This is a genomic window from Corynebacterium macclintockiae (assembly GCF_027570165.1).
GTDB classification, from domain to species: domain Bacteria; phylum Actinomycetota; class Actinomycetes; order Mycobacteriales; family Mycobacteriaceae; genus Corynebacterium; species Corynebacterium macclintockiae.
In genome coordinates, this window is record NZ_JAKMUV010000001.1 from 115,343 (window position 1) to 173,013 (window position 57,671).

The following is a 57,671-nucleotide window of genomic DNA, read 5'->3' on the forward strand; positions in this document are numbered from 1 at the left end:
CACCTGGTCCGACGACGAATGGATGGCTCACCGCGCCGCGACCGGCGTTGACGAGACCATGAGCATCTACGAGATGCACCTGGGCAGCTGGCGCAAGGGGCGCAGCTACCGGGACCTGGCCGTGGAGCTGGTGGAATACGTACAGAACCTGGGTTACACCCACGTAGAGCTGATGGGTGTGTCCGAGCACCCCTTCGAACCCTCGTGGGGCTACCAGGTCACCAGCTACTACGCGCCGAACAACCGCTACGGCGGGCCGGACGATCTGCGCTACCTGATCGATTCCCTGCACCGCGCCGGCATCGGCGTGATTATGGACTGGGTTCCCGGGCACTTCCCCAAGGACGGCTGGGCGCTGGGCCGCTTCGACGGCGAGGCCTGCTACGAGCACCCCGATCCTCGCCGCGGCGAGCAGCCGGACTGGGGCACCTACGTCTTCGACTTCGGTCGTAACGAGGTCCGCAACTTCCTGGTGGCCAACGCTTTGTACTGGTGCAAGGAGTTCCACATCGACGGCCTGCGCGTGGATGCCGTGGCCTCGATGCTGTACCTGGACTACTCTCGCGACGACTGGCTGCCCAACGAGTTCGGTGGACGCGAAAACCTGGATGCCGTGGAGTTCCTGAAGGAAATGAATGCCACCGTGCACCGCGAATGCCCGGGCTCGCTGACGATCGCCGAAGAGTCGACTTCCTGGCCCGGCGTGACAGCCCCCACCCACGAGGGCGGCCTGGGATTCAGCCTGAAGTGGAATATGGGCTGGATGCACGACAGCCTGGAGTACATCCAGCGCGACCCGGCCTACCGCAGCTACCACCACAACGAGATCACGTTCTCCATGGTCTACGCCTACTCCGAGAACTATGTGCTGCCGATCAGCCACGACGAGGTCGTGCACGGCAAGGGCACCCTGTGGTCGCGCATGCCCGCCGATTCCGCCTGGGACAAGGCCGCCATGGTGCGCAGCTACCTGGCTTTCATGTGGGCGCACCCGGGCAAGAAGCTGCTGTTCCAGGGACAGGAATGGGGGCAGACTAAGGAGTGGAACGAGTCCCGCGGCCTGGACTGGCAGGACATGGAAGGCTGGGAGGGCGAATACCACCGCGGCCTCAGCGCCCTGACTAGCCAGCTAAATAAGCTCTACCACTCCGAGCCCGCGCTGGGACAGGACCACTCCCCGGAGGGCTTCCAGTGGATCGCCAGCGACGACTCGACCAATAACGTTCTTTCCTTCATTCGACGCCACCGTGGGCGCGAACTGGCGTGCGTCGTTAACTTCTCGGGCACAACCCAGGAGAACTACCGCATCGGCCTGCCGCGGGCCGGAACGTGGCGCGAGGTACTGAATACGGACGATGTGCAGTACGAGGGCGCCGGGCGCGTCAGCGGTGATCTGCACACCGAAGACACCGGTTCGCACGGCATGGCCACTTCCGCCGTGCTGCAGATCCCGGCGCACTCCGCGCGTTGGTTCGTGCTGGAGGGCTAAGCCCGGCTCAGCACTCGCGGCCACGGCGGCGAGTGTCGCGCCTGAGGTGGCGAGCGTCAGCGCCGGTGCTTGCGCCGCCCGCGCGCCTGGCTGGCGATGGCGTCTAGAACAGCGCGGAGGCCATGCGGGTGCGCCCGGCGATGACCTCCGGGTCCGCCGGGTCGAAAAGGCTGAATAGCTCGAGCAGGCGAGCCTTCGCCTGCTTTTTGTGATCCGCGCTTCCCTCGGCGGAGGGGCGCAGCTCCTCGATCAGCAGGTCGAAAGCCTGGGGCTTGTCCCCGGCCAGCAGCAGACGATCGGATTCCGCGAACTCGTCCCCGCCCATGGACAGTCGCTGCATCAACAAGGCGTTGGCACGCGCCGCGCGGGCCTCGGCTACGAGCTCTTCGTCGGCCTGTGCGGGGTGGGCAAGGATGGCGTCATACTCCTCAATGGCGCCCGCATAGTCCTCTTGCTCTAGCTTCTCGGCGGCCGCAACCAAGCGGGGATCGCCTGCGTCCGGATCTGGGTTAGCAGCGTCCGCGCCCGCACCAACGCCACCGCCGGTCGCGTTGGCCGGGTCCTCCTCCGGCGCCAGACCGCGCAGTTTGCCGTCTACAGCCTGCACGACCGCATCGACCCAGCCGTGCAGCTGGGCGGCGGGCTGGCCACCCTCGAAGTTGGTCAGCGGGCGGCCAGCGGCCAGCGCGATGACGGTCGGGATCGCCTGCACGCCGAAGGCCTGAGCGACCTCTGGGGTGGCATCCACATCCACATAGCGGAACAGCCACTTTGTGGGCGCCTGCTGGGACTCGGCCAGGTTGGTGAAGTCCTGGCGCATCTGCTCCGAAGCCTCCGAGCGGGTGGAGCCGAGCAACACCACCACCGGCACCTGGGTAGAGCGCACCACCAGGTCAAACTCGAAGTTTTCCGGGGTGATCGTACTAACGAAAGTCACAGGCCCTGCAGCGCCCGGGGCGCCTGCGCTCGGCTGACCTGCGCTCGGCTGGCCGGGTGCTCCCTGCGCCCGTGCAGTCTGAGCCGCCTGAGCCGCCTGGGCCGCCTGAGCTTGTGCGGCCTGCGCCTGCGCGCGCTGCTCAGCTTGCTGCTTAACCGCACCCAGATCCACAGCCCCGGCCACGAAACGCGACGGAGGGATATTGGAAGGATTAGTCACCTTGAAGTGTCCTTTCTGCTTGGCAACCCACGCACCGCGCGGGCGAAAATGATCGCCGGTTTAAGGCCAAAGCTGGCTTTCTAGAAAAGCCGCAGTTCCGAGGAATCCGTTCCCCGCATTGCTTCATAGTCCAGGGTAACGCACCGGAAACCGCGATCCTCCGCCAGTGTGCGGGCCTGCGGCTTGATCTCCTGCGCGGCGAACACGCCCTGCACCGGGGCTAGGAGTTCGTCGCGGTTCAACAGCTCCACGTAGCGGGTCAACTGCTCCACGCCGTCGATGCCACCGCGGCGCTTGATCTCCACCGCCACCGTGGCGCCCGTCGAGTCCTTGGACAGGATGTCCACCGGACCAATCGCCGTCGGGTACTCGCGGCGGACCAAAGAGAAGCCTTCGCCCAAAATCTCGATCTGCTCCGCCAGTAGCTCCTGCAGGTGCGCCTCCACGCCATCCTTAACCAGACCCGGGTCCTCCCCCAGGTCGTGCTCCGTATCTGAGAAGATCTCGAAGATCTGGATTCGCAGCTGCTCCCCCTTTGGATTCGTGACGATCCACAGCTGCTCGACCCCTTCGTTCTCTAGTTCCGAATACTCCGTAGGGGCGTCACCACCATCAAAAGAGTTAGCCTCGACAACCTCGAGGGAACACGGCGGCATCATCCAGTTGAGCGGTTTGTACGCGCGATCGTCGGCATGGATCGAAACGGAACCATCAGCCTTGATCAGGATCAAGCGATCGGCGGGAGGCAGGTGAGCCTCCAGACGACCAACGTAATCGACACAGCAGCGAGCAATGACTAAGCGCATGGTTGTTCAGCCTACGCTACTGCGGCCAACGGCGAATCAATGACGGGGTATGCGGCGCTCGGAGGGCGCGGATTCCAACCACGAAACCAGGGCAGTATCGCCGGAGCTATCCAGGGCGATCTCCCAGTGAGTACTGCGGTGAACGACCTCAACGACGTGGACGTGATCCTCTAGGAAAGCCGACTCGCGCGGCGTGATGTCTCGGCGGGACACGATGCTGGTGCCCAGGCGGGTCAACACAACGTCGGAGGCGGGGCGCAGGCTACGCAACTTATAGAACTTCGCGGCCTGGCCCGAATACTTCAAAATCCCGTGGCGCCAATGCCTGCCATCGGAATTCGGCAGGCGTCGCACAACCACGGGATAGCCCTGGGAACGCAGCGTAAAAAAACGCCACAGCACAGCGATGACAACGAACAGCGCCACCGCCGCAAGGAAATACAACAACCACGCCATACATTTAACCTACAGGCATGGAGGGGTTTTAGATAAAGCAAAACGGATCTCGCTTAAGAATTAAGCGGGACCCGTTTTAAAAGGGACTTAAAAGCTAGTTCTAGCTTGCGTCCAAACGCTTCACAGCGCGCAGCTCGGACTCGGCGACGGCCTTCTCGTGCTCAGTCTCAGCGGACTGTACGCGAGCCTCGGCATCCGCAACGTCGACCTCGTTAGCCCACGTTGCAGAATCCGCCAGGATGGTGATCTTCTTGTCGGACACGGACAGGAACCCGCCCTGTACCGCCGCGACCAGCTTCTCACCGGTGTTGGTCCGAATGGTAACGACGCCGTTCTCGACCAGCTGGCCGAGCAGGGGCTCGTGACCAGGGAGCACGCCGATCTCGCCCTCAGTGGTCTGCGCGGTAACGGACGTTGCGGTTCCAACCCACAGCGGACGTTCCACGGAAACCAGTTGTGCGGCAATCTCAGCCATGTGCTTAACCCCTTACTTTTCGGTCATCTTCTTGTAAGCGGCCTCGACATCGTCCAGGCCACCCAGACCGTTGAAGGCCTGCTCCGGGTAAGCGTCGAACTCGCCGTCGCAGATGCGCTCGAAAGCATCGATCGTGTCGGCCAGCGGCACGTAGGAGCCCGGGATGCCGGTGAACTTCTCCGCAACGAAGAAGTTCTGGCCCAGGAAGCGCTCCAGGCGACGTGCGCGCTGAACGGTGATCTTGTCCTCTTCCGAGAGCTCGTCCATACCCAGGATGGCGATGATGTCCTGCAGCTCCTTGTTCTTCTGCAGGATGTGGATCACGCGCTGGGCAACCTCGTAGTGACGCTCGCCGACGATACCCGGCTCGAGGATTCGAGAGGTAGAGGTCAGCGGGTTCACTGCGGGGTAAATACCCTTCGAGGCGATGGAACGATCCAGCTCGGTGGTCGCATCCAGGTGGGCGAAGGTCGTAGCCGGTGCCGGGTCGGTGTAGTCATCGGCCGGCACGTACACGGCCTGCAGGGAGGTAATAGAACGACCCTTGGTCGAGGTAATACGCTCCTGCAGCACACCCATCTCATCAGCCAGGGTGGGCTGGTAGCCCACGGCGGAAGGCATACGACCCAGCAGGGTCGAAACCTCAGAGCCGGCCTGGGTGAAACGGAAGATGTTGTCGATGAACAGCAGCACGTCCTGGTTCTGAACATCGCGGAAGTACTCCGCCATGGTCAGACCGGACAGAGCCACGCGCATACGGACTCCCGGCGGCTCGTCCATCTGGCCGAACACAAGCGCGGTATCCTGCAGCACGCCCATCTCTTCCATTTCCAGGAAGAGGTCGGTGCCCTCACGGGTACGCTCACCAACACCGGCGAACACGGAGGTACCGGAGAACTCACGGGCAATACGGGTAATCATCTCCTGGATGAGAACCGTCTTACCCACACCTGCACCACCGAACAGGCCGATCTTGCCGCCCTTCACGTACGGGGTCAGCAGGTCGATGACCTTAATACCGGTTTCCAGGATCTCGGTCTTACCCTCGAGCTGGTCGAATGCCGGCGGCTCGCGGTGGATGCCCCACTGCTCGCCGTCGCGGCCCAGGCCCGGCTCGTCCAGGCAGTCGCCCAGGGCGTTGAAGACGTGGCCCTTGACGACGTCACCGACGGGCACGGAAATCGGCTTACCGGTGTCGGTGACCTCTGCACCGCGGACCAGGCCGTCGGTGGGGGCCATGGACACGGCGCGCACGAGGTTGTCCCCGAGGTGCTGTGCAACCTCCAGGGTGATGGTCTTTGCCACTGCCTCGAGGTCAACCTCGACGGTCAGTGCGTTGAACAGTGCTGGCTGCTGGCCACGCGGAAACTCCACGTCGACGACCGGGCCGATAACTCGCACGACGCGGCCCGCAACAGCCGATTCAGCGGAAGGCTGAACCATGTTTGCTGTAGTCATACTTAATCACTTTCTCCGCTATCGGCGAGCGCGGATGCGCCACCGACGATCTCTGTAATTTCCTGGGTAATCTGGGCCTGACGAGCCTGGTTGGCAACTCGGGAGAGCTGCTTGACCAGGTCGGTTGCGTTGTCGGTTGCGGCGCTCATCGCGGTACGACGCGCTGCGGATTCCGACGCCGCAGACTCCAGCATTGCTGCGAAGATGCCACGGGAGACATACTGCGGCAGCAAAGCCTTCAACAGGGTGTCCGGGTCGGGTTCGAAGTCGTAGTCGGCGGAGACGTGGTCGGACTTATCCGAAACCAGGTCCTCACCGAGTTCGAGCTTCTCTTCCTCAACCACAGTCTCGATCGGCAACAGTCGGTGTGCCTCTGGCGTCTGGCTCAGCATGGATACGAAGCGGGTGTACACGATGTGTACCTCGTCGAATCCCTGAATACCCTGACCCTCTTCCACATTGAGGCCCTCGCGCCACTTGGCGGTTCCTTCGGAACCGGCGATAAAGCCATCAATCAGGTGGCGGCGAACATCGTGGGTAGCTGCGTAGTCGGGATCCTGAGAGTAGCCCGACCAAGAGCCTGCGATGTCCTCGCCACGGAAGTTGTAGTAGGAAATTCCCTTGTTACCAGAGACGTACAGAACAACGTCCTTGCCTTCGTTCTCCAGGCGCTTGCGCAGCTCTGCAGTCTTCTTGAAGACGTTGTTGTTGTAGCCACCGCACATGCCACGGTCACTTGAAACCACGAGGATCGCAGCTCGGGAAGCGTCTGCCGGCTCCTGCAGGATCTTGTGATCCAGGGTGCTGGCGGAAGCCAGGCGCTGAACCACGCGGGTGATTTCATCCGCGTAGGGCTCGGCCTCGTCAACGCGTGCCTGGGCCTTGGTGATCCTCGAGGTGGCGATGAGCTCCTGGGCCTTCGTGATCTTCTTGGTTGAGTTCACGGACTTGATGCGTGTCCTCAGCTCGCGAAGACTAGCCATAACTATCGCCTCCCTTCTGTTTCATTAATGTTCTTGGTGGTCACTGTGCTCACTTACCTTCCGCAGTTACTTTGCTTTGCGGGAGACAGTGATCTGAGACTTCGAGACCTCGTCGTCGCTGAGCGGACGAGCCTCAGGCTCGTTGATGACGGGGGTGCCATCGGTGGTCTGGAAGCCCTGCTTGAAGTCGCGAACAGCACCGGCCAGCTCGGCCTTGGACTCGTCGTTGAACGGGGTGCCACCCTTGATCTGCTCGTACACACCGCTGTGGTTAGCGTGCAGAGTCTCCAGCAGCTCGGCCTCGAAGCGGCGAACGTCCTCGACCGGAACGTCGTCGAACTCGCCCTCGCCAGCCAGGTAGATGGAAACCATCTGATCCTCGACGGACTGCGGCTGGGTTTCCTTCTGCTTCAGCAGCTCGACCAGGCGCTTACCGCGCTCCAGCTGTGCCTTGGAAGCCGGGTCCAGGTCGGAAGCGAAGGCTGCGAAGGCCTCCAGGTCGCGGTATGCGGCCAGGTCCAGACGCAGGGAGCCGGAAACCTTCTTCATACCCTTGGTCTGTGCGGCGCCACCAACACGGGAGACGGACACACCAACGTTGATAGCCGGTCGGACGCCCTGGTTGAACAGGTCGGACTCCAGGAACACCTGACCGTCGGTAATGGAAATAACGTTGGTGGGAATGAAGGCGGAAACGTCGTTTGCCTTCGTCTCGATGATCGGCAGTGCCGTCAAGGAACCGCCACCCAGCTCATCGTTGAGCTTCGCAGCGCGCTCCAGCAGACGGGAGTGCAGGTAGAACACGTCACCCGGGTAAGCCTCGCGGCCCGGCGGACGACGCAGCAGCAGGGAGATCGCACGGTAGGCCTCTGCCTGCTTGGTCAGATCATCGTAGATAACCAGAACGTGCTTGCCCTGGTACATCCAGTGCTGACCCAGTGCGGCGCCGGTGAACGGTGCCAGCCACTTGAAGCCGGCGGAGTCGGATGCCGGTGCTGCCACGATGGTGGTGTATTCCAGCGCGCCGTGGTCCTCCAGGGTCTTCCGGATCGAGGCGATCGTGGAGCCCTTCTGGCCGACGGCAACGTAGATGCAGCGAACCTGCTGCTTCGGGTCGCCGGTTGCCCAGTTGTCGCGCTGGTTCAGGATGGTGTCGATGCAGACCGAGGTCTTACCGGTCTTGCGGTCGCCAATGATCAGCTGGCGCTGACCACGGCCAATCGGGGTCATTGCGTCGATAGCCTTGATGCCGGTCTGCATCGGCTCCTCGACGGGCTGACGCATCAGGACGGAGGGCGCCTGGAGTTCGAGGGCGCGTTCTTCCTCGGACTCGATGTCGCCCAGGCCGTCGATGGCCTGACCCAGTGGGTTGATAACGCGGCCGAGGAACTTCTCCCCGACCGGGATGGACAGGACCTCGCCGGTCCTCTTGACCTCGTCGCCCTCCTTGAGGGTCTCGAAGTTACCCAGGATCACGACGCCGACGGTGTCGGTGTCGAGGTTCTGTGCGACGCCAATCACGCCGCCTGGGAACTCGAGTAGCTCGTTAGCCATCACAGAGGGCATGCCGCTTACCTGGGCAATACCGTCTGCAGCCGCCGTGACCACGCCGACCTCCTCGCGGGAGGCCTCCGGGGAGTAGCTCGAGGTGTAGTTCGCAATCGCGCTACGGATCTCGTCGGAGGAGATCGTCAGCTCCGCCATGTTCTTCCTGCTCTCGGTTTCGTCTTCCAGCATTTACTATCTTGCTCGGTCTTTTTAGTCTTAAATTCTGACTGTTTCGCTGTGCCCGTGGCGTCTTTTTATTGACGCCCTAAGCGATCGACGCGCGGAGGCGCCGCAGGTTACCTGCAGTGCTGCCGTCGATAACTTCGTGCCCAACGCGGATCACGGCACCGCCGAGGAGGCTGGTATCAACCTCGGAGTGGACCGCAATCTTGCGACCGTAAATCTTTTCCAGCTTGTCCGACAGAGTCGACTTCTGCTGTTCACCCAAGGCAGCTGCGGAACGGACGCGCGCTACGGTGCGCCCTTCCAGTGCGGCTACCTCTTCCGTCAAAGAGTCAAGCTCCTCGACTGGACGCTGGCGCAGTCGGCCAATGGCCTGCAGCGCCAGAGCCTCGGTCGTAGAGGTGACCTTTCCGTACAGAACCTTGGCCAGCAGGTCGCGGCGAGCATCCGGGGATGCGGCGCGGTCGGCCAGCTTCAGCTCCAGCTCCGGCTCGCGCTCGATGACTCGAGCCAGCTGGAACAGTTCTTCTTCGACGCGGTCCTGCTGCCCCTGGGCGTCGGCGGATCGCAGCAGGGCCAGGCGGCCCAGCTTGACTAGTCCGTCGCGCAGATCGCGAGTGTTGGACCACGTCTGGGATACAGCAGCAGACACGATTTCTTCCGTCGAGGCAGATACCTTTCCGCCGAGCAAGCTCTTGGCCAGCTGCGCGCGGGTGTTGGCATCCCTCGCCGGATCGATCAGCGCGACACGCAGGCCGCGGTCACTGTCGAGCAGATCGACAACGTCGAAAAGCTCGGTGCCGGTGGTTACACCGGTGCCCACTTTGTCGGAGGTCTCGTTCAGACCCTGGTCCAGGGTCTTTTCGAGGCGCTCAATTGCCTCTCGGCTCGCTGCGTGCATACCGATCACTTCCCGGATGCGCCGACGTTATCCAGTCCGGCGAGGAAGTTATCGATGGTGCCCGAGCGCTTTACGTCGTCCGACAGCTGCTCGCCCAGCAGGCGCTCAGCCAAGTTGATGGAGTTCTCGCCCATCTCCTTGCGCAGATCGGAAACAACAGCGGAACGCTGTGCCTCGAGCTGCTTGTGTCCCGACTCGACGATACGGTTGGACTCTTCGGTTGCCTGAGCCTTCATGTCCGCAATGATCTTCTGGCCCTGGGAACGGGCGTCATCGCGAATCTGGGCGGCCTCAGTGCGTGCCTCAGCAAGCTGAGCGTTGTACTTCTCCAAGGCAGCCTTAGCCTCTGCCTGGGCGGATTCGGCGCGCCGAATGCCACCCTCGATCTGATCCTCGCGCTGATTCAGCACTTCCTGGAACTTCGGAAGTACGAACTTCCAGAAGACAAACAGGATGACTGCAAAAGGAATGATGGACCAGACGATGTCGTACAGCGGAGGAAGCAGCGGGTTTACCGACTCCTCCATTGGCAGCTTCTCAGCTGCTAATAAAAAGGTGTTCGTCATAGTCTCCAGCTTTCGATTCTGGTGCGGTGGTTAGAAAGTGCTCTTAACGAGCGGCCAATCGCACTGAAATTAGAACAGGAAGCCGGCGACGAAGCCGATCAGAGCCAGAGCCTCGGCGAAAGCGATACCCAGGAACATGGTGGTGCGCAGCTGGCCGGCCATCTCGGGCTGGCGAGCCATAGCCTCAGCGGTCTTACCTGCAACGTTACCCACACCGATGGCGGAGCCGATAGCAGCCAGGCCGTAGCCGATGGTGCCGAAGCCCTGGAACTTGGTGGTGGTGTCCTGCGCGATGAGGAAGATGTCGTTCATTTGGTTTCCATTACCTTTCTGAGAACCAGCCGGTTGCAGCTTTTCTGTTGTTGTCCGGCTTGGTCATTTTGAGTACTTAAAAGGGGCGAATTAGTGCTCGTCTGCGTGGAGGGACAGCTCGATGTACACGGAGGTCAGCAGGGCGAAGATGTATGCCTGCAGGAAGATCACCATGAGCTCGAACAGGGTGAAGGCGATCGCGAAGATAATCGTGCCGCCAGCAGCCGCAGTCCAACCGCTCATCTGCCAGAAGAAGAAGTTCGTGGCACTGAACAGCATGACGAGGATGATGTGTCCAGCCAACATGTTCGCCATCAGACGAATCGTCAGCGTTACCGGACGGAGGACGAATGTGGAGAATGCCTCGATCGGCGCCACGATGAAGTGGAGCCAAGAAGGCAAACCAGGAATGATCAGCGAGGACTTGATGTACTTGCCGAAGCCATAGCGCTTCACACCCGCGTAGATGAATGCGATATACGCAACTACAGCCAGCACCAGTGGCAGACCCACTCGAGCGCTGGCTGAAATGTTCATGAACGGAATGATCGTCGACATGTTGACGGCAAGGACGGTGAAGAAGATTGCGGCGATGATCGGTAGGAACCGGCGCCCCTCCTTCTTGCCCAAGACATCCTCCGCAATGTGAATCCGAACGAAGTCCAAAAAGTACTCAGCAACGTTTTGCACGCCGCTCGGAATCAGCTTCGGCTTCCGCATTGCAAAGAAGAAGAATGCGGAGACCAGAAGAATCATCACAATACGGATGACCATGAGGCGGTCGAGCGCAAACGCTCCACCAGCAAACTCACTGAACCACAGGTGGTCGCTATCCACTTGCCCCGGGAAGAATTCGTGTTCCAATGAAGGTACGTGGAATTCGCCCTTCATGGCCAAGGTTGTTACGCTCAGCGTTCTCTCCCGTGATTGGGCCGCAAGATTGCATTGAATCACTGCGGTGCGATGGAGGTCTCTTTTCGAAGAGTTAGGCCGATATTGAGGGACTCCGTCGCACGTCCCTACATAATCAGCCGGTGCCGTATCTACTGTTCACACATACGTGTGCCAATAAAAGGCCCGCTAAAACAATATCAGTATTGATTCACTAATCGCTAAGCGAGACGCGCCGTGGGTCCCCCCACTTGGTCGTGTTATCCAACCTTTTTGGTTGAACAATGTTTTGCTTCCTGCCAGTGCCTCCGAGCAGCGCCAAAGATTGACTACCGGCTCTCGACCGACTATCAACCAGCTATCTACCGGCTAGCTGATATAGAGCTTCTGCGTACGGGTGACGGCCAGGGTTTCGATGACCAGCACGGCCAGCATACTCAGCATAACGGTCACGGTCAGGGCCGGAGTGTCGTAGAAAGTCTTGTCCTTCAAGAAGAACAGAATTCCCAACAGCAGCGCAGCTTTGACGATCCAGCTGCCAAGGATCAGCCCCATCGTGGCGGTGGGCGAAGTATTGGAGCTAAACAGCACAATCACCACAGTCAGCAGCATGAATCCGCCGCCGACTAACCAGCCAATTCCGGCTCCCCACAGACCGGCGGTGCCGCTAATCAACCACCACACCAGCAGCGAAAGCACTCCCAGCACAATCAGCGCGAGCGCGCCAGCGCGCATTGCTGCTTTTAGCGGAGCCGCGTGGTCGGCGGCCTCGGATACGTCGTTGAGCTCGGGCAACTCTGCGGCCCCGTTGTTCTCAGTCGCGTCACTCATGGCGATTAGCTTACCTGAGCCGTGTTTGACTTCCGATTCTCCCGCCATAGCGGCACGATCGTCGCCACAGTAGCCAGGACAACCAGCACCCCGAAGGAGATTGCCATTACGTGCAGGGGCAGCACGGTCAGTCCCACTGCGCCAAAGGCCACTACCCCAACCCAGGTGTACAAAACCAAAACCACGCGCTTCTGGGTGTGGCCAATGCGTAGCAGCCGGTGGTGCAGGTGCATCTTGTCTGGCGAAAAGGGGCTCTTGCCCTGCGACACGCGTCGCACCACTGCCATCACCAGATCCAGCAGCGGGATAGACAGGGCGGCCAGCACCACGATCATGGGCGACAGTAGTGCCAGCATGTCGGCCGGACCGTACAGCGCGGCGTTAATGCGCCCGGAAGCCGACGTGCAGGCCGCGGACAACAACACCCCGATCAGCATCGCACCGCTATCCCCCATGAAGATGCGCGCGGGCGAGAAGTTATGTGGCAGGAATCCTAGGCAAATGCCCACCAACGCGGCGGAGATGATGGCCGGCGGATAGGCGGCTACCGTGCCACCTTGGTCGTGCAGAATCGTAAGCGAGTAAATCAGGATCGTGCCCGCCGCGATTGCTCCCAGTCCCGCGGCCAGCCCATCCAGCCCGTCGACGAAGTTCATGGCGTTGACGATCGTCACGGTCAACAGCGCGGTCAGGATGGTGGACTGCACTTGATCCAGAATCAACGTAGTGCCGTCCCCGAAGGGGAGGTAGATCAGGTACCAGCTCAGACCCATGAGGCTCATCACCACTGCGCCCACGACCTGCCCGCCGAGCTTCAGCACCCAGGAGATGTCGTAAAGGTCATCCACCACGCCCACAACCACGATGACAAAGGCAGCTATGATGACCGCCGTCATATCTGGCGTGACCGGCGGAAATCCGCGCGTCAATGCGGGCAGCTGGTTGGCTACAACAACCGCGACCACCAGTCCCGTGAACATCGCCACCCCGCCGAGGCGCGGCATGGGCACCGTGTGCATGTCACGCTCGCGCGGTGCGGCCATCCGCCCGTAACGCAAGATCAGCGATCGCACCACACCCGTGACCAGGTAGGTCACGGAGCACGCGACGAATAGCACCAGCACCAACTCGCGCAGGGGAATTCCTGCGCCGATGGTCGGCTGGGCAAGTACGTCCATTAGACGTCTCCCCGCAGCTCCGCGCTGCTCATGCCCAGTACCTCTGCTACCCGCTCGGTGGTCGCAGCGCCCTCACGCAGGATGCGCGGCCGCCCGGAGGAAAGGTCCACGATGGTGGAAGCCACGCCGTGGTGCGCTTCCCCACCGTCGATATAGGTCGTCACATCCGCACCCAACTGGTCTTCGGCCATCTGCACATTCGTCGCCGGCGGCTGGCCGGAAATATTTGCGCTAGATACGGCCATGGGCCCCGTGCGCTCCAGCAGTTCCAGCGCAATAGGCTGGTTGGGCATGCGCAGCATTACGGTGCCTCTGGTATCGCCCAGGTTCCACGGCAGGCTGGGAGCCTGGTGGACGACCATGGATAGTCCGCCCGGCCAGAAGGCCTCGACGAGCTTGCGCATGTTGTAGGTGTACTCGCGCACGAGCCCCTCGATCGTGGACCAGCTCGGCACAAGCACCGGCACGGGCATGTCGGGGCCCCGCCCCTTGGCGCGCAGTAGCGCGGCGACGGCTTCGTTGTCGAAGGCATCGCAGCCGATGCCGTAGACCGTATCTGTAGGCAGCACGACCAGACGCCCACCGGATACCGCGTTCGCCGCGGCGTCTAGCGCGGCCTCGCGGTTCTGCGGATCGGTTGCGTCTACGGTTCTCGACATAGCGGCCCTTCCTTGCTTTCTAATTACGTGCTCTACCTTAACCCCAACGCCCGAACTACTGCGGCAGCAGGGCGGTCACGAAGCGCGGTCGACCTGCCAGGTCGCGGTGTTGAGTCACTTCTGTCCACCCGCGTTCCTGCATCATCGCCGCTACCTGCGCGCCGTTCGAATCGTCGTGTTCGATACCGACGCCAGCACCTCGGCGCCCCAGCGCCTCAGCCCACTGCAGCACCCGTGGCATAAGTTCCAGCCCGTCTGCCCCGGAAAAGACCGCAGCGTGCGGGTCCGCGGCGACCTCTGGGGAAATTTCGGTGGATTCCGGGACATAGGGAGGGTTGCACACAACCACGTCCGCGGGTTCGAGGTTAGCGGTGACTGCCCCGAGAATCGCTGACAACTCTGCGGGACTATTGGCAGACAGGTCGGCTTGAATGAACCTGGCTTTAGCCTGCGGAACGAGCCCCGCGTTCTTCTCGGCCAGCTGAAGCGCTGCGCGAGAGATGTCGATGCCGATGAGGGAGATGGGGGCGTCAAAAAGAAAAGACACCCCGAGCCCCAACGTGCCGGGTCCACAGCACAGATCGACCACGCGCGGCGTGGGGCGACCGGCGAGGAACCGCGCGGCCCATTCGGCGAGCAATTCGGTTTCGGGGCGGGGAACGAAGCAGCCGGGCTCGACGAAGAGGTCCATACCGCAGAAGGGGGCGGAGCCGACGATGTGTTGCAGGGGCTCGCGCGCGACGCGGCGGGCGATCCAAGCGCCGTATTCGGCCGGGGCGGGATCGTCGGCGCGCAGGAACAGGGTGCCGGGATCCACGGCGGCGCGGGGCGCGGACGCGGCGGCCTCGGTGGCTTCACCGGCACCAGCGACCTCGGCAGCGCCTGGCTCCGCCAGCAGGTAACGCATCAGCAGGCGCGCTTCGACCGCGGCGGAATCAATGCCCGCCGCGGCCAGCTGCGCGGTGGCCTCGCGGACTGCCTGGTTGATGGTCAACGTTCTACCCTGCCTCTGCCCCCGAGCAGTGGAAGCTAGCCTTCTGCCTCGAGGCGACGTGCGCGGTCGGCTTCCTTCAGCGCGGCGAACAGAGCCTCCAGGTCACCGCCGAGGACGGCGTCCAGGTTGTTGGCCTTGTAGCCAATGCGGTGGTCGGAAACGCGAGACTCCGGGAAGTTGTAGGTGCGGATGCGCTCGGAACGATCCATGGTGCGGATCTGCGCTGCGCGTCCCTCAGCTGCCTCTGCCTCGGCCTCTTCTTCCTTCAACTGCTGCAGGCGCGCGGCCAGAACCTGCATCGCGCGGGCGCGGTTCTGGATCTGGGAGCGCTCCTTCTGACAGGTCACCACGATGTTGGTCGGCAGGTGCGTGATGCGCACGGCGGAGTCCGTGGTGTTCACGCCCTGGCCGCCCTTACCGGAGGAACGGTAAACGTCCACGCGGATGTCCTTGTCGTCGATCTGCACGTCCTCGACCTCGTCGGGCTCCGGGTAGACCAGCACGCCCGCGGCGGAAGTCTGAATACGACCCTGCGACTCAGTGACGGGGATGCGCTGCACGCGGTGCACTCCACCCTCGAACTTGAACTCCGACCAGGCACCGTCGCGGGACGGCTGCTTGGAGCGGATAGACAGGGTCATGTCCTTCACGCCGCCCAGGTCGGTTTCGTTCAGCCCCAGGATCTCAGTGCTAAAGCCGTGACGCTCTGCGTAGCGCTGGTACATACGCGCCAGCTCACCGGCAAACAAAGCGGCCTCCTCGCCGCCTGCACCGGACTTGATCTCCATAACGATGTCATCGCCGTCGTGCGGATCGCGCGGAGCCAGCAGGTCGGTCAGCTGCTCCTCCAGCTCGCTGATTTCCTGCTCCAGGCGCTTGGCTTCCTCGGCGAATTCCTTGTCCTCAGACGCCATCTCCGCCGCAGCCTCGTGGTCTTCACGGGCCTGCTGCAGTTTCTCGTGGGTCTGGATGATCGGCTGCAGCTCGGAGAAACGCTTTCCGACCTTGCGGGCGGCCGCCGGGTCGTTGTGCAGTTCCGGGTCGCCCAGCTGCATCTCCAGGCCCTGGTATTCGGCCAGGATATCGTCGATGACTGATGGTGATTGACTCATGGTTTAATCCTCCTCGTCCTCGCCCGCCAAAGGCGCGGAGCTGGCAACCTGCAGCATGAACTCCCGGTTGGTCTTGTTCTTACGCAGCTGCTTGATCAGCAGGTCGATGGCGGCCTGCGGATCCAGGGCGGATAGGATGCGGCGGAGCTTGTGCATGATCCGCGCCTCCTCCGGGCTGAGCAGCAGCTCGTCCTTGCGGGTACCGGACGGGTTGACGTCCACGGCCGGGAAAACGCGACGCTCGGCGATCTTGCGGTCCAGCTTCAGCTCCGCGTTGCCGGTGCCCTTGAATTCCTCGAAGATCACCGTGTCGCCAGCGGAGCCGGTTTCCACCATCGCGGTGGCGATGATCGTCAGCGAACCGCCGTTTTCGATGTTGCGGGCGGCGCCCAGGAAGCGCTTCGGCGGGTACAGCGCGTTGGAATCCACACCACCGGACAGGATGCGCCCAGAGGCCGGCGAGGAGTTGTTGTACGCACGCCCCAGGCGGGTGATGGAATCCAGCAGCAGGACAACGTCCTTGCCCTGCTCCACCAGGCGCTTCGCGCGCTCGACGGCCAGTTCGGCCACGTTGGTGTGCTCCCCTGGCGGACGGTCGAAGGTAGACGCGATGACCTCGCCCTTGACGGAGCGCTGCATGTCCGTCACTTCTTCCGGACGCTCGTCGACCAGCACAACCATGAGGTAGCACTCGGGGTTGTTCGTGGTAATCGCGTTGGCGATGTCCTGCAGGATCGTCGTCTTACCGGCCTTCGGCGGGGAGACGATCAGCGCACGCTGGCCCTTACCGATCGGCATGATGAGGTCGATGACGCGCGTGGTCAGCGTCTTCGGGTCGGTTTCCAGGCGCAGGCGCTGGTTTGGGTACAGCGGGGTGAGCTTGGCGAAGTGAGGTCGCGCCGCCGCCTGCTCCGGGGTCAGCCCGTTCACGGTCTCTACCTGGTGAATCGGCGTGTACTTCTGGCGGTTACGTCCGCGGCCACCGCCGTTATTGTTGTTGTTCTTCGGGCGGATGGTGCCGGTAATCGCGTCACCGTGGCGCATGCCGTACTTGCGCACCGTGTTGATCGGCACGTACACGTCGGTCGGGCCAGCGTGGTAGCCGGTGGTGCGGATGAAGGCGGTGTTTGCGTCGGCGAAGTCGAGGATACCTGCGACCGGAGTCAGTTCCTCCGGCTTCTGGTTCTGGTTGTCCCGGTTATCCCCGTTGTTGTCGCCGCCATTGTTATTGCGGTTGTTATCGCGGTTATCGCCGCCATTGTTATTGCGGTTGTCGCGGTTGTTATCGCGCCCACGGTTACGGCGGTTACGGCGGTTGCGACGATTACGGCGGTTGCCGCGGTTGTCGTCACCGCGCTCGTTGTCACCGCGCCCGTTGTCACTGCGGTTGTCATCACCGCGGCTATCCTCACCGCGGTTGTTGTCACCGCGCTCGTTATCGGCGCGGTCGTTGCCGCGCTCGCGGTTGCTTTCTTCTGGACGCCCCTCCCGCGCCCCAGCTACCGGCGCCTCCTGCGAAGCAGGTGCCTTTTCCGGTCGCGACTTGGGGGCGGCTCCCCCGCCCCCACCGGTACCGGCAGATTCGATAGCGGCGATCAGATCACCCTTGCGTAGACCGGAGGTGCCTTTCAGCCCCTGCGCTGCTGCGATCTGGCGCAGCTCCGGCAATTTCAACGAGGCGAGGCCATTGGCTTGGCCACGAGCCAAAATATCGGACAGGCTCACAAAAGTCCTTTCACGTCTTGTGCCTTTAATGACCCTTCAAGAGCCTGCGAAGCCCCAGGATCGGCCAGACATGCGTATTCGACAACAGTTTTTAAATTAACCCAAAGATTGCGGGAATCTTCCAGAAAGATTGCCACCTTCAAGTCCCACGATGCGACTGGTGGCGGGTGTAGCGCGGGGTGGCGTCGTAAAGAAAGAAAAGAAAGGAAAAACGAGCCTCGCAACCGGCTTCCGTAGCTAACCATAGCACCACACGCGCGACCATTACCTAACGGCTAGGCTGAAATGCATGAAGTCGACGATGCAGGAGATCCCACTTTCCGTAGCACGGATCCTGGAATACGGCGCCAGCGTTCACCGAAATACGACTGTGACCACGTATTTTGACGAAACCGCAGAGCAGACCAGCTTCCTGCACATCGGTATCCGGGCTGGGGCCATGGCCAACATGTTCACAGACGAGTTTGGCATTGGTCGCGGCGACCGAGTAGGCACCGTGCTGCCGAACTGCACAGAACATCTGGAAGTGATGCTCGCCGTAGCTTCGATGGGCGCGGTGTTTAACCCCATCAACCGGCACCTGATGGGCAAGCAGATCACCCACATCATCAACAAGGCAGCACCCAAGGTCCTGGTTATCGACGCGACATGTGGCGAACAGATCATCCCGCTGCTCGCCGACTGCCCGTGTGTCGAGGCAGTGCTGGTGATCGGCGCCGCCCAGGAAAATACGGACGCAGTGCAGAAGCTGGTGGACGAACACCTGGAGAACTTGCGCGTATTCAACCTGGAAACCTGCTTGGACGGACGCAGCGCCGACTTCGACTGGCCGGATCTGGAGGAGACCGCCCCGGCGGCAATCTGCTTTTCCACCGGGACCGAAGGCCCGCCGAAGGGTGTGGTCTACTCGCACCGCGCACTGTGGCTGCACTCCATGCAGCTCCGCGCCGCCGATAGCTTCAGCATCCGCAACGGCACCAGCTTCCTGTGCTGCGTGCCCATCTATCACGTACTGAGCTGGGGCGTGCCGCTGGCGGCTTTTATGGCCGGCGCACCCATCGTGTTCACCGGGCACAGCGCCGAACCAGAACACCTTGCCCACGTGATTGCCGATGCCATGCCGCGCCAGGCGCACGGTTCACCCGCCGTGTGGACTGGACTGCTGGTGCACTATGCCAAGCAGCATCCAAAAAAGATGAGCTTGCAGGAAATCTACGTCGGCGGCTCCCAGGTCTCCCCCGCCATGATCGACGCCTGGGAGGAACGCTTCGGCGTGGATATCATCCACGCCTGGGGAATGACAGAAACCGGGCCGGTCGGAACAGTTGCCCATCCGCCTGCAGGCGTGGCTGGCGCGGCGCGTGCGAAGTACCGCGAAAGCCAAGGGCGCTTCCACGCCGGCATGCGCTATCGCATCGTCGACGACAACGACAATGTGTTGGATACCAATGACCGCAACGAGGGCGAGCTCCAAGTCCGCGGCAACACTGTGACAGGCTCCTATTTTGAAGACGACGCCTCGCGCTTCACCCCCGACGGGTGGCTGCGCACCGGCGACATCGCGACCGTCAACAAGGATGGCTACCTAACGATTCACGACCGCAAGTCCGATATCATCCGCTCCGGCGGGGAATGGATTTATTCCGCGGCGCTGGAAAACTACTTGTTGGAACCAGCAGCCGTCATCGAAGCCGCCGTGATAGGCATCCCATCAGAAAAATGGGGGCAACGCCCACTGGCAGTGGTAGTTGTGGCCGAAGGAACCGCATGGACCGCGGAAACTGCACGGAAGCTGGCCGACGAGCTACGCGAGCGCGTGCCCGGTTGGATGGTGCCGGAGAACTGGACCTTCGTGGATCATATCGACAAGACCAGCGTGGATAAGTTCGACAAGAAGGACCTGCGCCAGCACTTCCGCGAGGGGAAGTTCGAGATCATCACGGTCTAGGATGCGCGCCTAGAGTGCGTGCAAGAGTTACTCCAGGCTGGTTGAGGGTAAAATCACTAGCTTTTACCAGGTGCCGCTCTAACTATTACCGGGCAAAGTAGAGTAGCGTTTTCCTGCATGACCGACGTAACTGTGCTGGCCCTCGGGCCACAATGGTTCGACCCAATTTATCTGCTTTCGGGTTCTGGCCCCTTCGGAGCGGCGATCCTGCCCGCCATTTTTGCGATTATCTTCATCGAATCCGGACTATTCTTCCCTTTCCTGCCCGGCGATTCCATGCTCTTCACCGCAGGCCTGCTCGCCAGCCAACCAGATGGCTTCGCACCACTGTGGCAGGTGCTGCTGATCACCCCGATCGCGGCGATCCTGGGTGACCAGGTGGGCTACTGGATAGGCCATCGTTTCCACCCCGCGCTACGCAACCGAAAGGACGGTCGATTCTTCAAGCAAGAGCACCTGCATCGATCCGAGGAGTTCTTCGCGAAGTACGGTTCGATCACAATCATCCTGTGCCGTTTCGTACCCTTCGTGCGCACCTATGCCCCGCTAGTAGCTGGAATGTCCGGCATGCGCTACCGCACGTTCATTGTCTTTAACGTCATCGGTGGCGTGCTATGGGCCAGCGGCATCGTCTACCTGGGATCGCTGCTCGGCGGTGTAGAGTTCGTGCGCAACAATATCGAGGCCATCTTCCTCGGTCTCGTCGCCTTCTCCGTCGTCCCGATGCTATTCGGAGTGATACAGAAAAGCCGGAGCCAGAAGAAGCAATCTTCCGCTCCGGCTAACGCCCAGGATTAGTTTCCGGCCTTATCCGGTCACATCCACCTCTACAGGCCCGGCGATCCCCAACTCCAGAACCTTCATCCCGCGCCCACGGGCTTCCTCGATCAACGACTCTTCCACCGGGTTGGTGCTAAGCACCATGATGGTCGGTCCCGCACCCGACAGGAACGCAGGGTAACCCAGGTTGCGCAGGCGGTTAACCCACTCTGCGGTCACCGGCAGGACCTCCGCGCGATAGGTCTGGTGCATGCGGTCGCGGGTGCCCTCCCACAGCAGCTCCGGGTCATCCCGCAGCGCGACAGTCATCACTGCCGTGCGGGAAACGTTGAAACGGGCATCCAGGTGGCTGATGTCGGATGGCAGGACGCGGCGAATTGCCTCCGTCGACGCGTGGAAATCCGGGATAAAGGCGGTGGCCTTGATGTCCGGGTGAACGTCGATGTGCCGGGCAAAGTAGTCCGGCGCGGACACTCCGTCGATCGGGACGTTGGTCCAAGAAACCACACCCGAACCCAGCACGGACGCACCGGCGTTGTCTGGGTGGCCTTCGAAGGTCGAGGCGATCTGCACCTGCGCCTTTTCGTCCAGGGTGAACCCGGCTAAGCCATTACCCGCAGCCACGCCCGCCGTCGCGGCTGCTGCGGAAGACCCCAGGCCACGGGACTGCGGGATGGAGTTCGTGCAGCTCACGCGCAGCCCCGGAACCGTCACGTCGGCTTCCTTCAGCGTCGCGCGCAGTGCCCGAACAACCAGGTGGCGCTCATCCAGCGGCACTTCGCCTTCGCCCTCGCCCGTGACCTCGACAACCAGGCCCGAATCGATGACCTCTGCAGTCACGTAGTCATACAAACCCAGCGCCAACCCCAGGGTGTCGAAACCCGGCCCCAGGTTCGCGGTCGAAGCGGGCACCTTGACGGTCGCCTTGCGCCCAACAGGTATTTCGACGCCCATTAGTTCAGCCCCAAAGCGTCTGCAACGGCGTGCGGATCTACGTCGGTGACGGTGGGATCCGGCATCTGCGACAGGGCGGTCGTCGGATCCTTCAGGCCGTGGCCGGTGACGGTGCAGACGATGCGCTGCCCGGCGGAAAGCTCACCGTTGGCGTGCGCATCCAGCAGGCCCGCGACGGAGGAGGCAGAGGCCGGCTCGACGAAAATACCCTCACGACCTGCGATCAGGCGGTAAGCCTCCAGGATTTGTTCGTCGGTCTGGGCGCGGAAGTCGCCACCGGATTCCTCCTTTGCGGCAACGGCCTGCTGCCAGGAAGCCGGGTTACCGATGCGGATCGCGGTGGCGATCGTCTCGGGATCCAGGACCGGCTCCCCCTTCACCAGCGGAGCAGCTCCGGCAGCCTGCACGCCCATCATGACTGGGCGGTGGGTGGACACGCCATCCTCGGCATACTCGGAGTAGCCCTTCCAATACGCCGTGATGTTGCCCGCGTTGCCGACTGGCAGGAAGTGAACATCGGGGGCGTCACCAAGACAATCCACAATCTCGAACGCGGCGGTCTTCTGTCCCTCAATGCGCATCGGGTTCACAGAGTTGACCAGGGCAATTTCCGGGAACTCGGTGGTGGTCTTACGCACCAGCTCGAGGCAGTCATCGAAGTTGCCGCGGATCTGAATGATCTGCGCGCCGTGCATGACGGCCTGCGCGAGCTTGCCCTGGGCGATCTTGCCCTCCGGGATAAGGACGGCGGACTTCAGACCAGCGCGGGCAGCATAGGCAGCCGCGGAGGCGGAGGTGTTACCGGTCGACGCACACATCAGAACCTTCTGGCCCTTGTGGTACGCGTCGGTCACAGCAACGGTCATGCCACGGTCTTTGAAGGAACCGGTGGGGTTGGCGCCCTCGATCTTCAGGTAAACATCGCAGCCGGTGAGCTCCGACAGGTGGTTCGCACGCAGCAGCGGGGTGCCGCCCTCGTTAAGAGTCACCGGCTCCCAGTCCTTCGCGAAAGGCATCCGCTCGCGGTACATGTTGATCAGGCCGGTCCAATGGTTCAGAACCTTGTTAGTCATTATTCCCTGTCGTTTCTTCCCAGTCGTTGGTTCTTTGTAGAAGCACTATTGTAGTGCTTCCCCGGCACGCTTAAACGCGCCTTCAGTTTTTAGCCCGCAGTTAGCCGACTACCGGGGTTAGCCTTCCATGCGGATGACGGAGTCGATGCGCTTCACAGCGTCGAGCTGCTTGAGCTTCTCTACCGTCTCCTCCAGGTCTTGTTCCTTCGCACTGTGGGTGATCACGACCAGGCGGGCACCGTCGTTCAACCCTTCTTGACGCACCGTCTTCAACGAAACACCCTGCTCAGAGAACACTGACGCAACCTCGGCCAGCACGCCCAGGCGATCATCCACCTGCATGTCGACGTGGTAGCGGGTGCGGATCTCCCCGAAGCTGGCAATGGGCAGAGAAGCGTAGGTGGACTCCCCTGGGCCACGGCCACCCAGGACGATGTTGCGGGCCACGGCCACCACATCGCCCAGCACGGCGGAGGCGGTTGGGCCGCCACCGGCACCGTTGCCGTAGAACATCAGGCGACCGGCGGACTCGGCCTCGACGAAGACTGCGTTATAGGACTCGGACACGCTGGACAGCGGGTGCGAAACAGGGATCAAGGCGGGGTACACGCGGGCGGAGACGGACTCCTTACCCTGCTCATCGACCAGGCGCTCACAGATGGCCAGCAACTTGATGGTGGAGTTTGCGGCCTTGGCTGCCTCGATGTCGGCGACAGTGATGTCGCGGATGCCCTCGGTGTGCACGTCCTCGCCAGAGACGCGAGTGTGGAAAGCCAGGGAAGCCAGGATGGCGGCCTTGCTGGCGGCGTCGAAGCCGTCGACGTCGGCAGATGGGTCGGCCTCGGCGTAGCCCAGCTCGGTGGCCTCTGCCAGCATCTCGTCGTAGCTGGCGCCTCGGCTATACATTGCGTCGAGGATGAAGTTGGTGGTGCCGTTGACGATGCCCATCACCTGGTTGACCTTGTCGCCAGCCAGGGAGCGGCGCAGCGGGCCGACCACTGGGATGGCTGCTGCGACGGCGGCCTCGAAGAACAGGTCCACACCGGACTCGTCGGCAGCAGCAGACAGCTCGTCAGCGTGGGCTGCGATGAGTGCCTTGTTGGCGGTAACCACGGACTTGCCGGAGCGCAGAGCAGCCAGGACGACCTCGCGCGGGTAGTCGATGCCACCGATAACCTCGATCACCAGATCGATGTCATCGCGCCTCACCAGGGAAAGCGCATCATCCGTCAGCTTGTCCTGATCCACGCCCGGGCGGGGCTTGGATAGGTTGCTGACGGCGATTCCTCGAACCTCCAGCGGGCCACCGATGCGGGCGGCGAATTCCTCGCTGCGCTCCTCCAGCAGACGCAGAACCTCCGCGCCGACGGTACCCATGCCCAGCAGAGCCACACCAACGGTCTGGCCAATTCCCTTGCCTGGCTTAAAATTCTGCTCGGTCATGTCGCTCCTTTGTGGGGTCTCGATGAGAGGATTGTCGATATCGTTTTCTTAGGTTATCGCACCAATCTACCCCGCGACTAGACAAAGCTGTCCATTACCCCTGTTTTAGCCCTTTAGCGGGGAGGTTACTCCTCCAAAGCCAACACGTCGTCAATGGTTTCGCGGCGAATCATCAACCGCGCTTCGCCATCCGCTACGCGCACCACCGGGGGTCGGGTCATCATGTTGTAACGGGAGGCCATCGCATAGCAGTAGGCGCCCGTCGCGCCGATCATCAGCAGGTCGCCGGGACGCACATCCTCTGGCACGAGCGCGTCGTTCACCAGCACGTCTCCCGACTCACAGTGCGAGCCCACGATGCGGGTCGGCAGCAGCTCACCAGCTACCTCGCGGTTTGCCACGCGGCAGTCGTATTCCGCCTGGTAGAGGGCGGGTCGAATGTTGTCGCTCATGCCACCGTCGACGGAAATGTATCGGCGGGAAATGCCATCGGCAACCTCGACGTCCTTCACCGTGCCGACACGGTACAACGTGATCATCGACGGACCGGCGATCGCACGGCCCGGCTCGACGTTAAGCGTCGGCTCGGGAACGCCGGCCGACTCTGCTGCCTTGCGCACCTTGCTCTTTAGTTCGGACGCCACCTCTTCCACGTCCAGAGCCTCCTGATCCGGCATGTAGGCGATACCGTAGCCACCACCGAGATCGAGGGTATCCAGCAACGTGGGGGCGTCCGAACCAACACCTTGAGACGGGTCAACAGCGTGCTCGTCCGTGAGCGTCGCGATGGAGTCCAGCAGCTGCTTCCACAGGCCCAGCAGGCGCTCGGCGGCCAGGGCGAAGCCGGCGGCCTCGAACACCTGGGAGCCGACGTGGCAGTGCAGGCCGCGCAGACGCACGCCGTCGGCGGTGTGGCATGCCATGGCCGCATGGTGAGCTGCACCGGAGGCCAGAGAGAAGCCGAACTTTTGGTCCTCGTGGCTGGTGGCGATGAACTCGTGGGTATCGACGTGCACACCGGGGGTCACGCGCACCAGCACATCCTGGGTCTTGCCGAGCTCGCCAGCAACGGTGGAGAGCGCCTCGATTTCCTGCAGCGAGTCGACGACGATCAGCTCCGCACCCTCGGAAACCGCCAGACGGAGGAACTCCGGAGACTTGTTATTTCCATGGACCGTGATGCGCTCGGCCGGGAATCCCGCGGCCAAAGCGACCTGCAGCTCGCCGAGGGACGCAACATCCAGGGACAGGCCCTCATCCATCACCCAGCGGGCAACCGTCTTCGACAGGAAAGCCTTGGAGGCGTAGTGCACAAAGTGCCCACCGCCGAAGGCCTTGGCCAGGCGACGACAACGAGTGCGGAAGTCCTCCTCGTCCATCACGAAGGCGGGAGTGCCGAAGGTCTCGGCGATCTCGGTCAGCGGCACGCCAGCGATGGTGACCTCACCCCGGTGCTCCCCTGCTGTCTCACGGCGAAGGGTCTGCGGGTAGACATGCGCGGGGATCGCATTGAACTCCGCGGCGTTAGCCGTGCGACGGCGCAAGGGTGTGGAGTTCAGGTGAGTCTCCGGATCCAAGGGAACCTCCTAGGTGAGTGTGGTGTGCAGGGGGCGGGGACGTGTGGGCGTCCCCAAAAAGCGACAGCTACATACGCTCCGGGGCGGTCACGCCCAACAGCTCCAGCGCGTTGGCCAGGGTCTGGCGGGCGGCGGCGGCCAGGGACAGGCGGGCGGCGAACAGAGCCTTGCTCTCCGCCACAGTCTGCTCGTCGTCACTGGGCTTCGGCAGGACCTGGCAGGCGTCATAGAAACGGTGGAAGGTGCCGGCCAGAGACTCGGCGTAGCGGGCAACGCGGTGAGGTTCGCGCAGCTCAGCCGCGGTCTTCACCACGGCCGGGAACTCGCCGAGGGTGCGGATCAGGTCGCCTTCGCGGTCGTGAGTCAGCAGGGATAGATCGGCACCCTCACGAGTGACGCCAAGGTCAGCGGCCTTGCGCCCCAGGGAACTCAGGCGAGCGTGCGCGTACTGGACGTAGAAGACCGGGTTGTCGTTGGACTGGGAGGCCCAGAGATCCATGTCGATATCCAGGGAGGAATCCACGGAGCTGCGGATCATGGCGTAGCGGGCAGCGTCCACGCCGATGGCCTCCACCAGGTCGTCCAGAGTGATGACGGTGCCGGCGCGCTTCGACATGCGCACAGCCTTACCGTCCTTGACTAGGTTCACCAGCTGGCCGATGAGAACCTCCACCTGCTCCGGGTCATAGCCCATAGCGGCTGCCGCCGCACGCAGGCGAGCAATGTAGCCGTGGTGATCCGCACCCAGCATGTAGATACACAGGTTGTGGCCACGGTCGAACTTGTCGGCCACGTAGGCGATGTCGCCGGCGATGTAGGCCGCGTTGCCGTCGGACTTGATGACCACGCGGTCTTTGTCGTCGCCGAAGTTGGTGGAGCGCAGCCACCAGGCACCGTCGGCCTCGTACAGATTGCCGTTGTCCTTGATCTTCTGGATCGCAGCCTCAACCGCGCCGGATTCGAACAGGGAATTTTCGTGGAAGTACACGTCGAACTCCGTGCCGAACTCCGCGAGGGTGCGCTTAATGTGAGCGAACATGAGCTCCACACCCTGGGAGCGGAACAGCTCCTGCGCCTCGTCCTCCCCGAGCTGCTGCCAGTCAGGGTTTGCCTCCACGATCTGGGAGGCGATGTCCTGGATGTAGTCGCCGCCGTAGCCATCCTCCGGGGTGGGCTCGCCCTTCGCGGCAGCCAGCAGGGAGCGGGCGAAGCGGTCGATCTGCGCACCGTGGTCGTTGAAGTAGTACTCGCGGGTTACCTTCGCCCCGCGGGCAGTGAGGACGCGTCCCAAGGAGTCGCCGACCGCTGCCCAGCGGGTACCACCCAGGTGGATCGGGCCGGTCGGGTTGGCGGAGACGAACTCCAGGTTGATGGCTGTGCCTGCGAACTCGTCGCCGTGGCCAAAGTCTGCACCGGCGGCAAGGATCTCCTCAACGATCTTGCCCTGGGCGGCGGCGGCCAGGCGAATATTAATGAAGCCCGGGCCGGCAACGGTGGCCTCGTCGATGCCCTCGTGGGCGCCGAGGGATTCCGCTAGCCAGGTGCCGAACTCGCGGGGGTTCGTGCCGGCCTTCTTGGCCACCTGCATGGCGATGTTCGTTGCGTAGTCGCCGTGCTCCGGGTTGCGCGGGCGCTCCACGGTGGCGCTTTCCGGCACCACGGAGGAATCCAGACCGTGGGCATCCAGGGTCGTGCGGGCAGTTTCGGTAATCAGTTCAGACAATTCAGCAGGAGTCACAGCATTAAACACTAGCAGTGAGGCTGGACGACTCACGCAGTGGCGGAGGTGATTAAACTACCGCCCCGGTGCAGTGCTAGACTTTCAACCCGTATTGACGTGAACGTGAAGTGAACCGCCGATACGCGCCTTCGTAGCTCAGGGGATAGAGCACTGGTTTCCGGTACCAGGGGTCGTGAGTTCGAATCTCGCCGAGGGCACCATTTTTTTACTGACGCTCACCACCGTCACGGCTGCGAAGCTCCAGCTTTCTTTACGCTGTCAATGCTTTGGAACTCCACGCCCGGAATCCGGGAGAATCGATCCTTGTCGCAGGTCAAAACGATGATCTGATTGTCCTTTCCCAGGGCGCCAAGCACCTTGTTCATGCTCTTAGCACGGTCAGTGTCGCTGAAGCCCAACACGTCATCCAGGAAGATCGGCACACCGTTGCCGTCGTGACCCACCAAGCGAGCAATAGCGAGCAACTGCAGGATCTCCACCTGCTCCTGCGCGCCACCGGAGAGCTGTTCCTTGTCCAAGCGCACGTTGCCGATAGCGCGGCTCGAAACCTGGAACTTCTCATCCACATCCAAATCAACGTCACTGCCAAAGACCATCCCGGAGAGCTTGTTCAAAGCCTTGCGGTAGGGCTCGGAGTACTTTTCCTGCATCCGCTTCCGCGATGCCTGAACCACCCGATGCAGTAACTCCGCCGCATCCGCCTGCCTACGCAACCTGGCAACTACTCCCCCGAGGCGCTTTACTTCCGCTTCTGCCTGTTCTTTCGCTTCTGCGGAACCGCGGGCCTGCCCCAGCTTCGCATTCAGGGCGGCAATGTCCACGCGGCACTCCTGCATCTGCTGGTTCAGCATGTTCACGCGGCTCTGGGCACCGTCGAGGCTCGCCTGCACGTCCGCCACGTCGCCTAGTTCGCCGACCTCCAGGCGCTTCGACTCCAGCTTCTCGCGGGCCGCAGCCACAGCCTGGGTGGCTTGCATGTGCTTCGCCTTCAAATCTTCGTCGGAGCAGCGTTCGCGGGCCGTGTTCAGGTCCTTCGTCACCACCTCCAGTTGCTGCTGCAGGTTTTCCACCTTGGCTTCGTGCTGGATTTTCCGCTCGATCGCATCGCTGCTCTGCAGGGAAAGCAGCCGTTCGTTGGCCTCATCACGGGCAAGGGTGGCCGATTCCAGGGCTGTGACCGCTGCCGCTTCGTCGACATTCTCGTCGGCCCCCACGTTGGCGTCACTACGCAGCACATCACAACGCTCCTGCAGCCTTTCAACTTCGGCGGTGAGGCTGCCGACCTGGCCGGTCAAATCGGACAGGGTGCGCTTGCCGAGGGTTGCCTTGAGGTTCGCGCGCAGGTCGCGCAGGTTTTCCTCTTCCTCGTTGCGCGCCCGTACTGCCTGCCCAAGCTCCTCGAGGACCTCCGCACGGGAGTCCTCTAGTCCGATGTGCTCGCGCCCAACCGCCGACAGCTCCGCGTTGACTTTCTGCAGAGCCTCGGCGACGTTCAGGTCGAGGTTGCTGGAATCTTGCGCCGGGGTCACCCGCACCTGGTATTCACCCAGACCGACGGTCCATTCGGCGGTGATCTTCTTATCCAGGCCACCTTCCTCCAGGGTGGTCTCGGCACCATCATCAACGACCGTGCCACCTGTCGGCCCAGTGATGTGCACGGAGGTCGCGCCCGCATCGCGGATCTTTATCTGCGCTTCCAGGTCCGTCATCGCCTCGCGGATCTTCTGCTCCGCCTTGGGGGTAGCCGGGTCGCGAGCCACTTTCTGCGCCAGCTCCGCGACCTGCGAGTCCAGCTTTACCGCACTGTCGCGCTCCTCCGTCAAGCCATCCAGGCGCTCCTGAACTTCCTCCGCACTCTTCAGCGCCGCGGCCAGCTTCGCCCGCTTATCGGCCAACACATACGCAGCGTGAGCACTATCGAAGGCCTTCTTCGCCTCGTCGCGCTCGGCATGTTGTTCATCTGCTTGTTTCTGGACGCCACGTAGCGCCTCCCTCGCATCCTTGAGCGACTGTTCTAGTTTCCCCAGCGCGGACTTCTGACTATCCCGGGCTTCGGTGGCCTCCTTCCACCGCCCGACCTGGCTGTCCTTGAGCTCCAGCTCGCTTTCCAAAGTGCGGAGAGTCTCCGCTACCTTCTTCGCAGCCTCCAATCGCTTGGCATATTCGTCGTATTCTTTCTGGGCCTCCGGCAGGTCAGCCTCCGCCGCCGCGCGCTGTGCCTGCTTGGATTCGATCGCGTAAATCGCTTCCTGCGCATTGTCGTAGTCACTCCGTGCCGTGGCCAGCGCCTCCTTTGCGCTGGCTAGATCCGCCTCAGCCGTGGCTAGCTCCCCTTTGGGATTTCGGTTGGCTCGGCGATCCTGTAGCTTCTTGTCCTCCTCGTCAATCAGGTGGACCAGAAGCTCAGCAGCGCCTTGGTCACCTTCGCTGATGCTGGCGCCCGTCCCCGCTGTGGCGTCACTAGCGTCGTCGCCGGCGCTGCGCAGGGCCGAGGAAAGGGAAGGGATGGCCGTGAAATCGAGGGCATCCAGGCGTTGCCCCTGGCTGACGAACAGAGCCTCTCGCAGCGCGGAATCGATGCTTTCGTTTAGCAGCTCGTTGAACTTCTCCATTGCTTGGTCGCCGGTGTAGTTGCGCACGGAGGGGCGCAGCACATCCAGCTGCATCTTCTTGCCCTCGAAGTCCTTGGTGTATTCCACCAGGTTCTCGCCCAGGCGCAGTCGCGCGGTGATCTTCGACTTACTACCACCACCCACGGGGAAGTAAATGCTGACTTTCTTGGAGCTCGTCGAGACCTTCCAATCGGAAAGCAGCAGTCCAAAGGCATTCATCAGGCTGGATTTTCCAGCCTCGTTACTGCCGTGGATAACGGTCACACCCGTTGCACTGGGGGCGAAGTGTGCAGATTCGATGCCCGCGAAGTTGCGGACGTCCAGGCTTTCCAGCACAAAGCTGGCCTTGGTCTGAGTGTTGGACGAAGCCTCGTTAGAAGTTGTCATTTCTTTGCCGTTCCTCTCCCCTAGTTACCCTTCTAGTTACCCTTTTCCGCGTGGTGCGCCAGACGTACCAACAGGCGCAGAGCGTCCTGCGCCTGTTGCGCCTGCTGCATCTGCTGGGGGTCTTGACTGTCGGACTCGGCCAAGCTCTTGAGTTCCTGCACTGCCTCGCCGATGAAGCCCTGGCTCAGTAGCCCTTCGGATAGCTCATCCTCGTCGGGGATGACGTGCACGTCCATCAGTCGTTCGCGCTCATACAGGGCCGCAAAGGTCGGCGCGATCTTCTCCAACTGCTCATCTAGGTACGCAGCATCGTGGACGGACAAAGTGCCCACCAGCGCGTACTTCACCACGGTGGTGCGCTTCGACTCAATTCCCCCCAGCCGCTCCAGGAACTCGTCGATATCAGCGGTCGAGTTCACTGTCGCGTTGAGCGCCTTGAACGCCCAGCGCCCAACTGGAACCTCCTCCACCTGCACCTGCGCTTGCTTTTCTGGTCGCGCCGGATCCACTGCAATCTCCACCACCAGGACGTTGCCGGAGTTCGACTCGCCCCGCCCGTCCTGCTCAACGAAGTCCGTGACCTCCTGCGCCCCGGAGTACCACACCCGCGCCTGCGTCGCGTCTGCGTCCAGCGGCATCGTCGAGTGCGTATCCCCTAGTGCCACATAGTCCACCTTTCGCTCGTGGCATGCCCGGGCAGCATTGTCCACGTCGATGCGGTCGAAATCGTCGATCTCACCGAAAGAGCTCACCCCGCCATGCCCAACCAGCACGCGGATCCCGGCCCCCTGCACCGGATCGAGACCACTCAATGCGGCCGCAACCAAGTCCTCGTCCGCGGTTTTTCCACGCAATGGGGCGCCGACGATCTCCAGGGCAGCTGCACCCTCTGCTCTACCACCACCGGACTTTGGCACCGCCACCGGCTCCGAATCCTTCAGCACGAAGACATTCGCCAGTTTGTCGAACTCCTTCCGGTGATACACACTCGCTGCATCCAGCGGATCGTGGTTTCCAGGCAGCAGAAATACGGGCACTGTCGAGCCCTTCAGCACGTCCATCGCACGCCCGTAAATCTCTGGTTTCAGCAAGTTATCGTCGAAAACGTCACCGGCCACCACGACGGCGTCACATTGCCTTTCCTCCGCGAGCTCCAGCAACGCCTCGATCGCCGTCAGCCGCGATTCGTCGAAGCGCGACTGCGCCTCCCCACTCAAAAAGTGGCGCTTCATCCCCAATTGCCAGTCCGACGTGTGCAGGATCCGCGCCCGATGCGCGGACGTTGCCGCCATTGCTTGTGTCACGTGTCTGCCCTACCTGTTCTTTCCGTACTATTCGTTCCGTCCTCGTCGCTTACCTCGTCCGCAGTTTTATCAATCGACCCGGACAACCTAGTTTCATAATAGAACATAGGTTCGACATTTTCTAAGGTTTCGTAGCAAACCTCCAGCTCGTGCTTCGCCTTCAGCTGATCTACCGCATGCCATGTCACCGACCGCAGAGCCTCATTCAAAGCCTTCTGGTCACCCTGTTCCATCCCGGATTCCCACCGCAGCGGCTCCCATTCGATTAGTTCCGCCGACGTGCCCCAGAATGCTTCCGAATCGACTTGTTCCGGCTGGTTAGCCTGCTTGTCTAAGCGTTCCTGTTCTTGCGGTTGCCTATTTGGGGACGCCCCCACGCCCCCGCCACCCCAGCCCTGCACTGGGCGCAGCAGCTCCTGTGGGTTCAATCCCCGCCATTTCAGAAGGAGACTGGGGTCCCGATCCAGCCTCTCAGCCGCCGAGTAGGCCAGCGCCACCACGTGTTTGCAGATCGCGGACTTGTCCGGGCACGTACAGCTCACCCGGTTGACGTGCCCGGGATGTAGCAGCACCGATGCAACGTCCAAGCCCGGCGCGCCGCCACCCAGGAGGGAGCGGACATGCGAGCTATCGGTCAGCATCTCGTGGTGCACGAAATCCCTCTGCCGATCCGTAAGCCCGCGCAGATGAATGGACGTTTCAAACGGCTCCAACTGCGAGCCGTGGATCAAGCCTGCTACGACGTTCTCCGCAAACTCCACGCTCAGGACCTTCCCACCCCGGAAGTACTCTCGACCGCGCGCCAGCCGCCCGGAATCCGTCGACCTAGATATTGCCTCCATCAGCTGCGAACTAGCCCAGCTATCCTCACCGCGGATGTGCGTGCCGTGCTGATCGCGCAGGCGGTTCATCTCCTGGCGTCGTTTAGCTCCAAAATCGGCGAGCACCACGTTCTCACCCCAGGTCGCATCGGTGCGCGTGCGTTTCCTCGGCTGCTTGTTAACCATCGTTATCCTCCAGCTGGGTGGACTCGCGCAGCTGCAGCAGTTCACTGAGCTCCGCGTCATCGAGGTTGGCGATCCACCCTTCGCCTGCACCGACAATGTCCCCCGCCAGCTCGCGTTTGCTCATGATGATGTCGTGGATTCTTTCGTCGATGGTGCCCTGCACCACCAGCTTATAGACCTCCACGGACTTGTTCTGGCCGATTCGGTAGGCGCGATCTGTGGCCTGGTCTTCCACCGCCGGATTCCACCAGCGGTCGATGTGAATCACTACCGAGGCTTCGGTCAGGGTGATGCCAGTACCGCCCGCCCGCACCGACAGGATCATAATCGGCGGCCCATCGGCGCTCTGGAAAACGCGGACCATCTGCGTGCGCTTGGCACGCGACAGGCCGCCGTGCAGCACGGGAACCTCCACGCCGAAGGTGCTCTGCAGTTCCGGTGCCAGCATCTTGCCGAAGGTCGGGAACTGTGTGAACATCAGTACCTTCTTGCCTTGTTCCAGCGCCTGGCCGGCGATCTCGAAGATGCGCTCGACCTTCGCCGAACGGTGCTTCCCGTCTGCCAAAATCCCCGACCCGTCACCCGCAAAATGCGCCGGGTGGTTACAAATCTGCTTGATCTTCACCAATGCGCCCAGGATGTTGGCGCGCCGTTTGCCGCCGGGCAGCTGCAGGCGCATCTCCATGTCCTTAATGAAGGACTCGTACAGCGCCGCCTGTTCCCTAGACAATGGAACGCGCTCTACGATGTCCTGCTTCTCCGGCAAGTCCAGACCAATCGCGGCGTCGCCCTTCAACCGGCGCAGAATAAACGGCTGTACCAGCCCACGTAACCGCCGCTTGGCTTCCTCATCCCCGTAGCGCTCAATGGGGATGGCCAAGCGATTCTGGAACGCCGCGGCGGATCCGAAGATCCCTGGGTTCGCGAAGTCCATGATGGCGTACAGGTCGCTCAACCGGTTTTCCACCGGGGTGCCCGTCAACGCAATGTGGGTCGCAGCGCCCAGCGAGCGCACCGCCCGGGACTGCTTCGTCGCCGGGTTCTTAATCGCCTGCGCCTCGTCGGCTACCACTCTTCCCCACTGAACTTGCTGGTAACGGGCAGTGTTCCGGGCCACGCGCCCGTAGGTTGTCACCACCAGATCCGGCTGCTTCGTTGTGCCTTCGAGCCCCCGAGACGTGGCGTCGCCAAACTCCTCATCAGTGAGCAACCCCGAACCGTGATCGACCAGGACCTTCAGACTCGGCACGTGCAGCGCGGCCTCGGCACGCCACGCCTCCACAACGGTGGTGGGCGCAACGACAAGGGTCGGACCTTCGCAGTCGTCGACCTCACGCTCCCATGCCAGCAGCGACAGCACCTGCAGAGTCTTGCCCAGACCCATGTCATCGGCCAGGATCGCGCCGATGCGGTGGCGGTGCATCCAGGCCAGCCAGCTTAAACCGCGGCGCTGGTGGTCGCGCAGCGTGGTTCGCACCGCAGCGGGCACCTGCACCGGCTCCGGAGGATCCAATTGCGCCTCACCATCCAGCAGTCGCGCCACCCATCCGTCGGCAACCACCCGGAACTCATGGTCGGCATCGACCACCTCGGCGGCGCTTAACAGGTCGGCTTCCACAATGTCCCGCACACTAACGGTGACGTCGCCGACGGGCGCATCCTGCTCCTTTGTCACCTCCGCGAACCACTTGCGGGCAGCAGACAGGGCCTCCTGATCCAGGAACACGTATTCGCCGTTGATGCGCACGATCGCTTCGGCCGCATTGAGCAACTCCTGGCGTGTGGCCTCGTCGAGATCCCCGTCTGCCCCACCAGCACCGCCGGCACCATCGCCGCCCAGGCTGACCTCCCACGAGAAGTTCATCAGCTGGTCCATCCCCAACTTTCCCGATCCCGGCCCCTGCCCCACCGGAGTCGCCGTCGCCTTCACCCGCGGGCGCACCTTGCCCCATTCGCGCGGGATCATCACGCCGAACCCGGCCTCCCGCAGCGCCGGCGCTCCTTCTTCTAGGAAGCTCGCGAGCTCGGTGATGTCCAGGTTCGTGCCCAAGGTCGGCTGTTCGCTCGGCAATTCTTCTGGACGCCACCATCCCCGCTGCTGTGGATTCGCGCCAATGTTGATCCACGTCAGCAGGCTACGCACGTGCGGGTTGAACTCTTTCCACGCTTCCTCTGCCCGGTAGAGGCCACGGATGATCTGCTCCCTGAGCTCTTCGTCCATGGTGGCGGGGTTGAGAGGTTCAAAGGGGCCACCATTCAGCGAATAGGCGATCTGTAGCCACCAACTCGGCGTAGCACCGCCTACTGCTGGATTGTCGGCGGTCTCTTCTTCCTGTTCTTCCTGTTCTTCCTGCACCTCCGACGGAGTAGACAACAGAAAGACCAGCTGCCCGGCCTGCGCTTCAGCCTCGCGCCGCCACTGCCCCAGGTTGACGACGGTGCTGGCCCCTCCACGTCGGGTGGCCGTGCCCGTCGCCAGGGCGCGGACGAAGTCGGAGGTAAAGTCGCCCAGCTCGCGGCGCAGGTGCGCCACAGCGATCCAGTGAGCAAACTCGTCGGCAATCCGCTCCACCACATCGGCGCCGCCGTTTCGCGTGAGCACCCCAGGCACGCGCGTGCGGAATTCTTGCAGCACCCGCATGTGGTCGCCCGCCGGCGACAGAGTCCACCGGGGGAACCACTGATCGTCGACGCGTTCCATGCGCACCATTACCCGCCCAGCAAGTACCGCTTCCTCAACGAAAGTGCAGAGCTGCATAAGAAATGTAGCTTCCGCACCGAGTCCATCGATCAGTCCAGATTTAGTACCCTGCCCAGAACTAATATTATTATTCGCATACTCGCATAATGCCCCCATTAACCCAACAGATTCTTCGGGCGTTAGAGCCACCGCAGGAACCGGCAATTCCTTCACCCGCCCACGGGGCGTGGCCAACCACATTCCACCCCGATTTCGCCACGGTCGGGACCCCAGGATTTCCATACAAACCGCAGGCAGATCGCCTGATTCAAGTTCATCGATATCGAGCACCACCCCGTGGCCTGCAACGCGCTCTACCCACAACCACAGCCCGCCCGATGTGGGTGCAACAACGTGCATCTGATGCGTGTATCCCATGGTGGAAGTTTTACCACGTACCCCAGACAACCTTCGCAGCGCAGAACTGTTCGCTAACGTGGATACGGAGTTGTGCGCGTCACACATGCGCGCGCCTTCTGTACTTCGGAGCACAGAGAGCCCGAAAGCTGACGTATAGAACTTATACATTCAACTTGAGGAGATGACTGTTTATGGCTGACCAGACATGGTTTGTCATAGCCATGGTGATCTATCTGTTCATCATGCTGCTGATTGGACTTTATAGTTTCAACCAGACCGACGAGTATGAGGATTACATGCTCGGCGGACGCAACCTGCACCCCTTCGTCGCCGCTTTGTCCGCCGGCGCTTCAGACATGTCCGGCTGGCTGTTGATGGGCCTGCCGGGCCTCATCTATGCGACAGGTTTTGGCGGAACATGGATGGCCATCGGCCTGCTGATCGGTGCCGCCGTGAACTGGATCGTCACCGCTCCGCGCCTGCGCTCCTACACCGAGGTGGCGAACAACTCCATCACGATCCCTTCCTTCCTGGAGAATCGCTTTAACGACCGCAGCCACTTCCTGCGCATCGCCGCCGGCATCATCATCCTGGTGTTCTTCACCTTCTACGTAGCCTCCGGCATGGTCGCCGGTGGCGTCTACTTCGAGTCCACCTTCGAGGGCGACTACCTGACCGGCATGATTATCATCGCCGCCGTCACCGTGGCTTATACCTTCATCGGTGGCTTCCTGGCCGTATCCTTCACCGATACCGTCCAGGGCTGCATCATGTTCGTCTCCCTGCTCCTGGTGCCGGTCATGGCACTGTTGCACATGGATGATCCGGGCGCGATCTGGACCTACCAGCTGGAAAACTCTTACGGCCTCGATTCCATTGAGCCGAACCCGGACTGGTTCTCCCTGTTTACCGGCGTTTCCTTCATCACCATCATCTCCAACGCCGCGTGGGGTCTCGGCTACTTCGGCCAGCCGCACATCATCGTGCGATTCATGGCGCTGCGTAGCCCGTCCGATGCCCGCGCAGGTATGCGCTACGGTGTCGGCTGGATGTTCCTGTGCATGGTCGGCTCCGTCATGGTCGCCATCATCGGCCCTGCATTCTTCGGCATGGACCCCTCCATCGCCATCAATGACCAGGATAAATTCGAATCTATCTTCCTGGACATGGGTCGCATCCTATTCCACCCGCTATTGGCTGGTCTGATCCTGACCGCCGTTCTGGCAGCGATCATGTCCACCATTTCCTCTCAGCTGCTGGTTGTTTCCTCCGCGCTGATCGAGGACATCTACAACGGCCTGATCAACAAGAATGCGTCCGACCAGTCCCTGAAGAATCTCTCTCGAATCTCCGTGCTGGTTGTCGCTATCTTCGCCGGCGTGATTGCTCTTAACCCGGAGTCCGGAATTCTTGGCCTGGTCGAGTTCGCCTGGGCGGGCTTCGGCGCCTCCTTCGGCCCGGTCATCTTGGCTTCGCTGTACTGGCGCCGCCTCAACGCTCCGGGTGCCGCCGCGGGCCTGGTCACCGGTGCTATCGTCGCCTTCATCTGGGGCGGTCTACCGCAGTTCGGCGTTATCGAAAAGCCCTTCGGTCTGTACGAGATGATCCCGGGCGTGGCTCTGAACGTCATCGTCATGGTCACCGTCACCCTGCTCACGAAGGCTCCGTCCAAGGCGATTACCGATACCTTCGACGAGGCAGCCAAGCTGTCCAAGGTCGCTACGAAGAAGGACATCGACTTCGAGGAAGCCGCCGAGGTTGTCGCCAAGTAGTCACCCAAGGTTAATTGCTTGAAATCCAAGCGAACCTTTCTAGCGCCGCTGCAGTCTATTACTGCATGCGGCGCTTTTTCTTGCCTTCTTCCCGCCCCACTCTCTTTCGCCCCGCCCCCTTCACCATTTACTGCCTTCTCCTGGCCGTGCTGGTCGCTGGTGTTGCTTGGGTGAGGACGCCACATCGTCACCACCCCCAAGATCAACAAGCGGTCACGGAATACCTGCAACGCATCCACCAAATTCCCGCCCGTCCCCGGGTGATTGGCTATTCGCGGGAACGCTTCGGCGATGGATGGGGCATGCAGGTCACAAACCTGGGTATCTGCACCACCCGCCACCTGTTGTTGGTGCAAACCTTCGGGGGTTCCTCCGGCGGATGTGCCAGCAACAACGCAGGCGGTGCATCGGGGGAACGAGGGGGCGTCGATCCCTATACACATCAAGACATGGACCGCCAGAACGTCGACATCGACCACATCGTCCCACTAGCGGCGGCGTGGGACCTGGGAGCCTATGCTTGGCCGGAGGCACAGCGGCAAGAGTTTGCCAACGATACGCTGCGGAACTTGGTGGTCACGGACTCTGCGGTGAACCGGGAAAAGTCCGATGCCACGCTGAGCGAGTGGCTGCCTCCCGTAGACCAGTGTGCTTATAGCGCACGCTTCGTGCGGGTAATCGGCGACTATGGCCTGGCCTTGGCGGAGGCAGACGCGCGCGCTGCTCGTGAAGCCTGCGACATTTAACTTTGCCCCCTCGCTTATGCTCCGTGGTCGCTCTAGGTTCGCTCAGGGTTCGCTCTGCGGTAGCTCTGGGGTAGCTCTGGGGCGCATGAAGCGCCCGGCGGACGTGCGGGAATGGGTGGGCTGTCAAAGTGACAAGTCACCTGCTGATCTGTCAAAGTAGAGGACATGTCTACTTTTATTGTTGCCCTTCACGTTCTGGCTGCGATCCTGCTGATCGGCCCCGTTGCCATCGCTTCTTCCATGTACGCGCCGCAGTTCCGCAAGGCGCAGTCCGGTGACCAAGCTGCTGTCGGCGCGTTGCGCCTGGTTCACCGCATCACCCGCGCATACGGGTTTGTTTCTCTGCTGGTTCCGGTGCTGGGTCTGGTTGCATTCTTCACCGTCGATGGAGCAATGAAGGAGCACGCCCTGCACTTCGCCCTGCTGCTGGCCATCGTCGCCTGGGGCATCCTTATCGCCCTGGTTATCCCCAGCCAGCGCAAAGGCCTGGTTGCACTGAATGCTGTCGAGGCTGGCGACGCTCCGGCTTCCGAGACTGAAGCTGCCAAGGCTGCGGACGCAGATACCTCCAAGATCCCGGGTCAGGCTGCAATGTTCGCCGGCATCTTCAACTTGCTGTGGCTGATCACTGCAATCCTGATGTTCATCTAGCCAAAAAATTTTTTAGACGGTCGCTCAGACCGAAAAACGCACCCTCGGGGTGCGTTTTTGTTTGATGTCGCTGGGACAGCCTTCTAGGGCGCAAAAGAGCCGGCGCCCCTACCAAGGGGTGCCGGCCTTCATTGCTAGTGGCGGCCACCTCGGTGCCCACGGTCGCCCTTAAAACCGTGACCTCCTCGACCACCGTGTCCGCCGCGACCACCGCGGCCATTACGGTCATCGCGACCACCTCGATCGCGACCACCGCGGCCATTCCAATCACCACGGTCGTCCCGGCGGTCGAACCCGCGACCGCCGCGGTCCCGTCCCCCGCGGTCGCCGCGGCCACCGTGATCACGGTCGCCACGTCCGCCACGATCATAACCACGCCCACCGCGGTCGCCACGATCGCGATCGCCGAAGTCATTGCGGTGCTGGCGCTTATGGCTGCCCGGACGGCCAGACGGCGCACCCGGATCCGGTTCGATATTGATCAACTGACCGGACACGCGGGTCTGATCCAGCGCGTGGAAGACCTCCATCGGCAGATCCACCGGAAGCTCCACCAGGGAGTGCTCCGCGAAAATGCTGATACGACCGAAGTCGCGGGAGTTCATACCGCCCTCGTTGGCCAAAGCACCCACAATGGCACCCGGGCGGACTCGCTGACGGTGCCCCACCGACAGACGGTACACGGCAAATTCCTTGCCACTGCGGTCCGTGATGCGCGGAGCTTCCTTGTTGAAGCGCTCGTCGATCGGCCTGTAGGCTCCGCCGCCGTTGCGGGAATCGTCGCCATAGCGATCCTCCCGGCGGCGCCGCGGGCGCTCCTCCTTCGGCTTCTCCTTCATCAGGAAATCCTCACCCGCCTGCAGCTGGGTGGCCAGAGCTGCGGCGATATCCGCAAGCTCCACCTCGTTGGACTCCGCGTATTCCTTCACCAGGTCGCGGAAGATGCCGATCTGCGGATCTGCCAGAGACTCGGTCAAGCTGTCGCGGAACTTTTCCTTGCGAGCCTCGTTCACCGCGTCCACCGTGGGCAGCTCAATCTCATTCAACCGAGACTTAGTTGCCCTTTCGATGGCCTTCAGTAGGCGGCGTTCACGGGGCGTCACAAACAAAATAGCGCGACCCTTGCGACCTGCACGGCCCGTGCGACCAATGCGGTGCACATAGGACTCGGTATCGTGCGGAATGTCGTAGTTGAACACGTGCGTGATGCGATCGACATCCAGGCCGCGGGCAGCAACATCGGTGGCCACGAGGATATCCAAGCGGCCGTCCTTCAACTGGTCCACAGTGCGTTCACGCAGGTTCTGCGGGATATCGCCATTGATGGCAGCCGCGTTGAAACCGCGGGCGCGCAGGCGCTCGGCCAGCTCCTCGGTCTCGTTCTTCGTGCGCACGAACATGATCATGGCCTCGAACTCAGTGACCTCGAGGATGCGGGTCAGCGCGTCCAGCTTGTCCCGGTGGCTGACCAACAGGTAATCCTGCTCGATGTTTTCGCTAGTCCGCTGAGTAGCCTTGACCGTGATTTCCTGCGGATCATTCAGGTACTGCTTCGATAGGCGACGAATGCCGGAGGGCATCGTCGCAGAGAACAGCGCAACCTGCTTGTCGCTGGGCGTATCCTCCAGGATGCGCTCGACATCCTCCTGGAAGCCCATGTTCAGCATCTCGTCGGCTTCGTCGAGCACCATGAAGCGCAGCTCGGAGATATCCAGGCTGCCCTTTTCCAGGTGATCAATCACACGGCCGGGGGTACCAACCACAATGTGCGCGCCACGGCGCAGGCCGGACAGCTGCACGCCATAAGCCTGGCCGCCGTAGATCGGCAGCACGTGAATGCCACCCAGGTGCTCGGCGAAAGACTGGAAGCTCTCGGCAACCTGCAGCGCAAGCTCGCGCGTCGGCGCCAATACAAGCGCTTGGGGGTGACGCTTCGACACGTCAATGCGGGACAGAATCGGCAGCGCAAATGCTGCCGTCTTACCGGTACCGGTCTGCGCGAGGCCGACCACGTCGTGGCCTTCCATCAGCACCGGAATGGTCTCTGCCTGAATCGGGGATGGTACTTCGAAACCGACCTTCTTGACCGCAGCTAGAACGTTGTCTGGTAGTCCTAGGCCGTCAAAAGAGGGTCGCTCGTCGCCCTTGTCTGGGGTCTTGACCGGATCGTTGACCGGGTCGTTGTCTGGGTCGTTATCTGGAACTTTCGCTTCGGCGTTCTCAGACTCTACTGCCTCATTGGTCACACTCTGTGACTCTTGCTTTTCTACGGCAGAATCCTGCGAAGAATTCTCCGTGATGTCACCCTGCAGTTCACTCTGAGATACCACCTCGTCATTGGCCGGCTGGTTTACGTCGCCGGTGACGTTTTCAGTATCACTCATCGTTGCCCAAGCCTACGCGCACTGGAAGGATAAAGCGATTTACAGACCTAAAGACCTAACTGCTCGATCACATGGTTGGCTGCGCGCTGTCCACTTCGGAGTACCCCGTCGATACTCGGTGTCGCGTGCTGGGCGCCTGCCAGGGCGATGCGACTGCCTTGAAGTTCCCGCTCCCCGATCTTCTTGCCTATGCGCTGCAGGCTCTTGGGGAGGATAAGCGGGATGGCGTCAATAAACTTTTGCTCCGTCACCAGCTCCCAACCGGAAGGATCAACACCGAACAGGGTGCCCAGACCGCGCTGCACTTCATCGACGTTCGGCCCGTCCGCAGGGTTAGCTCCGCGCGGGTGCACGTGGTTGCAGGCCACCAGGTGCTTGCCCGGCGCATAGCTCGGCGCAGCGGCTGTCACTTCCGTGGCGGAGGTAATGGGGGTGCTGCGGGTGCCGTCGACGGCGAACAATGCCTCGTCGGCCACTGGCTCATCAGAGACGAACCACCAGGAAGACACGCTGGCCGTAGGTACCTCGGGTGAGCCCAACAGCTTCGTTTCCTGCTTCGAATCGACGGCAACGATGACGTGGGAAAAATGCTCGGTGTTGCCTGACCCCTTGTCGGTACCTTCACCCTCCGCGCCAACTGTCACGCGCACGCCGTCGCCGTCCTCGGCTATCCGCACGACCGGTGAATTCAGCCGGTAGTCCACACCGGGCACGCGCGCCAGCATCGTCACCAGGTCCCCCATGCCGTTTTCCAGCACAGCCAAGTTGCCTCGCAGCAGGGTACCGACCATCCACTTGGCAAAGATCGCCGAAGACTCGCCCTCGGCATCGAAGAGAAACGCGCGCAGTAGCGGATCGATCGCCACCGCGCGGGTGCGCCGGTGCACGCCACGCTGGTCGAGCGACTCGCAGACCTTCACGTCCTCGTCCATGTGCTGCTGCTTGATCGTCCGCAGCTCCAGGCTGGAGCGGTGGGACAGTTCAGACCTTAGCCATTTACGCAGGGCAATCAGGTCGCGGAAGGATAGTGCACTACGCGCCTTGGAACGCATCAGGCGGGGAATCAGGTGCGGTGCGCGGATCGGGTCGCAGACAAGCGCCAACCCGTCATCTGTGAGTGTCTGGATCGCAGGCTGGAAATAGCGAATCCCCAGGGCAGAGTACTCGCCTGGCTGCAGCAGTTCCTTCACTGCCGGGTACCAGGAGTTAAATGTTTGCAGCCCATGATCGACAGTGATGCCGCCAATCTTCTCCGAGCGGACCCGCCCGCCCAGCTGGTCACTTGCCTCAAAGACAGTGCAGGTCACACCACTTTTACGCAAAGTACGAGCGGCAGCCAGACCAGCCAGCCCGCCACCGACGATGGCTACATTCTGCGTGTTGCCACCTACCGTGCCCTGTGCCATATTCGTCGCTCCCAAAACTGTCGCTCGACTGCCTGCCCACGTTTTCTTCGCCCCATGCTATCGCACCGGGCGCCGCGTTCGGTCGTTCAAACCATCTTCCCTTATTCGATTGTTTGTTCTATTCTTTTTTCTTAGTGACGCCACCTTGTCCGCCCCCTCCCCTAGTGTTCGCCCTTGAACGCAAGCCACTGCCGACGGATCTCCACCGTGGAGCCCCGGCACAGCACAAGCCTGAAGCAAAGGAAGTGAACAGCACCATGAATTCCCGCATCACCACGTCGCACACCATCAACGCCTCCACTGCGGTTCGCCGTTTTGGCTTGGGCGAACCTCATCGGACTGCGCAGGAAGCCCGCGCAATCCTGCGCCATCCACGCAGCTTGATTCGCATTACACCCGGCTGGCGGGCACCCAGCTTCTACGTTGGAGCGGGCGAATCCACCGCGGTGGTACACATTTCCCGGCGCCGCATGTCGCCCCTGATGTGGCGCAGGCTTTCCCAGAGCTCAGCACCCACTGGTCAAGAACTTTTCCTCGTCACGGCATCCGTGGAAGGCCCCCGCTGGATGTCCCACAGTTCGGCACGGCTATTGGAGTTGATCCTTGGGCAAGCGTGGACCGTAAAGGAGGACCCGCAGGAATTCAGGGATAACGATCACCAGCGGCAGGTGCGCCTGACGTGGCATGCACTGATGACTAAGGAGGATCTGCGGGCGGGCGATAGCTCGACTCCACAGGTGGCCTAGTCCTCGTCGTCCTCGTCATCGAAGTCTTCTCCGTCGAAATCTTCGTCAAAGTCTTCATCGTCGAACGGGTAGTCCTCCAGTGGAACGAGCAGCTCCTCCCACTCGGTGGCCTGCACCTGCGCTACCGCCAGGGCGTTAAAGAGCTGGTCGAAATCCTTGAAGGTGCCAAGCTCCAGAGTCTCCTGGGTCATCTCGGCGGCGTCTTCCAGCACGTTCTGGTACATCATTTCGCGCTCGAAGTCCGTCAGCGTCTCATCCGCTTCCAGTTCCGCTACAGCCTGGTCGATCAGCTCGTCGTAGTCCTCACCGAAGGTAACGAAGGTCACGGTAGCCTCGGGCTCATCGGAACCCGATCCCAGCAGCACGGTGATCATGGAGTCGGTTCCAACCTCCGCGCGCACCAGCATCGGTTCAATCAGATCCTGCTCGAACTCCAGGTCAGAGATGCGATCGTCGGTACCCTCCAGCAGGTCGTGCAAAACGGTAATGCTCTGATCGGTAGCGATGTACCGGGCAACCTCCGCGACCGCAGCCTCCACAGAGAAGACCACGCCGACCAGGGTGGCCTCAAACTCCTCAATCCCCTCTTCCTCGTCTAGCTCCCCCTTAGCCAGGAAGACATTAGCCGAATCAATGCCTGCCGTCGTACCGGTCTGCTCGATCTGCTGGAACTGGATTTCCAGCTCCGGGGCGATCGGCACAAACAGCATTCCATCATTTACGCGAGACTCAATCCCCTCAGTGTCCAGCGCTTTCGCAATGTCCTCGTAGAAACCCACAGCCAATGTCTCCTAGTGTTTGAGGTGTTTGAGGTGTTCTTTCGCCCCGGCCACAACGTGCAATCCGTGACTTGGCCACCATAGTAACCCGATCTACACCAAAGCGTCCCCACACAAAACGACTTTCTTTACGCCCCTGCTTATCGTCCCGGTCTGGGCATCGCCACGGAGCTTTCATCCCCGTTCCAGCCCCGCATATCGAATTCCTCCCACACACGCCGGAACGGCGCCCGCGGATCCTCCTCCATGCGGGTCTCCCGCTCGAAAATCTGCGTGGCACGGTACATCGCGGTGTAGGGCTCCCACCCAGGGTGTGCGTCCCAGATGAAGCTCTTCCAGGATCGTTGCATGTGTTCGGACACCACGGCCAGCTCATCGCCCAACACGAAGCTGGCTTTCGAGGATTTGGCGTCACCAAAAAGGGCCGACAGCTCCATCGAGTGCATCGCTCCCACACCAAGGCGGCGCAACATCGTGGGCGCGTAATCAAAGCGATACATCCACACGGGCGCCCCGGCCGCCTGGTGCAACTCGGCCAGCCGTACGGATTGAGCCCAAAACACAGCGTCCGTCAGCATCTGCGCGAACACGCCACGGCGTCCAATATCTCCGTAGGCAGCCTCGATGTCCTCGGCTAACGCCGGGTCATGGGCGCGCAGCATCTCGCGGGCAGTCCTCAGCCGCGCGGACTTAGAGAAGAACAGAATCTGCGCCGCCGACAGCTCATCGTTGTTCGTACCAATGAGCAGCGGAATGCGCTGCTGCAGCGATTGTTCGAACACGTCCAGCGGGTGCTGCGACAACAACTCGCCGTCGATAGCAATACCAAAAGCAGCGTTCAGCTGCCGCAAACCGCGCCCTTTCCACAGCATCTGCTGCCCGGCGCGAACGACATCCGCAAAGGGCAAGGCACGCAGCTCGGCGATGGAGGTCGTGCGCGGCACCAGTCCGGAATATTGAGCCAGCTTCCGCGCCCACAGGTTCGACTGCGCGTTCGTGTGCACGCTCATGACTGGCGCGGACTGCAGGATTACCCGATGGAACAGCCCTCGCGCCGCGGGCATTGCCATGAGGGCCGCTGCAGACGTGCCTCCAGCGGACTCGCCCATCAACACCACGTTGTTCGGGTCGCCGCCAAAACTCTCGATGTTGCGTTGCACCCATTGCAGCGCCAGGATCTGGTCGCGGGTTGCGGGGTTGGCCTCGCAATCGTGGGCGTCCGGCACCTCCAGCGAACTCAAGTCCACATACCCCAGGGCTCCCAGGCGAAAGTTCAGGGCAACGTAAACCACGTCTAGCTCTTTGGCGAAGTTATGGCCACGCAGTACCGCTGTGTGCGAGGCACCGGCGAAGAACCCGCCGCCGTGGAGGAATACCACGACTGGCAGCTTGTCTTCCGTATCTGGCCGGACGATGTCCAGGTTCAGGCAATCCTCGTCGCCGATGACCTCGTCTTTCCAGTTGTAAGCCGTCTGGGGAGCAATATTTCCGTACTCATCCGCAGGCCACTCCCCTTCCCAATGCACAGGGTGTGGTGCCTTCCAGCGTTCTGCCGCACCGAAGGGGATGCCCCGCCACGTCCGCACCCCATCGATCCGCACGCCGTGCACGGTGCCGCCAGAGGTTTCTATTCGCGTGGCGCCTGTAGTCGTCATCTGTATTACTTTTGTCTTGCTTTCATCAAAGGTGTCCCACCATCCTATGCCGACTACTGCCAAAGTTTTGCCCTACTCTTGGGAAACATGGGTATTTTCAATTTCGGCAAGTCCGGCCATGCGCGCGACGAAGCCGCAGCTACTGCGGATCTGATTCACCAAGCTCAGCGCGCCCCCTATCCTTCGGGGCCGATCGCTCGCCGATTCTTCGGCGCGATCGATCGGACAGTGTCCGTCCAGGAACCGCTGATCCGTTCCTACGTCGCCAACATCGAAAAGAGGCACGGCGACGCCAGCCTGCAGCGCAAACAGGAAGTTCTAGACACGCACTTTAAGAACCTGGCCACGGGTTCCGGCGCGGGAACCGGCGGCGTGGCAGCCGTGCCGGGCGTGGGCACGTTGCTTTCACTTGCTGGCATTACCGCGGAATCCGCGCTGCTGGTCGAGGTATGCGCACTGTACGCTCTGGCCTCCGCGGAGCTGCATGGCATTGATATCTCAAAGGAAGAAACCCGCCGTGCTGTCGTGTACCTGGCTATCTCTGGAGCTACGGCCAAGGAACTGGTGCAGGCAATCGCCGAGGACAACACGTTCGGTTCCCTGAAGGCTGCGAACAACCTGCGCGGTACGTGGAAGCTGCGGGATACCAGCTCTGTGGAGCTCAAACAGGCCAACAATGTTCTGGTACGTTTCGCATTCCGCCAGGTCCGCAAGCGTTTCGGCGGGGCGATGTTTAAGAAGGTTTTGCCGTTCGGCGTCGGCGCCTACCTAGGCGCTAAAGCCAACCGCAAGATCGCGGAACACATGATCGACAACGTGCATGTCTTCATCCGCGAGGCTGACAAGATCCTCTAGTTCTCGCCCAGCTCGCGGCTAACTCTCATCCAGCCCCAGGAAGCCGCTGTTCGACGGTATGGGGTGGTCCGCGCCTCGCGTTAGAATCATCGGCGTGTTCAGAGTCATCCAAGAAGCCGCCCGACACCATCGATGGTTGTTCATTTCCGTCGTCGTGTTTTCGGTGCTGCTTCCTGTCATCGAGCTGCTTTTGCCACTCCTGGCGGGTGCCTCTGTGGATGGCAGCCGGCGCGCTATTGGGCTCCTGGTGGCCGCTGCCTGTGCGCGTTTTGTCGTGCAGTCGCTGCGTCGGTTCCTCGCCGGTACGTTCAGTGTGCGCACCCAGCACAGCCTGCGCACTCGGATGTTCCGCGCGATCCAATCCGTCGATGCGCAGCAGGGGCGAGCTTTCGGCACTGGCCAGGTCATTTCGCGCACCATCACCGATCTGACGAAGGTGCAGGGCACGGTAGCGATGTTGCCGTTGATGGCGACCAGCATGTTGGAGCTCGTTCTGATCTTCGCCGTGGTTCTCTGGATCTCCCCTCCCATCGCAGGCATTGTGGCGGTGCAGATTCCCCTGCTCTTCGCGGTGGCTTATGCCTCCCGCACGCGTCTGTACGAGCCGTCGTTGGCGTCACAGAAGCAGGCCGCGGTGATCGCCGAGCAGGTCGACCGCACGGTCTCTGGGGTCCAGGTAGTCAAGAGCTTCGCCCAGGAGCCCCGGGAGGTCGCCCGCTACAGGCGGGAATCGGCGAGGCACTACGGCATCAACATGCGCGTCGCAAAACTGAGTGCCCTCTTCCAGCCAGCTCTATCCGCCCTCCCAAACGTTGCTCTGGTCGCCGCAATCGGGCTGGGCGGATGGTTGGCGATGCGCGGCACGATCAGTGTGGGAGATTTCCTGGCTGTCTCCACGTACATCACGATGATCGCGCGCCTTGCCCGAATGGCAGCGGGGATGCTGGTCAATGTGCACGTCACCGAACCGTGTGCGGATCGTATTTTTGAAATTATTGACGCCCCGCCCCGCCCCACCGGCACCACACCTGTGCGCGGCCCGATGGGGTTCTCGGGGTTCCTCCCCATCTCGCCGAGAAACACCCCAGTAAGGCTGGACATTTCCCCCGGCAGCACCGTCATCGTGGAGGGTCCGGTGGCCTCGGGGAAGACGCGCCTGGCGCATGCTCTAGCCGGTTTGAACAGCGTGGATGCGCAGGATATCGAAGTCACCGACGGGGAGTCGGCAGAGTCGGGACGATCTGCACAGTCGATTCCGCTGCTGGAGATTCGGGAAGCCGACCGGCCCGCACTGGTGATGGATGAGGCCTTCCTCTATTCCGGCACGATCCGGGAAAACATCTTGCTCGGTCATTCGGCCACGGATCAGGAGGTGTGGGAAGCAGCGCGCCTGGCCTGCGCCGATACTTTCATCAGGGACGCTGGCGGGCTGGACACAATCGTCGGCGAGCGCGGAATCACCCTGTCCGGAGGGCAGCGCCAGCGCATCGCCATCGCCCGCATGCTGCTGCGTAAACCACACACGATCATTTTCGATGACGCTACCTCGGCCATCGACCAGGCCACCGAGGCGACAATCCTAGCTAACCTGCGCGCCACCATTTCCCGTCCCACCGTGGTTTACATCAGCCATCGAGCCGACGGGGGCTTCCGCAATCCGGACCAGGTAATCACTCTGCCCTCGGCGCGTCCCAACCCCGAAAACGACACAGTTAGCGAGCAGCCATCTGAGAATTCTGCAGAGAATTCGGCCGAGAAGCTCGCAGAATATCCGCCCGCCGAACCGCACATCGCGGATCTTTCCCTGCCGTCCGGCGGCGATGGTTTCCGCCTGCGCACCCTGTTCGGCATGGTGCCGGGTCTGATTGCGGCAGTTGTGGCGACCCTGCTGCTGTCCTCGGCCGCGGACATCGCCCTCCCCACCTTTATCCGCCACGCCATCGACCACGGAGTTGCGGCCAACGATATGCAGGCGCTCTGGATTACCTGTGGGGTCGCATTGATAGTAGTCGCAGCTTCCTGGGCGGCGCAGATCGCCAACACCATCCTCACCACCCTCACCGGCGAGAAGCTGATCTTTGCACTGCGCAACAGACTCTTTAGGCACATCACCGACATGGATCTGCTGTGGTTTCACCGCCAAGCCAGCGGCAGAATCATGACTCGTCTGACGACCGACATCGATTCGCTGTCCAACTTCCTGCAAACGGGTCTATCGCAGACGATCGTGTCCGCCTCCCTGGCACTGGGTATCGTCGGCATGCTGCTGGCCACCGACCTAACTTTGGCCGGAATAGTGGCACTGTTCTTGCCCGTCATCGTGGTCGCCACAGTCGTCTTCCGTATCATTTCCCGCCGCCTGTACAGCCGGGCACGCAACCAGGTCAGCCAGGTTAATGCAACGTTCCAAGAAGCCCTCATGGGGCTCAGTACCGGCCAGGCCTACAACTACGGATCCACTTTGCAGGGTCGACTGGATGAGGAATCCAGGCAATACCTCCGTCTGCGCACCTACTCGCAGACTGCCGTCAGCCTCTACTTCCCCGGCATCAATCTGTTGACTCAGCTGGCGCAGGCCGCGGTTCTCAGCGCCGGTGGAACCCTCGTTGCACAGGGACAGACCACCGAGGGCGCACTGGTGGCCTTCAGCCTGTACCTCACCATGCTCTTCGGGCCGATCCAGCAACTTTCCCAGGTATTCGACCAGTTCCAGCAGGCCAGCGTAAGTGTCTCGCGTATCCGGGAACTCCTCAACGAGCAACCAGCAATCACCGCACCCGCGAACCCAACTACGCCCGAGTTGTCGGCAGGCCCGGCGATCCGGTGTGAGGGCGTCATGTACAAGTACGGCGATGGCGAACCCACCGTGCAGATCAACCACACCTTCCGCGGCACCACGGCCGTGGTCGGCGCAACCGGGGCGGGCAAGACCACGCTGCTGCGATTGATCAACCGATTCGTGGAACCGACGGAAGGGGCGATCCTGGCCGACGGGGTGGATATCCGAAACTTCGACGTGCGCGACTGGCGACGTTGCATCGGCACTGTGCCCCAGGAACCACAACTTTTCGCCGGAACTGTCGCGGAGAACATCGCGTATGGCTCCGACAACGGCAGCGTGCTTGCTGCGGTAGAGCGCATCGGCGGGGCAGCTATCCTGCAGACGATCCCCGGCGGGCTGGGCGCCCACATCTCCCCCGGCGCACACGCGCTATCGGCGGGCCAGAAGCACATGATCGCCCTGGCACGCGCCGAATACATCCGCCCGGCGATCATGCTGTTGGATGAGGCGACGGCAAACATCAGCGACGAAGAGGAAGCGCAGATCGTCGAGGCGATTGCCCTCGCTACCCGCGAGCGCACGGCACTCATCGTCGCCCACCGGCTGCGCACCGCCGCGCGAGCCGACACGATCGTCGTGATGGAACACGGTCGAGTCGTAGAAATTGGCTCCCACAAAGAGCTGCTCCAGCGTGACGGAGCCTACGCTGAATTATGGAATGCCGCCCCAAGCCCAACTGCGGGTTTGTAGTAGGGTGGAACGACGAGACTTAGAGTCATTAAGGAAAGAGGCGAGGACCTGCTGTGAGCAGCGCGAATTTCGGTCAAAACGAATGGCTGGTCGATATGATGTACCAGCAGTATAAGGAAGACCCAAAGTCTGTCGACGCAGAATGGCGCGATTACTTTGAAGAAAATTCCTCCCCCGTAAGTACGTCGGGCAACACCCAGGCTGCGACGGGCAATGGATCTCAGAAGACCACCGTCACCCCTACCCGGGATACGACGGCCGGCGGTAAGCAGCCGAAGGGCTCTGCGTCCCAGAGCCAGACCCCTCAGAGCTTGGGCAGCAGCGCTAAGCCCACGCCGAAGCGCACCGTCCCGCCGGCACCGAAGCAGCCGGTTGAGGCTCCAGAACCGGGCAAGACCACCATTAAGGGCGCCGCAAAGGCCGTGGTGAAGAACATGGACATCTCCCTGGAGATTCCGACTGCTACGTCCGTGCGCGATATGCCGGCAAAGCTGATGTTCGAAAACCGCGCCATGGTCAACGAAACCCTGCGTGCGCGCGGTGGTGGCAAGATCAGCTTTACCCACATCATCGGTTACGCCCTGGTGCAGGCCGTCAAGGCTCACCCGGACATGAACAACTCCTACGAGGTCGTCGACGGCAAGCCGACCCTCGTTACCCCGGAGCACATCAACCTGGGTCTGGCTATCGACATGGTCGGAAAGAACGGCCAGCGTTCCCTGGTGGTCGCCGCCATCAAGGAAGCCGAGAACATGTCCTTCGGCGAGTTCGTCGAGAAGTACGAGGACGTTGTTCACCGCGGCCGCGAAGGCAAGCTGACGATGGACGACTTCACCGGCGTGACCATCTCCCTGACCAACCCGGGCGGTATCGGCACCCGCCACTCCGTGCCGCGCCTGACCAAGGGCCAGGGCGCCATCATCGGCGTGGGCTCCATGGACTACCCCGCTGAGTTCGCAGGTGCCTCCGAGGATCGTCTGGGCGAGATGGGCATCGGCAAGCTGGTGACCATCACCTCCACCTACGATCACCGCATCATTCAGGGCGCCGAATCGGGCGAGTTCCTGCGCACCATGAGCCGCCTGCTGATCAACGACGAGTTCTGGGATGACATTTTCCACGCCATGCGCGTGCCCTACGCTCCGACGCGTTGGAGCCAGGACCTGCCGAATATCGGCGTCGATAAGTCCACCCGCGTGATGCAGCTGATCGAGGCTTACCGCTCCCGTGGCCACCTGATCGCCGACATCAACCCGCTGCAGTGGACCCAGCCGGGTCTGCCGATCCCGGATCACTCCGACCTGAACATCGAATCCCACGGCCTGACCCTGTGGGACTTCGATCGCACCTTCCACGTCGGTGGCTTCGCTGGTCGCGAAACCATGACGCTGCGCGAGGTACTTGCCACCCTGCGCAAGGCCTACACCCTGAAGGTCGGTTCGGAGTACACCCACATTCTGGACGCCGAAGAGCGCAACTGGCTGCAGGATCGTATCGAGGCTGGCCAGGCAGAGTTCACCCCGGCTCAGCAGAAGTACATCCTGCAGAAGCTGAACTCCGCCGAGGCCTTCGAGAACTTCCTGCAGACCAAGTACGTCGGCCAGAAGCGATTCTCCCTGGAGGGCGCTGAAACGCTGATCCCGATGATGGATGCAGCCATCGACCGCGCAGCCGACGCAGCCCTCGACGAGGTCATCATCGGCATGCCGCACCGCGGCCGACTGAACGTGCTGGCCAACATTGTGGGCAAGCCCTACGCGCAAATCTTCACGGAGTTCGAGGGCAACATCGACCCGGCCGCCGCAGGCGGTTCCGGTGACGTGAAGTACCACCTGGGCCAGCAGGGCCAGTACCACCAGATGTTCGGCGATAACGAAATCGACGTTTACCTGGCTGCGAACCCCTCCCACCTGGAGGCCGTAAACCCGGTCATGGAGGGCATCGCCCGCGCCAAGCAGGATCAGCTGCACGAGAAGCACACCGTTATGCCGCTGTTGCTGCACGGTGACGCCGCGTTTACCGGCCTGGGCATTGTTCAGGAAACCATCAACCTGGCTCGCCTGGAGGCCTACGAGGTCGGCGGTACCGTCCACATCGTGGTGAACAACCAGATCGGCTTCACCACCACCCCGGATGCCGGCCGCTCCACCCACTACGCAACCGACTTGGCAAAGGGCTTCGACTGCCCGGTGTTCCACGTCAACGGCGACGACCCAGAGGCCGTTGTGTGGGTTGCACAGCTGGCTGTGGACTACCGCAACCGCTTCGGTAAGGACGTCTTCATCGACCTGGTGACCTACCGTCGCCGTGGCCACAACGAGGCCGACGATCCGTCGATGACCCAGCCGCTGATGTACAAGCTGATCGGTGAGACGAAGAGCTCCCGCGACCAGTACACCGAAACCCTGCTGGGCCGTGGCGACCTGACCGAGGAAGACATCGAGCGCGTTCAGCGCGACTTCCACGAGCAGCTGGAGACCGTGTTCACGCAGGTTCGCGAGGCAGAAAAGGGCGCTAAGCCGAAGGAACAAGGTGGCATCACCGGTTCCCAGGATCTGCCGCACGGTCTGGATACTTCCGTCGACCGCGCGCTCATCGAGCGCATCGGCGATCTCTTCGCCGACGTGCCCGACGGCCTCACCCCGCACCCGCGCGTTAAGCCGGTCATCAAGCGCCGCAAGGAAATGTCCCGCAACGGCAACATCGACTGGGGCTTTGCCGAGCTGCTGGCCTTCGGTTCCCTGGTGGACGGCGGCAAGTTGGTTCGCCTGGTCGGTGAGGACACTCTGCGTGGTACCTTCACCCAGCGCCACGCTGTCCTGTTCGACCACACCGACCACGACCGTTACAGCCCGCTGGAGGAACTCGCCCGCGAGTCCGGCAAGGGCGGCCGCTTCGAGACCTACAACTCCGCGCTGACCGAGTACGCGGGCATGGGCTTCGAGTACGGCTACTCCGTCGGTAACCCGGACGCTCTGGTCGCCTGGGAAGCACAATTCGGTGACTTCGCCAACGGCGCCCAGACCATCCTGGACGAGTACGTTTCTTCCGGCGAGGCCAAGTGGGGCCAGATTTCTTCCCTGGTTCTGCTGCTGCCGCACGGCTACGAGGGTCAGGGTCCAGACCACTCTTCCGCCCGCATCGAGCGCTTCCTGCAGATGTCCGCGGAGGGCTCCTGGACCATCGCCCAGCCATCCACTCCGGCGAACTACTTCCACCTGCTGCGCCGCCACGCACTGGGCTCCCTGAAGCGCCCGCTGGTTGTCTTCAGCCCGAAGTCCATGCTGCGTAACAAGATGGCGGTCTCCTCCGTGGAGGACTTCACCGAGGTCAAGAAGTTCCAGTCCGTCATTGACGACCCGAACCAGAACGGCAAGAACGAGAACATCAAGACTGTTCTGATGTGCTCGGGCAAGATCTACTGGGATCTGGAGAAGAAGCGTCAGGCTGACGGTCGCGATGATGTCGCCATCGTCCGCGTGGAGATGCTGCACCCGATTCCGTTCAACCGCATCAAGGATGCGCTGGATAACTACCCGAACGCCGAGGTGCGCTGGGTACAGGACGAGCCGGCCAACCAGGGCCCGTGGCCGTTCCTGGCTCTGCAGCTGCCGGAGCACATCCCAGGCATCCAGCTGAAGCGCGTTTCCCGCCGTGCACAGTCCTCCACCGCTACCGGTGTCGCAAAGGTGCACCAGCTGGAGCAGAAGCAGCTGCTGGAGGAGGCTTTCGAGTAAAACTCGGCAAGCCCTCAGCGGCTAGCTACTAGCCAGCAACAAGCCCGTTGCACTAGCGGCGGGCTTTTTCTTGGTCTCAGCGCCCTGCCCTGCCCCGAGCCCAAGTCCTAGCCCTAGCCCTGCCCTGCCTCGCCCCGAGCCCTAGCCTCCGAGCATCTCCATGGTCGTTCCCGTAGCCACGGAGTTCAGCTTCCCAACAATGTCGCGGCTCAGGCCTTCCTTCGCGTAGAGCACAACGGCGTTCTGCGGCAAAACAGTGCCTTGGCACGGCATGGCCTCCCCCGGCGCAGTAATACCGATATCCTGCGGAAGCACGTTGCGCAGCTCGTCGTACACCAGCGCCTCCCATTCCCGGTCGGACTTCGGGGTGCCGGACTTCGGGGTGCCGGACTTCGGGGCGCTCTCGTCCTGCTCCCCGCCCTTCACAGCCTCCCGATCCGCATACTCCCGGCGCAGCTCGAGGCCCCGGTTCCGATCCAGCCTTTGCAACAGCTCGCCCGTGCAGCCGAAGGTCACGGTCACTTCACCAGTGCGCAACTGGCGGACCCGGTAGTCTGCGGACACGAGTTTGCGCTCCACCTTTCGGTGGTCATCCTTGAGTCCCCGCACCAGGTAGCGGGCAAAAGCATCGGCATTGCGGTTGGGCATGGGCGAATTCCCGAGGGACTGCTCCGGCACGCCGACGACGAACTGCGGAGCGCTCTGTTCCGCGCACCCTGCCAGCCCACTTGCGGTGGCAAGACAGGTCACTGCTGCGATTAGTGACGCCACGTTGCGCCCGCCCAACACTCGCATCTGGTTCTTCCCCTTTAACTTTCTGGCGATATCCAGCATTTCTGGCGCTATCCAGCGCTTCTGGCTGTGTGCAGCCATCCAACTTGCCACATACTACCGCGTCTTAGGCATCAAGTAACCTTAGTAGACATGAGTACTAGTCGTGTGTATGCAGGACGTTTAGCCGGCTTAGTGGTGCTGGGGCCAGACGGCGAATCCGTCGGTCGTGTCCGCGATGTCGTGATCACCATCCACGGCGATAATGCGACGGCACTTGGTTTGGTGGTGGAGATCTCCAATAAGCGAAAGATCTTCCTGCCGATGCTACGAATCGCGGCAATCACCGCCACGGACATCACCACTACCTCCAGTTCGGTGAACTTGCGCCCATTCAAATCCCGCTCTGCGGAGTTAACGATCTTCGAGGACCTCATCGGCTCCAAGGTGCACACAGACGATCCGGAGCACGAGGACCTTCATGGCAAGGTCGTGGAGATCACCGATGTGGAGCTCAGCCGTAGCCGTCGCCGGGAGTGGAAGATCCGCAACCTGGCGGTCACCCAGCGCAGTCGCCTGGGGCGCCGGACTGCGATCGACGTTATCCCCATCGAGCACATTCAAGGCCTCCACGCCTCTGGAACGGGAGCGGTGAACCAGGATGCGGAGCTGATCGCCTCATTCGCGCAAATGCGCAATGCTGACGTGGCTAACGCCCTGGTGGAGATGGATGATGCCCGCCGCAACAAGATCGCCGCGGAGCTCGACGACGAGCGGCTGGCGGACGTGTTGGCGGAGATGCCGGATGACGATCAGGCTGCGATCCTGGAGCACCTCAACATCGAACGCGCCGCGGACGTGTTGGAGGAGATGGACCCGGATGACGCAGCCGATATTCTGGCGGAGCTGCCGGAGGATACCTCGGACGTGCTGCTGGAGCTGATGGATCCGGAGGAATCCGAACCCGTTCGTCGCCTCATGGACTTCTCGCCCGAGACCGTAGGCGCGCTCATGACTCCTGAACCCATTATTTTGACGCCGCAGGCCACCGTCGCCGAAGCTCTCGCTCACGCGCGAAACCCAGAGCTACCGACGTCCCTGTCCTCCCTCATTTTTGTAGTTCGCCCACCCCAGGCCACCCCGACGGGTAAGTACCTGGGCTGTGTCCACCTGCAGAAGCTGTTGCGTGAACCGCCGTCCTCCCTGATCGGTGGGATCCTGGATCTCGAACTACCGGCGCTGTTCGCGGAGGATACGCAGGAAACCGCGGCCCGCTACTTCGCGACATACAACCTGGTGTGTGGCCCGGTACTCGACCACGACCAGCACCTGCTGGGCGCGGTCAGCGTCGATGACCTGCTGGACCACATGCTTCCGGAGGACTGGCGCGAAGAGGATTGGCGCGTCGACGCCTCCTCCGTGGCACGCCCTGCCGCCGAATCCACTGACAGCTCCAGCCCCGAGGCAGCGAATGCAGCCAACAATGAGACTGCGACCAACAATGAAGTGAAGGGGGTCTAGGCACTCTATGGCACGAAAGTTTTCCCGCGCAGAGCTAGATACGCCCACCGACGCAACGCGTCAGAAAAAGAAATTCAACTTGGACGGCGACGGTGTTGGCCGCGTAGCCGAGAACATCGCCCGCTTCCTGGGTACGGGCAAGTACCTCTTCTATCAGACGATCATCGTGGTCGCCTGGATCGCTCTGAACCTGGGCGGCATGTGGTGGAACTGGGATCCATACCCGTTCATCCTGTTGAACCTCGCTTTCTCCACCCAGGCCGCCTACGCCGCACCGCTCATTCTATTGGCGCAGAATCGCCAGGACGACCGTGACCGCGTGAGCCTGGACGAGGACCGCCGCCGCGCTGCGGAGACCAAGGCCGATACGGAATTCCTGGCCCGCGAGGTCGCCAGCGTCCGTATCGCCGTCGGCGAAACCGTCACCCGCGATTACCTGCGGCGCGAACTGGAGGAGCTGCACGACATTCTGCAGCGCATCGATGACAAGATCGACGATTCGCGGCGCGATGAGGAAGCCCGCGGAGAGTCCCGCGAAGACTAAGTCAGAGTTCCACCTACCAGGCCAAGTTAACGTCTGGGCAGTCGTTCGATACACTGAAAGCCATCATGTCCCAAGTCACTGAATCCGCTGTACGCAGCGCGCTATCCCGCGTAGAGGATCCTGAACTCAACCGCACGATCACGGATCTCGGCATGGTGAAGTCCATCGACATCAACGGTAGCGATGTCGCCATCGAGATCTACCTGACCATCGCTGGTTGCCCGATGAAGAACCACCTGACGGAGAAAACGCGCGAAGCTGCGGAATCCGTCGATGGCGTGGAGAACGTCACCGTCACGACCGACGTGATGAGCGACGAGCAACGCCGCAACATCCGCCAAATGGTGCGTGGCGATTCCGCTGATCCGGTCATCCCCTTCGCCCAGGCCGACTCCACCACCCGCGTGTTCGCCATCGCCTCCGGCAAGGGTGGCGTGGGCAAGTCCAGCGTCACCGTGAACCTCGCCGTAGCCTTGCAGAAGCGGGGTCTGAAGGTTGGAGTGATCGACGCCGACATTTACGGCCACTCCGTACCCGGCCTCATGGGCTCCACGGATAAGCCCCACCAGGTGGACGAGATGATCATGCCGCTGCAGGCGCACGGCGTGAAGCTGATTTCCATCGGCCACTTCATCGGCGATAACTCCCCCGTCGTGTGGCGTGGCCCCATGCTGCACCGCGCTATCCAGCAGTTCCTGGCGGATGTGTTCTGGGGTGACTTGGACATCCTTCTGCTGGACCTGCCGCCGGGAACCGGCGACGTGGCGATCTCCGTCGCCCAGCTGGTTCCGAATGCTGAGCTGCTGATCGTCACCACCCCGCAGGCTGCTGCCGCGGAGGTGGCGGAGCGCGCCGGTTCGATCTCCCAGCAGACCCGCCAGCGCATCGGCGGCGTGATCGAGAACATGAGCTGGATGGACATG

General features: G+C 61.9%; 44 protein-coding genes and 1 tRNA gene (2 of these 45 running past the window's edge). 14 read left to right on the plus strand and 31 right to left on the minus strand.

What is annotated here, in order from left to right; all coding sequences use genetic code 11:
- A protein-coding gene (gene glgB, locus L8U58_RS00460; RefSeq protein WP_080716593.1) for a 1,4-alpha-glucan branching protein GlgB crosses the window boundary here: on the plus strand, positions 1-1,489 show its 3' portion. Its footprint begins 647 nt before the window's first position; only the last 1,489 of its 2,136 coding nucleotides appear in the window; its start codon lies beyond the left edge, outside the window; its stop codon occupies positions 1,487-1,489.
- Between the two features lie 103 nt (positions 1,490-1,592).
- Here the strand turns inward: glgB and L8U58_RS00465 are convergent, their stop codons facing one another.
- The 17 genes from L8U58_RS00465 to rho form a co-directional block, all read right to left on the minus strand.
- Positions 1,593-2,645: a tetratricopeptide repeat protein gene (locus L8U58_RS00465; RefSeq protein WP_269954449.1), complete on the minus strand. Its 1,053-nt coding sequence runs from the start codon at positions 2,643-2,645 to the stop codon at positions 1,593-1,595.
- Between the two features lie 80 nt (positions 2,646-2,725).
- A complete protein-coding gene (gene nucS, locus L8U58_RS00470) occupies positions 2,726-3,451 on the minus strand; it encodes an endonuclease NucS (protein ID WP_034978427.1) in 726 nt (241 codons plus the stop codon).
- A gap of 36 nt (positions 3,452-3,487) precedes the next feature.
- Positions 3,488-3,907, minus strand: a complete 420-nt coding sequence (locus L8U58_RS00475) for a DUF2550 domain-containing protein (RefSeq protein WP_034970857.1) — start codon at positions 3,905-3,907, stop codon at positions 3,488-3,490.
- A gap of 100 nt (positions 3,908-4,007) precedes the next feature.
- Complete coding sequence (locus tag L8U58_RS00480; protein ID WP_034970858.1) at positions 4,008-4,382, minus strand: F0F1 ATP synthase subunit epsilon; 375 nt, start codon at positions 4,380-4,382, stop codon at positions 4,008-4,010.
- A gap of 12 nt (positions 4,383-4,394) precedes the next feature.
- Positions 4,395-5,840 (minus strand): F0F1 ATP synthase subunit beta, encoded by a 1,446-nt coding sequence (atpD, locus tag L8U58_RS00485; RefSeq protein WP_034970859.1) that lies wholly within the window; start codon positions 5,838-5,840, stop codon positions 4,395-4,397.
- 2 nt (positions 5,841-5,842) lie between these two features.
- Complete coding sequence (locus L8U58_RS00490) at positions 5,843-6,823, minus strand: F0F1 ATP synthase subunit gamma (protein ID WP_034979177.1); 981 nt, start codon at positions 6,821-6,823, stop codon at positions 5,843-5,845.
- Between the two features lie 66 nt (positions 6,824-6,889).
- Entirely contained in the window at positions 6,890-8,527 is a 1,638-nt protein-coding gene (gene atpA, locus L8U58_RS00495; RefSeq protein WP_034970968.1) for a F0F1 ATP synthase subunit alpha, read from the minus strand.
- Between the two features lie 109 nt (positions 8,528-8,636).
- Positions 8,637-9,455 carry a F0F1 ATP synthase subunit delta gene (locus L8U58_RS00500; RefSeq protein WP_034970861.1) on the minus strand — a complete coding sequence of 273 codons (819 nt, stop codon included), beginning with the start codon at positions 9,453-9,455 and terminating at the stop codon, positions 8,637-8,639.
- A 5-nt stretch (positions 9,456-9,460) separates the two neighbouring features.
- Positions 9,461-10,021: a F0F1 ATP synthase subunit B gene (locus L8U58_RS00505; RefSeq protein ID WP_034970862.1), complete on the minus strand. Its 561-nt coding sequence runs from the start codon at positions 10,019-10,021 to the stop codon at positions 9,461-9,463.
- A gap of 69 nt (positions 10,022-10,090) precedes the next feature.
- Positions 10,091-10,333 carry an ATP synthase F0 subunit C gene (locus tag L8U58_RS00510; RefSeq protein WP_005292984.1) on the minus strand — a complete coding sequence of 81 codons (243 nt, stop codon included), beginning with the start codon at positions 10,331-10,333 and terminating at the stop codon, positions 10,091-10,093.
- A gap of 90 nt (positions 10,334-10,423) precedes the next feature.
- A complete protein-coding gene (atpB, locus tag L8U58_RS00515; protein WP_034970863.1) occupies positions 10,424-11,224 on the minus strand; it encodes a F0F1 ATP synthase subunit A in 801 nt (266 codons plus the stop codon).
- A gap of 369 nt (positions 11,225-11,593) precedes the next feature.
- Entirely contained in the window at positions 11,594-12,055 is a 462-nt protein-coding gene (locus L8U58_RS00520; RefSeq protein WP_051898434.1) for a Cg1360 family ATP-synthase-associated protein, read from the minus strand.
- A gap of 5 nt (positions 12,056-12,060) precedes the next feature.
- Positions 12,061-13,233 (minus strand): MraY family glycosyltransferase, encoded by a 1,173-nt coding sequence (locus L8U58_RS00525; RefSeq protein ID WP_043012765.1) that lies wholly within the window; start codon positions 13,231-13,233, stop codon positions 12,061-12,063.
- The gene (locus tag L8U58_RS00530) at positions 13,233-13,892 is read right to left on the minus strand and encodes an L-threonylcarbamoyladenylate synthase (protein WP_034970866.1); all 660 of its coding nucleotides are present in this window, start codon (positions 13,890-13,892) and stop codon (positions 13,233-13,235) included. Before L8U58_RS00530 ends, L8U58_RS00525 begins: the two co-directional genes overlap by 1 nt.
- 55 nt (positions 13,893-13,947) lie before the next feature.
- Positions 13,948-14,886 carry a N5-glutamine methyltransferase family protein gene (locus L8U58_RS00535; RefSeq protein WP_269954450.1) on the minus strand — a complete coding sequence of 313 codons (939 nt, stop codon included), beginning with the start codon at positions 14,884-14,886 and terminating at the stop codon, positions 13,948-13,950.
- Between the two features lie 35 nt (positions 14,887-14,921).
- On the minus strand, positions 14,922-15,998 hold the full coding sequence (gene prfA / locus L8U58_RS00540) for a peptide chain release factor 1 (RefSeq protein ID WP_034970868.1): 1,077 nt from the start codon (positions 15,996-15,998) through the stop codon (positions 14,922-14,924).
- A 3-nt stretch (positions 15,999-16,001) separates the two neighbouring features.
- Positions 16,002-17,723, minus strand: a complete 1,722-nt coding sequence (gene rho / locus L8U58_RS00545) for a transcription termination factor Rho (RefSeq protein WP_269954451.1) — start codon at positions 17,721-17,723, stop codon at positions 16,002-16,004.
- A gap of 289 nt (positions 17,724-18,012) precedes the next feature.
- Here rho and L8U58_RS00550 point away from each other — a divergent pair, with 289 nt between their 5' ends.
- Positions 18,013-19,671, plus strand: coding sequence for a long-chain fatty-acid--CoA ligase (locus L8U58_RS00550; protein WP_269954452.1), 1,659 nt, complete (start codon positions 18,013-18,015; stop codon positions 19,669-19,671).
- Positions 19,672-19,788: 117 nt separating this feature from the next.
- A complete protein-coding gene (locus L8U58_RS00555) occupies positions 19,789-20,469 on the plus strand; it encodes a DedA family protein (protein ID WP_269954453.1) in 681 nt (226 codons plus the stop codon).
- 9 nt (positions 20,470-20,478) lie between these two features.
- Here L8U58_RS00555 and thrB read toward each other — a convergent pair whose 3' ends face one another.
- From thrB to argS, 5 genes are all read right to left on the minus strand, one after another.
- A complete protein-coding gene (thrB, locus tag L8U58_RS00560; RefSeq protein ID WP_269954454.1) occupies positions 20,479-21,405 on the minus strand; it encodes a homoserine kinase in 927 nt (308 codons plus the stop codon).
- Entirely contained in the window at positions 21,405-22,478 is a 1,074-nt protein-coding gene (thrC, locus tag L8U58_RS00565; protein ID WP_269954455.1) for a threonine synthase, read from the minus strand. Before thrC ends, thrB begins: the two co-directional genes overlap by 1 nt.
- Before the next feature lie 117 nt (positions 22,479-22,595).
- Positions 22,596-23,921: a homoserine dehydrogenase gene (locus L8U58_RS00570; protein WP_269954456.1), complete on the minus strand. Its 1,326-nt coding sequence runs from the start codon at positions 23,919-23,921 to the stop codon at positions 22,596-22,598.
- A gap of 125 nt (positions 23,922-24,046) precedes the next feature.
- Positions 24,047-25,498: a diaminopimelate decarboxylase gene (gene lysA, locus L8U58_RS00575; RefSeq protein ID WP_034970875.1), complete on the minus strand. Its 1,452-nt coding sequence runs from the start codon at positions 25,496-25,498 to the stop codon at positions 24,047-24,049.
- Between the two features lie 67 nt (positions 25,499-25,565).
- Entirely contained in the window at positions 25,566-27,236 is a 1,671-nt protein-coding gene (gene argS, locus L8U58_RS00580) for an arginine--tRNA ligase (protein WP_034978399.1), read from the minus strand.
- 127 nt (positions 27,237-27,363) lie between these two features.
- Between argS and L8U58_RS00585 the strand changes: the two genes are divergently transcribed.
- Positions 27,364-27,439, plus strand: a tRNA-Arg gene (locus L8U58_RS00585).
- Positions 27,440-27,463: 24 nt separating this feature from the next.
- Here L8U58_RS00585 and L8U58_RS00590 read toward each other — a convergent pair.
- The 4 genes from L8U58_RS00590 to L8U58_RS00605 are packed head-to-tail and all read right to left on the minus strand — an operon-like array spanning position 27,464 to position 35,307.
- Positions 27,464-30,238 (minus strand): AAA family ATPase, encoded by a 2,775-nt coding sequence (locus L8U58_RS00590; protein WP_269954457.1) that lies wholly within the window; start codon positions 30,236-30,238, stop codon positions 27,464-27,466.
- 32 nt (positions 30,239-30,270) lie between these two features.
- Entirely contained in the window at positions 30,271-31,530 is a 1,260-nt protein-coding gene (locus tag L8U58_RS00595; protein WP_274706406.1) for a metallophosphoesterase family protein, read from the minus strand.
- Between the two features lie 8 nt (positions 31,531-31,538).
- Positions 31,539-32,549, minus strand: coding sequence for an SWIM zinc finger family protein (locus L8U58_RS00600; RefSeq protein WP_269954459.1), 1,011 nt, complete (start codon positions 32,547-32,549; stop codon positions 31,539-31,541).
- The gene (locus L8U58_RS00605) at positions 32,542-35,307 is read right to left on the minus strand and encodes a DEAD/DEAH box helicase (RefSeq protein ID WP_269954460.1); all 2,766 of its coding nucleotides are present in this window, start codon (positions 35,305-35,307) and stop codon (positions 32,542-32,544) included. The genes L8U58_RS00600 and L8U58_RS00605 overlap by 8 nt, the downstream gene beginning before the upstream one ends.
- A 533-nt stretch (positions 35,308-35,840) precedes the next feature.
- Between L8U58_RS00605 and putP the strand changes: the two genes are divergently transcribed.
- The 3 genes from putP to L8U58_RS00620 all read left to right on the plus strand — a co-directional run bounded on the left by putP (position 35,841) and on the right by L8U58_RS00620 (position 38,818).
- A complete protein-coding gene (gene putP / locus L8U58_RS00610) occupies positions 35,841-37,421 on the plus strand; it encodes a sodium/proline symporter PutP (RefSeq protein WP_269954461.1) in 1,581 nt (526 codons plus the stop codon).
- A 302-nt stretch (positions 37,422-37,723) separates the two neighbouring features.
- The gene (locus L8U58_RS00615) at positions 37,724-38,167 is read left to right on the plus strand and encodes an HNH endonuclease family protein (RefSeq protein WP_269954462.1); all 444 of its coding nucleotides are present in this window, start codon (positions 37,724-37,726) and stop codon (positions 38,165-38,167) included.
- 165 nt (positions 38,168-38,332) lie between these two features.
- Complete coding sequence (locus L8U58_RS00620) at positions 38,333-38,818, plus strand: hypothetical protein (protein WP_035000924.1); 486 nt, start codon at positions 38,333-38,335, stop codon at positions 38,816-38,818.
- Between the two features lie 134 nt (positions 38,819-38,952).
- Here L8U58_RS00620 and L8U58_RS00625 read toward each other — a convergent pair whose 3' ends face one another.
- Positions 38,953-41,202, minus strand: a complete 2,250-nt coding sequence (locus L8U58_RS00625) for a DEAD/DEAH box helicase (protein WP_269954463.1) — start codon at positions 41,200-41,202, stop codon at positions 38,953-38,955.
- A gap of 47 nt (positions 41,203-41,249) precedes the next feature.
- Positions 41,250-42,608 carry an NAD(P)/FAD-dependent oxidoreductase gene (locus L8U58_RS00630; RefSeq protein WP_269954464.1) on the minus strand — a complete coding sequence of 453 codons (1,359 nt, stop codon included), beginning with the start codon at positions 42,606-42,608 and terminating at the stop codon, positions 41,250-41,252.
- Between the two features lie 257 nt (positions 42,609-42,865).
- Here L8U58_RS00630 and L8U58_RS00635 point away from each other — a divergent pair, with 257 nt between their 5' ends.
- Positions 42,866-43,354 (plus strand): hypothetical protein, encoded by a 489-nt coding sequence (locus L8U58_RS00635; RefSeq protein WP_269954465.1) that lies wholly within the window; start codon positions 42,866-42,868, stop codon positions 43,352-43,354.
- Here the strand turns inward: L8U58_RS00635 and L8U58_RS00640 are convergent.
- On the minus strand, positions 43,351-44,133 hold the full coding sequence (locus L8U58_RS00640; protein ID WP_034978372.1) for a hypothetical protein: 783 nt from the start codon (positions 44,131-44,133) through the stop codon (positions 43,351-43,353). The genes L8U58_RS00635 and L8U58_RS00640 overlap by 4 nt on opposite strands.
- 140 nt (positions 44,134-44,273) lie before the next feature.
- Positions 44,274-45,788 carry a carboxylesterase/lipase family protein gene (locus L8U58_RS00645; protein WP_269954466.1) on the minus strand — a complete coding sequence of 505 codons (1,515 nt, stop codon included), beginning with the start codon at positions 45,786-45,788 and terminating at the stop codon, positions 44,274-44,276.
- Positions 45,789-45,875: 87 nt separating this feature from the next.
- On the opposite strand from L8U58_RS00645, the gene L8U58_RS00650 reads away from it, so the two are divergent.
- From L8U58_RS00650 to L8U58_RS00660, 3 genes are all read left to right on the plus strand, one after another.
- Positions 45,876-46,643, plus strand: coding sequence for a hypothetical protein (locus L8U58_RS00650; RefSeq protein ID WP_043014837.1), 768 nt, complete (start codon positions 45,876-45,878; stop codon positions 46,641-46,643).
- A 94-nt stretch (positions 46,644-46,737) separates the two neighbouring features.
- Complete coding sequence (locus L8U58_RS00655; RefSeq protein WP_269954467.1) at positions 46,738-50,175, plus strand: ABC transporter ATP-binding protein; 3,438 nt, start codon at positions 46,738-46,740, stop codon at positions 50,173-50,175.
- A gap of 53 nt (positions 50,176-50,228) precedes the next feature.
- The gene (locus L8U58_RS00660; protein WP_269954468.1) at positions 50,229-53,912 is read left to right on the plus strand and encodes a multifunctional oxoglutarate decarboxylase/oxoglutarate dehydrogenase thiamine pyrophosphate-binding subunit/dihydrolipoyllysine-residue succinyltransferase subunit; all 3,684 of its coding nucleotides are present in this window, start codon (positions 50,229-50,231) and stop codon (positions 53,910-53,912) included.
- Positions 53,913-54,053: 141 nt separating this feature from the next.
- Here L8U58_RS00660 and L8U58_RS00665 read toward each other — a convergent pair whose 3' ends face one another.
- Positions 54,054-54,785, minus strand: a complete 732-nt coding sequence (locus L8U58_RS00665; protein WP_269954469.1) for a hypothetical protein — start codon at positions 54,783-54,785, stop codon at positions 54,054-54,056.
- Positions 54,786-54,836: 51 nt separating this feature from the next.
- On the opposite strand from L8U58_RS00665, the gene L8U58_RS00670 reads away from it, so the two are divergent.
- The 3 genes from L8U58_RS00670 to L8U58_RS00680 all read left to right on the plus strand — a co-directional run.
- On the plus strand, positions 54,837-56,204 hold the full coding sequence (locus L8U58_RS00670; protein WP_230580694.1) for a magnesium transporter MgtE N-terminal domain-containing protein: 1,368 nt from the start codon (positions 54,837-54,839) through the stop codon (positions 56,202-56,204).
- Positions 56,205-56,211: 7 nt separating this feature from the next.
- Entirely contained in the window at positions 56,212-56,748 is a 537-nt protein-coding gene (locus tag L8U58_RS00675; RefSeq protein WP_034970891.1) for a DUF1003 domain-containing protein, read from the plus strand.
- Positions 56,749-56,813: 65 nt separating this feature from the next.
- Positions 56,814-57,671 carry the 5' portion of an Mrp/NBP35 family ATP-binding protein gene (locus tag L8U58_RS00680; protein ID WP_034970892.1) on the plus strand. The gene runs 273 nt beyond the window's last position, so only the first 858 of its 1,131 coding nucleotides appear in the window; its start codon is at positions 56,814-56,816; the stop codon falls past the right edge of the window.

Excerpts from the sequence above, each read along its gene's own strand:
- L8U58_RS00500 (WP_034970861.1), bottom strand. The coding sequence starts at position 9,455 with ATGCACGCAGCGAGCCGAGAGGCAATTGAGCGCCTCGAAAAGACCCTG.
- L8U58_RS00600 (WP_269954459.1), bottom strand. The coding sequence starts at position 32,549 with ATGGTTAACAAGCAGCCGAGGAAACGCACGCGCACCGATGCGACCTGG.
- L8U58_RS00675 (WP_034970891.1), top strand. The coding sequence starts at position 56,212 with ATGGCACGAAAGTTTTCCCGCGCAGAGCTAGATACGCCCACCGACGCA.
- L8U58_RS00555 (WP_269954453.1), top strand. The coding sequence starts at position 19,789 with ATGACCGACGTAACTGTGCTGGCCCTCGGGCCACAATGGTTCGACCCA.
- L8U58_RS00670 (WP_230580694.1), top strand. The coding sequence starts at position 54,837 with ATGAGTACTAGTCGTGTGTATGCAGGACGTTTAGCCGGCTTAGTGGTG.
- L8U58_RS00505 (WP_034970862.1), bottom strand. The coding sequence starts at position 10,021 with ATGACGAACACCTTTTTATTAGCAGCTGAGAAGCTGCCAATGGAGGAG.
- L8U58_RS00650 (WP_043014837.1), top strand. The coding sequence starts at position 45,876 with ATGGGTATTTTCAATTTCGGCAAGTCCGGCCATGCGCGCGACGAAGCC.
- thrB (WP_269954454.1), bottom strand. The coding sequence starts at position 21,405 with ATGGGCGTCGAAATACCTGTTGGGCGCAAGGCGACCGTCAAGGTGCCC.
- L8U58_RS00525 (WP_043012765.1), bottom strand. The coding sequence starts at position 13,233 with ATGGACGTACTTGCCCAGCCGACCATCGGCGCAGGAATTCCCCTGCGC.
- nucS (WP_034978427.1), bottom strand. The coding sequence starts at position 3,451 with ATGCGCTTAGTCATTGCTCGCTGCTGTGTCGATTACGTTGGTCGTCTG.
- L8U58_RS00665 (WP_269954469.1), bottom strand. The coding sequence starts at position 54,785 with ATGGCTGCACACAGCCAGAAGCGCTGGATAGCGCCAGAAATGCTGGAT.
- L8U58_RS00595 (WP_274706406.1), bottom strand. The coding sequence starts at position 31,530 with ATGGCGGCAACGTCCGCGCATCGGGCGCGGATCCTGCACACGTCGGAC.
- L8U58_RS00645 (WP_269954466.1), bottom strand. The coding sequence starts at position 45,788 with ATGACGACTACAGGCGCCACGCGAATAGAAACCTCTGGCGGCACCGTG.
- L8U58_RS00625 (WP_269954463.1), bottom strand. The coding sequence starts at position 41,202 with ATGAGTGATACTGAAAACGTCACCGGCGACGTAAACCAGCCGGCCAAT.
- putP (WP_269954461.1), top strand. The coding sequence starts at position 35,841 with ATGGCTGACCAGACATGGTTTGTCATAGCCATGGTGATCTATCTGTTC.
- atpB (WP_034970863.1), bottom strand. The coding sequence starts at position 11,224 with ATGAAGGGCGAATTCCACGTACCTTCATTGGAACACGAATTCTTCCCG.
- L8U58_RS00530 (WP_034970866.1), bottom strand. The coding sequence starts at position 13,892 with ATGTCGAGAACCGTAGACGCAACCGATCCGCAGAACCGCGAGGCCGCG.
- L8U58_RS00550 (WP_269954452.1), top strand. The coding sequence starts at position 18,013 with ATGAAGTCGACGATGCAGGAGATCCCACTTTCCGTAGCACGGATCCTG.
- L8U58_RS00570 (WP_269954456.1), bottom strand. The coding sequence starts at position 23,921 with ATGACCGAGCAGAATTTTAAGCCAGGCAAGGGAATTGGCCAGACCGTT.
- L8U58_RS00475 (WP_034970857.1), bottom strand. The coding sequence starts at position 3,907 with ATGGCGTGGTTGTTGTATTTCCTTGCGGCGGTGGCGCTGTTCGTTGTC.
- L8U58_RS00630 (WP_269954464.1), bottom strand. The coding sequence starts at position 42,608 with ATGGCACAGGGCACGGTAGGTGGCAACACGCAGAATGTAGCCATCGTC.
- atpA (WP_034970968.1), bottom strand. The coding sequence starts at position 8,527 with ATGGCGGAGCTGACGATCTCCTCCGACGAGATCCGTAGCGCGATTGCG.
- L8U58_RS00510 (WP_005292984.1), bottom strand. The coding sequence starts at position 10,333 with ATGAACGACATCTTCCTCATCGCGCAGGACACCACCACCAAGTTCCAG.
- atpD (WP_034970859.1), bottom strand. The coding sequence starts at position 5,840 with ATGACTACAGCAAACATGGTTCAGCCTTCCGCTGAATCGGCTGTTGCG.
- L8U58_RS00490 (WP_034979177.1), bottom strand. The coding sequence starts at position 6,823 with ATGGCTAGTCTTCGCGAGCTGAGGACACGCATCAAGTCCGTGAACTCA.
- L8U58_RS00590 (WP_269954457.1), bottom strand. The coding sequence starts at position 30,238 with ATGACAACTTCTAACGAGGCTTCGTCCAACACTCAGACCAAGGCCAGC.
- L8U58_RS00480 (WP_034970858.1), bottom strand. The coding sequence starts at position 4,382 with ATGGCTGAGATTGCCGCACAACTGGTTTCCGTGGAACGTCCGCTGTGG.
- L8U58_RS00635 (WP_269954465.1), top strand. The coding sequence starts at position 42,866 with ATGAATTCCCGCATCACCACGTCGCACACCATCAACGCCTCCACTGCG.
- thrC (WP_269954455.1), bottom strand. The coding sequence starts at position 22,478 with ATGACTAACAAGGTTCTGAACCATTGGACCGGCCTGATCAACATGTAC.
- L8U58_RS00620 (WP_035000924.1), top strand. The coding sequence starts at position 38,333 with ATGTCTACTTTTATTGTTGCCCTTCACGTTCTGGCTGCGATCCTGCTG.
- prfA (WP_034970868.1), bottom strand. The coding sequence starts at position 15,998 with ATGAGTCAATCACCATCAGTCATCGACGATATCCTGGCCGAATACCAG.
- L8U58_RS00520 (WP_051898434.1), bottom strand. The coding sequence starts at position 12,055 with ATGAGTGACGCGACTGAGAACAACGGGGCCGCAGAGTTGCCCGAGCTC.
- L8U58_RS00605 (WP_269954460.1), bottom strand. The coding sequence starts at position 35,307 with ATGCAGCTCTGCACTTTCGTTGAGGAAGCGGTACTTGCTGGGCGGGTA.
- L8U58_RS00615 (WP_269954462.1), top strand. The coding sequence starts at position 37,724 with ATGCAGGTCACAAACCTGGGTATCTGCACCACCCGCCACCTGTTGTTG.